Source organism: Epilithonimonas pallida, assembly GCF_900182975.1.
In the GTDB taxonomy this organism is placed as follows: Bacteria; Bacteroidota; Bacteroidia; order Flavobacteriales; family Weeksellaceae; genus Epilithonimonas; species Epilithonimonas pallida.
In genome coordinates this window covers 343840-401510 of sequence record NZ_FXUO01000003.1, presented here as the reverse complement: position 1 = coordinate 401510, position 57671 = coordinate 343840, and the positions used below count along the sequence as shown (strand labels likewise).

At 36.6% G+C, this 57671-nt stretch carries 48 protein-coding genes (2 of these 48 only partly in view); 19 read left to right on the top strand and 29 right to left on the bottom strand.

The window, feature by feature from the left end; genetic code table 11:
* From QOL71_RS07950 to QOL71_RS07935, 4 genes are all read left to right on the top strand, one after another.
* Positions 1-379, top strand: partial view of a hypothetical protein gene (locus QOL71_RS07950; RefSeq protein WP_283416398.1) — the 3' portion only. 152 nt of this gene lie to the left of the window's left edge; the window shows 379 of its 531 coding nt (coding positions 153-531); the start codon falls outside the window, past its left edge; it ends in the stop codon at positions 377-379.
* A gap of 78 nt (positions 380-457) precedes the next feature.
* The gene (locus QOL71_RS07945) at positions 458-1450 is read left to right on the top strand and encodes an alpha/beta fold hydrolase (RefSeq protein ID WP_283416397.1); all 993 of its coding nucleotides are present in this window, start codon (positions 458-460) and stop codon (positions 1448-1450) included.
* Entirely contained in the window at positions 1450-2643 is a 1194-nt protein-coding gene (locus QOL71_RS07940) for an MFS transporter (protein WP_283416396.1), read from the top strand. Before QOL71_RS07945 ends, QOL71_RS07940 begins: the two co-directional genes overlap by 1 nt.
* An 11-nt stretch (positions 2644-2654) precedes the next feature.
* A complete protein-coding gene (locus QOL71_RS07935) occupies positions 2655-3398 on the top strand; it encodes a dienelactone hydrolase family protein (protein ID WP_283416395.1) in 744 nt (247 codons plus the stop codon).
* Between the two features lie 40 nt (positions 3399-3438).
* Here the strand turns inward: QOL71_RS07935 and QOL71_RS07930 are convergent, their stop codons facing one another.
* Entirely contained in the window at positions 3439-4689 is a 1251-nt protein-coding gene (locus tag QOL71_RS07930) for a CinA family nicotinamide mononucleotide deamidase-related protein (RefSeq protein ID WP_283416394.1), read from the bottom strand.
* Between the two features lie 149 nt (positions 4690-4838).
* On the opposite strand from QOL71_RS07930, the gene QOL71_RS07925 reads away from it, so the two are divergent.
* Positions 4839-6053, top strand: a complete 1215-nt coding sequence (locus QOL71_RS07925) for a dicarboxylate/amino acid:cation symporter (protein ID WP_283416393.1) — start codon at positions 4839-4841, stop codon at positions 6051-6053.
* Between the two features lie 135 nt (positions 6054-6188).
* On the opposite strand, the gene QOL71_RS07920 is transcribed toward QOL71_RS07925, so the two are convergent.
* From QOL71_RS07920 to QOL71_RS07910, 3 genes are all read right to left on the bottom strand, one after another.
* Entirely contained in the window at positions 6189-6578 is a 390-nt protein-coding gene (locus tag QOL71_RS07920; protein WP_283416392.1) for a DUF779 domain-containing protein, read from the bottom strand.
* Between the two features lie 234 nt (positions 6579-6812).
* Positions 6813-7847 carry an alcohol dehydrogenase AdhP gene (gene adhP / locus QOL71_RS07915; protein ID WP_283416391.1) on the bottom strand — a complete coding sequence of 345 codons (1035 nt, stop codon included), beginning with the start codon at positions 7845-7847 and terminating at the stop codon, positions 6813-6815.
* Positions 7848-8171: 324 nt separating this feature from the next.
* Positions 8172-9698: an aldehyde dehydrogenase family protein gene (locus tag QOL71_RS07910; protein WP_283416390.1), complete on the bottom strand. Its 1527-nt coding sequence runs from the start codon at positions 9696-9698 to the stop codon at positions 8172-8174.
* 208 nt (positions 9699-9906) lie between these two features.
* On the opposite strand from QOL71_RS07910, the gene QOL71_RS07905 reads away from it, so the two are divergent.
* Entirely contained in the window at positions 9907-10824 is a 918-nt protein-coding gene (locus tag QOL71_RS07905) for a helix-turn-helix domain-containing protein (RefSeq protein ID WP_283416389.1), read from the top strand.
* Between the two features lie 97 nt (positions 10825-10921).
* Here QOL71_RS07905 and QOL71_RS07900 read toward each other — a convergent pair whose 3' ends face one another.
* Positions 10922-12253, bottom strand: a complete 1332-nt coding sequence (locus tag QOL71_RS07900) for a hydroxymethylglutaryl-CoA synthase family protein (RefSeq protein WP_283416388.1) — start codon at positions 12251-12253, stop codon at positions 10922-10924.
* A 160-nt stretch (positions 12254-12413) separates the two neighbouring features.
* Positions 12414-13757: an ammonium transporter gene (locus QOL71_RS07895; protein ID WP_283416387.1), complete on the bottom strand. Its 1344-nt coding sequence runs from the start codon at positions 13755-13757 to the stop codon at positions 12414-12416.
* A 176-nt stretch (positions 13758-13933) separates the two neighbouring features.
* On the opposite strand from QOL71_RS07895, the gene QOL71_RS07890 reads away from it, so the two are divergent.
* A complete protein-coding gene (locus QOL71_RS07890) occupies positions 13934-14122 on the top strand; it encodes a hypothetical protein (RefSeq protein ID WP_120213357.1) in 189 nt (62 codons plus the stop codon).
* A 34-nt stretch (positions 14123-14156) separates the two neighbouring features.
* Here QOL71_RS07890 and lipA read toward each other — a convergent pair whose 3' ends face one another.
* Complete coding sequence (gene lipA, locus QOL71_RS07885) at positions 14157-15011, bottom strand: lipoyl synthase (RefSeq protein ID WP_248875961.1); 855 nt, start codon at positions 15009-15011, stop codon at positions 14157-14159.
* A gap of 15 nt (positions 15012-15026) precedes the next feature.
* Positions 15027-15584 (bottom strand): RNA polymerase sigma factor, encoded by a 558-nt coding sequence (locus tag QOL71_RS07880; RefSeq protein ID WP_283416386.1) that lies wholly within the window; start codon positions 15582-15584, stop codon positions 15027-15029.
* Between the two features lie 213 nt (positions 15585-15797).
* Between QOL71_RS07880 and dapF the strand changes: the two genes are divergently transcribed.
* Genes dapF through QOL71_RS07865 form a run of 3 tightly spaced genes read left to right on the top strand, consistent with a single transcriptional unit; the run spans position 15798 to position 20148 of the window.
* On the top strand, positions 15798-16562 hold the full coding sequence (gene dapF / locus QOL71_RS07875; protein ID WP_283416385.1) for a diaminopimelate epimerase: 765 nt from the start codon (positions 15798-15800) through the stop codon (positions 16560-16562).
* A 20-nt stretch (positions 16563-16582) separates the two neighbouring features.
* Positions 16583-17608: an endolytic transglycosylase MltG gene (mltG, locus tag QOL71_RS07870; protein WP_283416384.1), complete on the top strand. Its 1026-nt coding sequence runs from the start codon at positions 16583-16585 to the stop codon at positions 17606-17608.
* 26 nt (positions 17609-17634) lie between these two features.
* On the top strand, positions 17635-20148 hold the full coding sequence (locus QOL71_RS07865; RefSeq protein WP_283416383.1) for a TonB-dependent receptor domain-containing protein: 2514 nt from the start codon (positions 17635-17637) through the stop codon (positions 20146-20148).
* Positions 20149-20346: 198 nt separating this feature from the next.
* On the opposite strand, the gene QOL71_RS07860 is transcribed toward QOL71_RS07865, so the two are convergent.
* The 4 genes from QOL71_RS07860 to QOL71_RS07845 all read right to left on the bottom strand — a co-directional run bounded on the left by QOL71_RS07860 (position 20347) and on the right by QOL71_RS07845 (position 24864).
* Positions 20347-21540, bottom strand: a complete 1194-nt coding sequence (locus tag QOL71_RS07860) for an efflux RND transporter periplasmic adaptor subunit (protein WP_283416382.1) — start codon at positions 21538-21540, stop codon at positions 20347-20349.
* Positions 21541-21594: 54 nt separating this feature from the next.
* On the bottom strand, positions 21595-22863 hold the full coding sequence (locus QOL71_RS07855) for an ABC transporter permease (RefSeq protein WP_229728408.1): 1269 nt from the start codon (positions 22861-22863) through the stop codon (positions 21595-21597).
* Between the two features lie 19 nt (positions 22864-22882).
* A complete protein-coding gene (locus QOL71_RS07850) occupies positions 22883-24112 on the bottom strand; it encodes an ABC transporter permease (protein ID WP_283416381.1) in 1230 nt (409 codons plus the stop codon).
* A 62-nt stretch (positions 24113-24174) separates the two neighbouring features.
* Complete coding sequence (locus QOL71_RS07845) at positions 24175-24864, bottom strand: ABC transporter ATP-binding protein (RefSeq protein WP_120213605.1); 690 nt, start codon at positions 24862-24864, stop codon at positions 24175-24177.
* Positions 24865-25029: 165 nt separating this feature from the next.
* Here QOL71_RS07845 and QOL71_RS07840 point away from each other — a divergent pair, with 165 nt between their 5' ends.
* The 3 genes from QOL71_RS07840 to QOL71_RS07830 all read left to right on the top strand — a co-directional run bounded on the left by QOL71_RS07840 (position 25030) and on the right by QOL71_RS07830 (position 28005).
* The gene (locus QOL71_RS07840; protein ID WP_283416380.1) at positions 25030-26382 is read left to right on the top strand and encodes a TolC family protein; all 1353 of its coding nucleotides are present in this window, start codon (positions 25030-25032) and stop codon (positions 26380-26382) included.
* A gap of 152 nt (positions 26383-26534) precedes the next feature.
* Complete coding sequence (locus tag QOL71_RS07835) at positions 26535-27164, top strand: NUDIX hydrolase (RefSeq protein ID WP_283416379.1); 630 nt, start codon at positions 26535-26537, stop codon at positions 27162-27164.
* 43 nt (positions 27165-27207) lie between these two features.
* On the top strand, positions 27208-28005 hold the full coding sequence (locus tag QOL71_RS07830) for a lysophospholipid acyltransferase family protein (protein ID WP_283416378.1): 798 nt from the start codon (positions 27208-27210) through the stop codon (positions 28003-28005).
* A 93-nt stretch (positions 28006-28098) separates the two neighbouring features.
* On the opposite strand, the gene fabV is transcribed toward QOL71_RS07830, so the two are convergent.
* Positions 28099-29301 (bottom strand): enoyl-ACP reductase FabV, encoded by a 1203-nt coding sequence (gene fabV / locus QOL71_RS07825; protein WP_283416377.1) that lies wholly within the window; start codon positions 29299-29301, stop codon positions 28099-28101.
* A 532-nt stretch (positions 29302-29833) separates the two neighbouring features.
* Here fabV and QOL71_RS07820 point away from each other — a divergent pair.
* Positions 29834-31321: a glycoside hydrolase family 28 protein gene (locus tag QOL71_RS07820; RefSeq protein WP_283416376.1), complete on the top strand. Its 1488-nt coding sequence runs from the start codon at positions 29834-29836 to the stop codon at positions 31319-31321.
* Between the two features lie 125 nt (positions 31322-31446).
* Here the strand turns inward: QOL71_RS07820 and QOL71_RS07815 are convergent, their stop codons facing one another.
* The 14 genes from QOL71_RS07815 to QOL71_RS07750 all read right to left on the bottom strand — a co-directional run bounded on the left by QOL71_RS07815 (position 31447) and on the right by QOL71_RS07750 (position 51680).
* On the bottom strand, positions 31447-33546 hold the full coding sequence (locus QOL71_RS07815) for a type IA DNA topoisomerase (protein ID WP_283416375.1): 2100 nt from the start codon (positions 33544-33546) through the stop codon (positions 31447-31449).
* 541 nt (positions 33547-34087) lie between these two features.
* Positions 34088-35377, bottom strand: a complete 1290-nt coding sequence (locus QOL71_RS07810) for a TolC family protein (protein WP_283416374.1) — start codon at positions 35375-35377, stop codon at positions 34088-34090.
* Between the two features lie 21 nt (positions 35378-35398).
* On the bottom strand, positions 35399-36220 hold the full coding sequence (locus QOL71_RS07805) for a GLPGLI family protein (RefSeq protein WP_283416373.1): 822 nt from the start codon (positions 36218-36220) through the stop codon (positions 35399-35401).
* Position 36221: 1 nt separating this feature from the next.
* Positions 36222-38657 carry an ABC transporter permease gene (locus QOL71_RS07800; protein ID WP_283416372.1) on the bottom strand — a complete coding sequence of 812 codons (2436 nt, stop codon included), beginning with the start codon at positions 38655-38657 and terminating at the stop codon, positions 36222-36224.
* Between the two features lie 13 nt (positions 38658-38670).
* Positions 38671-40278: a serine hydrolase gene (locus QOL71_RS07795; RefSeq protein WP_283416371.1), complete on the bottom strand. Its 1608-nt coding sequence runs from the start codon at positions 40276-40278 to the stop codon at positions 38671-38673.
* 19 nt (positions 40279-40297) lie between these two features.
* Positions 40298-42712 carry an ABC transporter permease gene (locus QOL71_RS07790; RefSeq protein WP_283416370.1) on the bottom strand — a complete coding sequence of 805 codons (2415 nt, stop codon included), beginning with the start codon at positions 42710-42712 and terminating at the stop codon, positions 40298-40300.
* A 93-nt stretch (positions 42713-42805) separates the two neighbouring features.
* Positions 42806-45220: an ABC transporter permease gene (locus QOL71_RS07785; RefSeq protein WP_283416369.1), complete on the bottom strand. Its 2415-nt coding sequence runs from the start codon at positions 45218-45220 to the stop codon at positions 42806-42808.
* A gap of 75 nt (positions 45221-45295) precedes the next feature.
* Positions 45296-46099, bottom strand: a complete 804-nt coding sequence (locus QOL71_RS07780; RefSeq protein ID WP_283416368.1) for a transglutaminase domain-containing protein — start codon at positions 46097-46099, stop codon at positions 45296-45298.
* Positions 46096-46431 carry a hypothetical protein gene (locus QOL71_RS07775; RefSeq protein WP_283416367.1) on the bottom strand — a complete coding sequence of 112 codons (336 nt, stop codon included), beginning with the start codon at positions 46429-46431 and terminating at the stop codon, positions 46096-46098. Before QOL71_RS07775 ends, QOL71_RS07780 begins: the two co-directional genes overlap by 4 nt.
* Positions 46432-46497: 66 nt before the next feature.
* Positions 46498-47223: an ABC transporter ATP-binding protein gene (locus QOL71_RS07770; protein WP_283416366.1), complete on the bottom strand. Its 726-nt coding sequence runs from the start codon at positions 47221-47223 to the stop codon at positions 46498-46500.
* Between the two features lie 14 nt (positions 47224-47237).
* Positions 47238-48104: a hypothetical protein gene (locus QOL71_RS07765; RefSeq protein ID WP_283416365.1), complete on the bottom strand. Its 867-nt coding sequence runs from the start codon at positions 48102-48104 to the stop codon at positions 47238-47240.
* A 21-nt stretch (positions 48105-48125) separates the two neighbouring features.
* Positions 48126-49583, bottom strand: a complete 1458-nt coding sequence (locus tag QOL71_RS07760) for a DUF4932 domain-containing protein (RefSeq protein ID WP_283416364.1) — start codon at positions 49581-49583, stop codon at positions 48126-48128.
* 35 nt (positions 49584-49618) lie between these two features.
* Complete coding sequence (locus QOL71_RS07755) at positions 49619-50395, bottom strand: GIN domain-containing protein (RefSeq protein ID WP_283416363.1); 777 nt, start codon at positions 50393-50395, stop codon at positions 49619-49621.
* A 43-nt stretch (positions 50396-50438) separates the two neighbouring features.
* Positions 50439-51680 carry an efflux RND transporter periplasmic adaptor subunit gene (locus QOL71_RS07750; RefSeq protein ID WP_283416362.1) on the bottom strand — a complete coding sequence of 414 codons (1242 nt, stop codon included), beginning with the start codon at positions 51678-51680 and terminating at the stop codon, positions 50439-50441.
* Positions 51681-52137: 457 nt separating this feature from the next.
* Here QOL71_RS07750 and QOL71_RS07745 point away from each other — a divergent pair, with 457 nt between their 5' ends.
* The 3 genes from QOL71_RS07745 to QOL71_RS07735 all read left to right on the top strand — a co-directional run bounded on the left by QOL71_RS07745 (position 52138) and on the right by QOL71_RS07735 (position 55917).
* On the top strand, positions 52138-53481 hold the full coding sequence (locus QOL71_RS07745) for a sigma-54-dependent transcriptional regulator (RefSeq protein WP_283416361.1): 1344 nt from the start codon (positions 52138-52140) through the stop codon (positions 53479-53481).
* A 140-nt stretch (positions 53482-53621) separates the two neighbouring features.
* Positions 53622-54938: a sensor histidine kinase gene (locus tag QOL71_RS07740; RefSeq protein WP_283416360.1), complete on the top strand. Its 1317-nt coding sequence runs from the start codon at positions 53622-53624 to the stop codon at positions 54936-54938.
* A 139-nt stretch (positions 54939-55077) separates the two neighbouring features.
* Positions 55078-55917, top strand: coding sequence for a restriction endonuclease (locus tag QOL71_RS07735; RefSeq protein ID WP_283416359.1), 840 nt, complete (start codon positions 55078-55080; stop codon positions 55915-55917).
* A 389-nt stretch (positions 55918-56306) separates the two neighbouring features.
* Here the strand turns inward: QOL71_RS07735 and QOL71_RS07730 are convergent, their stop codons facing one another.
* Positions 56307-56843 carry a DUF4136 domain-containing protein gene (locus QOL71_RS07730; protein WP_283416478.1) on the bottom strand — a complete coding sequence of 179 codons (537 nt, stop codon included), beginning with the start codon at positions 56841-56843 and terminating at the stop codon, positions 56307-56309.
* 55 nt (positions 56844-56898) lie between these two features.
* A complete protein-coding gene (locus tag QOL71_RS07725) occupies positions 56899-57072 on the bottom strand; it encodes a C1orf53 family protein (RefSeq protein WP_177165167.1) in 174 nt (57 codons plus the stop codon).
* A gap of 41 nt (positions 57073-57113) precedes the next feature.
* Here QOL71_RS07725 and QOL71_RS07720 point away from each other — a divergent pair, with 41 nt between their 5' ends.
* Both QOL71_RS07720 and QOL71_RS07715 read left to right on the top strand, forming a co-directional pair.
* On the top strand, positions 57114-57440 hold the full coding sequence (locus QOL71_RS07720) for a hypothetical protein (RefSeq protein WP_283416477.1): 327 nt from the start codon (positions 57114-57116) through the stop codon (positions 57438-57440).
* A gap of 134 nt (positions 57441-57574) precedes the next feature.
* On the top strand, positions 57575-57671 hold the beginning of the coding sequence (locus tag QOL71_RS07715; protein WP_283416358.1) for a KUP/HAK/KT family potassium transporter. The gene runs 1883 nt beyond the window's last position; 97 of the gene's 1980 nt are visible here — the first part of the coding sequence; it begins with the start codon at positions 57575-57577; its stop codon lies beyond the right edge, outside the window.

The following is a 57671-nucleotide window of genomic DNA, read 5'->3' as shown; positions in this document are numbered from 1 at the left end:
TGATGAATGTGGAACTTGCAGTACGAAACACGCCATTCTGAAAACGTTAGCAGAAGAAAATAATCAGACAGATTTTAAATTGATTCTCGGAATTTTCAAGATGAGCGGAAACAATACGCCTAAAATCAAATCGGAAGCGCATAATTATCTGAAATTCAAAAATCAGATTCTGGATTTCACAAAAAAGAATTCGTCAGAAAATGATTTTATTGACGATCTTATGGAGGAAATCGAAATCGAACCTCATCAAATCAACCAATTCAAAATCGAATTTCATAAAAATTATCTCAGTAACTGGCTTGCGAAAAATCCTCAAATCCAATATTCCCTGGAAGAATTATGGCAAGTCCGTGAACAATGTATTGAAGCCTTGAGTTAGATTCTATGAATCATCCGCAATGTATTAATCAATCTGCAAGGCACCATTATTGTTGCAGAAAAGCTTTATTATTGCTTTATGAAAAAGTTTTTCGCCCTCACATTCTTTATTATTTCAGTTCTTTTATTAAGTCAGGAAAAACGTCCGGTTCCGGATATTATGCTGACAAATTATCAATATCCTTATCCAGTTCAATTCCTTGATTTCAAAAGTCAAAATCAGGATTTGAAGATGGCGTATATGGACATCAAACCGGAAAAAGCCAATGGGAAAACGGTTATTCTGCTTCACGGCAAAAACTTCAATGGTGCTTATTGGAAAACAACGATTCAGGCATTGACCAAAGAAGGATTTCGGGTCGTTGTTCCTGACCAGATTGGATTCGGCAAATCGTCCAAACCGACGGAGTATCAATTCACTTTTCAGCAATTGGCTCAAAATACGAAAGCCGTTTTGGATGAATTGAAAATCGATAAAATCTATCTTCTCGGACATTCGATGGGCGGAATGCTGGCAACAAGATTTGCATTGATGTATCCTGAAATGGTGGAGAAATTAATCCTTGAAAACCCAATCGGTTTGGAAGATTGGAAATTGGTTGCGCCTTATACTTCTATCGATAAAAATTACGAAACCGAACTGAAAGCCGATTACGAATCCGCCAAAAAATATCAAAGTAATTTCTACTACGACAACCAATGGAAACCCGAATATGACGAATGGGTTTACCTTTTGACAGGCTGGACCAAATCACCGGATTATCCAAAAGTCGCTCTTGTGAATGCCAAAACTTCTGACATGATCTTCACGCAACCTGTGGTTTATGAATTTCAAAACCTGAATGTCCCAACTTTATTAATCATCGGAACAAGAGACCGAACAGCGATTGGAAAAGCCAATGTGAAAGATAAAAAAGTGGCTGACTCAATGGGAAGATACGACTTGTTAGGCAAAGCTACGCAACAGAAAATAAAAGGCTCCAAACTGGTGGAACTGGACAATGTAGGACATCTGCCACACATCGAGGTTTTTGACCGATTCATCCAACCTTTAAAAGAATTTTTAAAATAATGAGCGACATTTCTTTAAACTCCGAGTCTCAACTTTCCAAATTTCAGGTTCTCGGAATGGCTGTCGTTGCGGGGATTTGCGTTTCCAATATCTATTACGCACAGCCGATTCTGCATCAGATTGCAGAGACATTCAAAGTTTCCGAAAGTAAAATGGGCATTATGGTTGGTTTGGGACAGGTCGGTTATGGCGCAGGATTATTGACTTTGGTTCCGCTAGGCGATAAAGTTAATCGTAAAAAACTGATCCTGATTTTGCTGGCTATATTATTCTGTATTCTTGCAGGAATCGGAATTGTTTCCAATTATTATTTCATCTTTTTATTCAGTTTATTGCTTGGTTTGACTGCCGTTGCAGCGCAGGTTATTTTGCCAATGGCTGCCGAATTATCGGGCAATGAAAAAGGAAAAAATGTCGGGATTATTTTCACCGGAATTCTTGTCGGGATATTAATGGCAAGAGTTTTCAGCGGTTACATTGCCGAATGGAGCAATTGGAAAATGGTGTATTATATTTCGGCTGGATTCACAATTTTGTCATTAGCTTTCGTTTATTTCAAATTACCTAGTGTCAAACCAAACTTCAGTGATTCTTATTTTAAATTGATTTCATCCTCATTTTATCAGTTAAAAAGATTTCCACAACTGAGATTATTAGCGTTGATGGGTGGAATTGCATTTTCTATTTTTTGTTCATTCTGGACGACTTTGACATTTCTTTTAGTCGAAAAACCTTACCAATACAGTTCTGACACCATCGGACTTTTCGGAATGCTGGGAATTGCAGGCGCACTAGTTGCACCAATGATTGGAAAAGCGTCTGATAAAGGCGGTTCCGGCAAAACACAACTGATTGCAAGTATTATTTTGTTGGCGGGCTCAGTTATTATCTTTCTTTTTCCAAATTATTTGATATCAATTATTTTAGCTGTTATTTTTATCGATGTTGGTGTTCAATCCATTCAGGTGACAAACGTTGCATTGATTTACAGATTAGACCAAAAAGCGAATAGCCGAATCAACACCATTTATATGACTTCCTATTTTGCCGGCGGCGCTATCGGAACATTTATCGGTTTGAAGTGCTGGGAACTCGGCGGCTGGCATTATGTCGGGTTACAATTGGTCATCTTTAGTTTAATCGTATTTTTGATGAATATCTTCAAAACATTTAAATCAAAATCAAATCAATAATAAAGAATATTATGAAAATTACATTAACATTATTAACAGTATTGTTAGGCATCCAGACCGGAATAGCTCAGCAATTAAAATCCGTGCCTTATAAAGACGGAAACCAAAAACTGAATGGATTAGTAACTTCCAATACAGGAAAAAAACTTCCCGGAGTTTTGATTTTACCCGCCTGGAAAGGCATCGACAATGAAGCAAAAAATGCTGCAATCGAATTAGAAAAGCAAGGTTATATTGCGTTTGTGGCCGACATCTATGGCGAAGGAAACATTCCTTCTGACAACGCTGCAGCTGCAAAAATCGCAGGACAATACAAGCAGGATTACAAAGCTTATCAGCAAAGGATTTCTGTTGCTTTGGAAGAAATGAAAAAACAAGGTACAAATCCTGAAAGAATTGCGGTCATTGGTTATTGTTTTGGTGGAACCGGTGCTTTGGAAACTGCCAGAGCTGGGTTTCCAGTAGCTGGCGTTGTCTCTATCCACGGTGGATTGGCAAAAGCCAACGATCGAGTAAACGTCCCTATAAAAACCAAAGTTTTGGTAGAGAATCCTGCCGATGACGAAAGCGTAAAACCTGAAGATATGACCAATCTGATTGCTGAACTTAAAAACGGAAAAACGGATTTTCAAATCATCACCTACGCCAATTCAAAACACACATTCACCAGTCCGGAATCTGCGGATTATAATGAAGTAATGGCAAAACGCGCCTGGAATCACACTTTGACTTTTTTGAAAGAAATTTTGAAATAGAAATCAGATATTAGAAAGACAGCCTTTGAGCTGTCTTTTTTTATTTTTTGATCAATAAAGAAACAATGTCCTGAATTACTTTTTGCGAAACAAAATGCATAAAATCCAGCCGTTCCAAATGTGGCAGAAATAACTTAGAAGTTACTTCTTCATTTCCGATTCTAATCGTATAAAAAACCGTTCCGACATCTTTTCCATCTTCGCCTTTTGATGGGCCAGCAACGCCAGTTGTAGAAACTGCAATATTGGTTTTGAATAAATCCTGACAACCGATTGCCATTTCAGAAGCAACTTGTTCACTTACGACCGTGAATTCTTCAACCGTTTTGGGATTGACATTCAAAATGTCGATTTTCATTTGGGTGGCATAAGTCACAACACTTCCCAGAAAGTAATTAGAACTTCCGGAAACCGACGTTATCAAATGAGCTAATTCTCCGCCTGTGCAACTTTCCGCAATGGAAATTGTCAGTTGTTTATCCGCTAATAATTCGCCAAGGATTTTTTCGATTTTATCTTCCTGTGTAGCAATGATATTTTCTCCGATTAAAGGAAACAGCTTTGTGATTTCGTTTTCCAGTTCTGCATTCAGCAATTCCTGAGAAGTTCCGGAAGCTGTCAATCTCAATTTCACTCTTGTTCCAACTGGCAGGTAAGATAAGCTGATGTGTTTTGGTAAAGCAAATTCCCATTCTTCAATCGTTTCTGACAAAATACTTTCCGGGATATCAACCACAGAAACTATTCTGGTTACGATATGGTCAAGTGATAATTTTTCTTTCAGGAAAGGAATGATCTGGTCTTTAACCAAAGGTTTTACCTCGTAGGGAACACCCGGCAAACTGAAGCAATAAGTTCCATTTTTCTCCAAAACCATACAAGGTGCCGTTCCGAAATAGTTGAGAAAAATCTTTGCTTTGAACAAAACCATTGCCTGGTCTTTGTTATGTTCCAGAATCCAGAGCCGTTTTCTTTTTTCGAGGTAAACCCTTAGATGTTCATATATTTCGTCAGAGAAAATCATTTCATCTTCGAAGAAATTGGCGTAAGCTTTTTTGGTAATATCGTCTTTCGTTGGTCCCAATCCGCCGGTTGTAAAAACCACGTCAGCCATTTCAAAAGCCATTCCTAAAGTGGAAATAATCGCCTGCTCCTCGTCCGGAATTGTAAAAATAGAAAGCACTTTTATTCCAATTTCTTTGAGCTGCGTTGCAATAAAATTGGAGTTGGTATCAACGGTATTTCCCGATAGGATTTCGTCGCCGATAGTAATCAGAACTGCTGTTTTCATAGAGACAAATCTCGGAAATAATTCTATTACTTAAGTCAAAATAAAAAGTTTTTGTTAAACCACAAAAGTAACAAAAGCTTTTGTCAACCTTTACTTTCTTTTGTTTCTTTTGTGGTTAAGAATTAATTATCTTTGGTTAAAATTGGGAAATGAAATCGTCTTTCTGGAACAACTACAGCAACATTATTCTGCTTCTCATCGGGATTTTCATCGGGAGTCTTGTTGGGATTTTCGCTCCTGGCTTCGTGACTTATCTGAAACCTATTGGCGACATTTTCTTGAATTTGCTATTCGTAACGGTAATTCCATTGGTGTTTTTTGCGATTGTTTCAGCCATTTCCGGCATCGAACAACAAAATCAACTGGGCAAAATCATCGGAACAATGGCTTTGACTTTTTTAAGTTTCATTTTGATTTCGGCCACGTTTTGTATCATAATGGTCTATTTTTTTCCAACCGAAACTCCGAAAAACATCAGCGAAACTATATCAGAAAATCTCCAGAATAATGCCAATATCAATGACCAGATTGTAGGATTCTTCACTGTCAGTGAGTTTTATCATTTGTTCTCGAGACAGAATATGTTAGCATTGCTGGTATTTTCGTTTTTAGTAGGAATATCCATCAGAAAGTCGGGAGAAAAAGGAAAACTATTCCAAAACTTCATCCTTTCTGGCAACGAAGTAATGAAACAGCTTTTGTTATTGATAATGAAAGTCGCTCCAATTGGATTAGGTGCTTATTTCGCTTATCAAGTAGGAACCATCGGACCTCAGCTTTTCGGATTTTATGCCAAACCTTTAGGGTTATATTACATCGCCGGAACTATTTACTTCATCGTATTTTTTAGTCTTTATGCTTTTATTTGGAAATCAGGAAATGGCGTAAAAGCTTTTTGGAAAGAAAGTCTTTTACCAACTGCAACTGCTATCAGTACGTGTAGCAGTCTGGCGACAATGCCTGTTGCGATTGAGGCTGCCAAAAGAATGGGCGTTCCTGCTTCAATCGCCAACGTTGTAATTCCCATTGGAACTACGATTCATAAAAACGGTTCGTCGATTTCTTCGATTATCAAGATTTATGTTGCTTTCCAATTACTTGGCTGGAACTTCTTCGAACCAATGAATCTCATAATGGCTCTCGGAATCACAGTTTTCGTAAGCGCCGTCGCCGGCGGAATCCCAAATGGCGGCTATATTGGCGAGATGCTAATGATCTCGGTTTACAAAATCCCGCCCGATGTTGTCCCCGCAGTTATTATTATCGGAACTTTGGTAGACCCACCAGCAACTGTTCTCAACTCGGTTGGTAATATTCTTGCAAGTATGATTGTTTCCAAATTTGTTAAAACGGAAGTTGTTTAAATATTTTTAGGACCTTTATCCCACTGTCCACTATATCTTTTTTGTTTTCACAACATTTGTCAATCCGATAGAAATGAGAATCAGAAAACAAAAAAAGGATGCCGCTTCCATCGGGGCTAGTTGGCAATTCGTCGTTTATTCACTTCGCTTCACAGGCTCCAGATTTTCCAGTTCTTCCGGCGTAAACAATCGATAATGAACTTTGAAGGTTTTGCCCAAAGGCGTTTCCAAAGAAAATCCGCCAGGTCCCCATCCGTCCAGAACATCCAGAGTGAAATGAGAATATTTCCAATATTCGAAGAGGTCGCGATCTATCCAGAACTCGTGTCCATTGATGGTTCCAATCATGGCGTCATTCATTCTTGGGAAATAACCACCTTTCTCGAAACATTGCGGCTGTGTCCCTTCGCAACAGCCACCGGCCTGATAGAACATCAGCTCCCCGTGTTTTTTTTCCAGTTCCCAAATCACTTCCAAAGCTTTTTCGGTTACGGAAAGTCTTGCGATTTTATCTTTGGTTTCCATATTTTTTTTAAATTATTATTCTAAACGCAAAGGCGCAATTTTAATTTGTCTATTAAATTGTTTCAAGCCGCAAAAATCGAAGATTCATTATACCATTCGAATACTTTGCGACTTAAAAGCATCAATAAATTAACCATTTTGCGCCTCTGCGATTATAAAAATATTCCTTATTAAATTTAATTAAAAACCCGACAAACAAAATCTGCCGGGCTCAAAAACACAAATAACAATAAATTAATTTTGTCCAGCGATGTCCAGAACGATACGCCCGTCGATTTGTCCTGCCTTCATCTTGTCAAAAACATCATTGATATCTTCCAATTTTGCAGAAGTAACGGTAGCTTTTACCAAACCTTCGTTGGCAAAATCAAGCGCTTCCTGAAGATCTTTTCTGGTTCCAACAATAGAACCTCTCACCGTAATTCTCTTAAGAACGGTTTCGAAAATCGGGAGTTCAAAAGAGCCTGGCGGCAATCCATTGAGTGCAATAGTCCCTTTTCTTCTTAGAACATCTATCCCCTGCTTAAAAGCAATTGGAGAAACAGCGGTAATCAAGGCACCGTGCATCCCTCCGACTTCTTTGTGAAGATAAGTTCCAGGATCAGTTTCTTTTGCATTCACAACCAAGTCTGCGCCTAGTTTTTTCGCCAGTTCCAATTTATCATTTGCAACATCGATTGCTGCAACATGCATTCCCATTGCTTTTGCATACTGTACAGCAACGTGTCCTAATCCACCAATTCCGGAAATGGCAACCCATTCACCTGGTTTTGTTTCGGTTTCTTTAAGACCTTTATAGACAGTTACACCAGCGCAAAGAATAGGCGCGATTTCCAGAAAGTTCACATTATCTTTCAAATGTCCCACATATCTGGAATCTGCAATCACATATTCTGCAAATCCGCCATCTACGCTATAACCTCCGTTTTGCTGAGCTTCACACAATGTTTCCCAACCCGTGATACAGTAATCGCAGCATCCACAAGCCGAATACAACCAAGGAACGCCAACTGCATCGCCCTCTTTCACCATCGCTTCCGGACCGCAGGCTACCACAATACCTACACCCTCATGTCCAGGGATCAAGGGCATCTTTGGTTTTGCAGGCCAGTCACCGTCCACAGCGTGTAAGTCTGTATGGCAGACACCACAGGCCATTACTTTTACTAATACTTCATAACGTCCGGGCTCTCTTACCGGAACTTCCATAATTTTCAATGGCTGTCCGTAACCTTGTACAACGGCCGCTTTCATTGTTTTTGGAATCATAATTTACTTTTTAAATGGTTAATTATTGTTGTTTTTATTGTTATTTGATGTTCCAAATTTCTATTCAATGTGTCATTTGCGTGAGGGATTGTAAGGGTCTCGCCGCAGGCGAGAGTGCGGAGCGCAGCGGAGCACCGGATCCGCCAGAGGCGGAGGAGCCCTGGAAAGCCCGACCGCCGCCCTGGACTTAGCCAAGGCAAGCGGGCACGCCCTTAAAAAACACAACTATTTTTATAGTTTCTCGCTGATTAGGCAAATCAAGCTGATTTAATAACTTATAATATGATAATCTGTAAAATCAACGAGAAAAATAATTTTAATCGGTTAGAAGAATCCTAATTTGTTTTTGTTGTAGGATATCAACATATTTTTGGTTTGACGGTAGTGGTCGAGCATCATTTTGTGATTTTCTCTTCCAACGCCTGATTGCTTGTAACCTCCAAAAGGAGCGCCAGCAGGATAGGCGTGATACTGATTGACCCAAACTCTACCCGCTTGCACGTGACGAGGAATCTGATACAACTGATGCGCATCTCTAGTCCAAACGCCGGCTCCAAGACCATAAATAGTATCATTGGCAATCTCTAAAGCTTCCGCTTCATCTTTGAAAGTCGTGAACGCCAACACCGGGCCAAAAATCTCTTCCTGGAAGATTCTCATCCTGTTGTTGCCTTTGAAAATGGTTGGCTTGATGTAGTAACCGCCTTCCAATCCTTCGATGTGATTGGCTTCTCCACCAGTCAACACTTCTGCTCCTTCTTCTTTACCGAGTTTCAAATAACCTTCGATTTTATCTTTCTGGATTTTAGAAGCCTGCGCACCCATCATCACGGTTTTATCTAAAGGATTTCCGACTTTGATGGCTTCGGTTCTTTCGATTACTTTTGCGATGAAAGCATCTGCGATATCTTCCTGAACCAATAATCTTGACGGACAAGTACAAATCTCGCCTTGATTCAATGCAAAAAGAACTGCACCTTCGATGGCTTTATCCAAGAATTCGTCATCTGCATCCATCACTGAATTGAAGAAAATATTAGGCGATTTTCCTCCCAATTCCAACGTCACAGGAATGATATTTTCTGTTGCATATTGCATTACCAGACGTCCAGTTGCTGTAGAACCAGTGAAAGCGGCTTTGTTTACCTTTGGATTGGTTACCAAAGCTCTTCCTAATTCTGCGCCGAAACCATTCACGATGTTTACAACTCCTGCCGGAAGCAAATCTCCAATCAATTCCATCAAAACCATAATAGAAATTGGTGTACTTTCTGCTGGTTTCAGAACGACACAGTTACCTGCAGCCAAAGCCGGAGCTAACTTCCAAACAGCCATCAGGATTGGAAAATTCCAAGGGATGATTTGCGCAATGACGCCAAGCGGTTCGTGAACGATTAATGAAACGGTGTCCTTATCCAATTCATTATGTGAACCTTCTTCCGCTCTGATAACCGAAGCAAAATATCTGAAATGGTCAATCGCTAAAGGAATATCCGCAGCCAGAGTTTCTCTTACCGCTTTTCCATTATCGATCGTTTCGACTGTTGCGATGTATTCGAGATTTTCCTCGATCCTATCGGCGATTTTGTTTAGAATAATACTTCTTTCTGTTGGAGATGTGTCTTTCCAAGTTTTGAAAGCTTCTGTTGCGGCATTTACAGCATTTTCCAAATCTTCTTTGTTAGAATGGGCCGCCTGTGTAAATACTTTTCCATTAATGGGAGAAACGACATCAAAATATTGCCCGCTTGCGGATGCAACAAATTTTCCGTCAATGTAATTATCGTACTTTGTTTTAAACTCTGGCCAGGCTAAAGTAGTCGAATTTTGTTTTTCTACTGTTGTACTCATAATATCTGTTTTTTTAATTAATAATCAGTTAACGTTTGATTAAGACTAAGTTAACCTGATATTAAACAAACAGACTAGCACAATTCTCCAAAAAAATAGGATAATTCTCTATTTATAATTCTTTATAGTTTGTTATGAAAAATTTATATCAATCGTATTTTAAATTTTGTTATATTTGAAAGACAAGATGTTATAAAAATCTTGAGCAATGCATCCTAATCATTTTCATCTTAACAAACCTGATCTGACACAGGAACATCAACTGAGCACATTGGTAGAAAACCAGACCAAGTTCAGTTTAAATAATTGTGAATTCAGTATCTATGAGACACATCAAAGTGCATATGATGTAAAACTGCACTTTGAGCATTTGGCGTTTACAGGGATGTTGAGAGGAAAGAAATGGATGAAGCTTCAAGATAAGACCAGCTATTTTGAATATCTTCCCGGTGAAAGTGTTTTGGTTGCTCCTGGAGAAACCATGATTATTGATTTTCCGGACGCTGACAAAGATGTTTCACAATGTATTTCTTTGACCCTGAACCCGGAATTTGTGCAGGAATCGCTTGACTTATTGAACTTCAATTCAAAAAAAGTGGACGACGCTTCTCAATGGAATATTTCCCTGGATGAATTTTACCTGCTTAACAGCAAAGCTTTAGCTTCTGCAACCAATAATATTATGAGGATTGCAATGGATGACAATTCTTATAAAGATGTTATTGCAGATTTTGCTTTGAAGGAACTTTTGATCAGGCTGATGCAAACACAGGCAAGAAACCTGGTTGAGAAAAACACCCTGAAAAATAAATCGAGAATAGGTTTTGTTGCAGATTATATCAAGAAAAATCTGCATCAAAAATTATCCATCGATACCATTGCGAAAATGGCTTATGTGAGTAAATCTAACTTTTTCAAGATGTTTAAAGAAGAATTAGGACTCTCTCCAAACGAATATATCACCCAGGAGAGAATTAAGAAAGCAAAAGAATTGTTGATCCAGAATAATTCTGTAAGTGAAACCGCTTTTAGCACAGGTTTTTCTGACACCAACTACTTTATCCGGGTTTTTAAACAAATGGAAGGTGTTACTCCTAAAATCTTTCAGACCAAGAAGTTATTTTAAATTGAATATAATAGTTAGTTATAGATATTTTCAAAAAGAAGACGAGCAGATTGATATTTGCTCGTCTTCGATTTTTGATATTCTGCCTAAGGAATTTTTAGTTTTGATAGGAATAATATCTCGCACCTTTCAAAACCGGACTTTCTTTTTCAACTCTTGTCAATCCGAATCCTTTATAATTTGGATTAACAGAAGAATCTAATTGTTTGCGATGCAATTTTTCATAAGTTTCGAAATCAATTGCTAATCTGTTTTTCAGGCTTTCGAAAACATTCCATTTTTCTACAACAGATTTCCATTCAGGAGAAATTTTCCCTACAAAAACTTTTGATTTTGAGCCACTTCCGTAAGCCAGGAAGCCAATTTCTTTTTCTGTTAAATCTTCATTATCATTAAACGAAGTTTGTAGTGCAGACAACAGCGCCATAAAAATGGAAGCTGTGTACATATTACCAATTTCAGAAGAAGCCCTTTGAGATTTCTCAATTTTTTCATTGATGAAGTTGATATAATCTTCGGATTTTGCAATCGCTTTTTGCTTCTCGGCATCAGAAAAATCAAGATGATTTTCTAAACTATAAATCTCGGTAAAAACCCTTTTTCCGTGGAAAGCATAAGGCAAATGGAAAATCAGATACCTCCAATCTTCGTAAGGTCTCACTGTAAAAGTCTGCTCTTTATAATGTTGGTAAGCTTCACGGATTCTGTCCTGATAACATTGATTGGAATACTGACCATCAAAAACCGGCTCATCTGTAAAAACTTCGATCTTGTCCGGATAGTTTTCCGGAGCTGAATTCAATTCAGATTTAGAATGATGACGTCTCGGTTTGAAGAAGTCGAAAACGCTTTCCGTTGCAACCCCCCAATTATTATCAATCTCAATCAATCTCGGATTGGCAGAAACCAAAAGTGCCACTGCTCCTCCACCCTGCGTATATTCTCCGGACGACGCCAACTCATATTTTGCATAATCACTGGCGATGACAATTGCTTTTTTCAAAGGATTAGCTCTTACAAAATCCAAAGAATTATGAAGTGCATCAACTCCACCTACACAAGCAAAAGTCATATCAACAACATCACAGTTTTTGAAGCTTCTTTCTCCAAATTCGCCACTTAGCAATTCTTCCACCATCTGAACGGCGTAAGTTGCTGTTGGTTTTGCAGCATCCAAAGCACTTTCTGTTCCCAGATAAACTCTTGAGATTTCTTTCGGATTGATGTTATAATCTTTTATTAATTTAAGTAAAGCTTCTGCGGCAAAAGTTGCGGCATCCTCATGAACATCGGGTAAAGCCATTTTATGCAACCCCAAACCTTTTTCCAATTTTGCTGGTTCTATTCCTCTTTTCTCTGCAAGGTCCTTGATTTCTAAATATAAAGAAGGCACATAAAAACTGGCCGCATCCACACCAAATTTCGTCATCTTAAAAATTTTAAGACACGAATTTAGAGATTTTTTGGCGGAATTAAGTTGTATTTATGGCATAAAATTAAGAATTATTTTAAGTAATTTCTCATCAATAAAAAACCTCGCTGTTAAAAAAACAAACGAGGCTCTCTTCATATCAAAATCAAATTTCTAATTAAATGCAGCTTTCATCATGCTGTGATAAATCCAGACCGATATTTTCTGAATCTTCCGCAACTCTCAAAGGAATTATCATATCCGTTAATTTATATAAAATCAGAGATCCTAAAAATGTAAATGCGGAAACCAAAACCAGCGCCATCATATGATGTGCAAACACTTCAAATCCGCCATGAAGAAGACTTGCGTTTTCGCCTTGAGCTAGAATTGCTGTGAGAATCATTCCCATAATTCCGCCAACGCCGTGACAGGCGAAAACATCCAAAGTGTCATCTACTTTTTTCAGTTTTTTCCAATTGCACATCATATTGGAGACAATCGCTGAAATGAAACCTATGAAAATGGCGTGAGGAATTGTCACAAAACCAGCAGCAGGCGTAATGGCGACCAAACCAACAACCGCGCCGATACAAGCTCCTAGAGCAGACACTTTTCTTCCGTTCATCCTGTCAAAGAAGATCCAGGTCAGCATTGCTGTTGCAGAAGCAACCGTTGTTGTTCCAAATGCCATTGCCGCTGTTGCATTAGCTGATAAAGCTGAACCAGCATTGAAACCAAACCAACCAAACCAAAGCATTCCAGTTCCTAATATCACAAACGGAATATTAGAGGGTTCGTGGTGCGGATTTTTTCGTTTTCCAATCATCATAGCTCCGGCCAAAGCAGCGAATCCTGCACTCATGTGAACGACAGTTCCTCCCGCAAAATCTTTCACTCCGAAATATTTATTTAACAAGCCGTCCGGATGCCAAACCATGTGACAAAGCGGTGTATAGATAATCAAACTGAATAAAACCATAAACAGCAAGTAAGAAATAAATCTTACTCTCTCTGCAAATGAACCGGTTATCAAAGCCGGAGTAATCACCGCAAATTTCATTTGAAATAATGCGAACAAAATAAAAGGAATGGTTGAAGCCATCTGACTGTGGGGCAAAACACCAACATTGTTAAAAAACAGATATGAACCGGGATTCCCTATCAATCCATAATGCTCGCCATTAATCTTAATCCCAATTGAATCGCCAAACGACAAACTGAATCCAACAACAACCCAAAGAATACTAATCACACCGAGGGCAATAAAACTTTGCAACATCGTAGAAATGACATTCTTTTTCCCAACCATTCCGCCATAAAAGAAAGAAAGACCTGGTGTCATTAGCAAAACTAATCCGGAAGAAGCAAGGATCCAGGCTACATCAGAACCTACAATATTATCCTCTTTTAGAAAAGTCCCGGGTTTTGGCAAAGAAGTTTGTTCCGGCCAGAATAATGCCGCAATTGAAATGAGACTAATTATCACAAATGAAATCACCCAACGTTTTTCAATTTTCATATATTTTGAATTTAACCCTGCAAATATATGGGGTTAATTTCAAATAATCATAAAAATTCAAAATCAAACCCTTAATTTTTCATTAATAAAAACAAATACACTCACAGTTACTAATATCCTGAAAAATTAAAAACAACAAGGCATCAGTTTTGATATATTATCAATAAAAATAAATTATGAGACCAGATATTCCAAAACCTGACAGTGAGACCAACAAAGGTCCCATGATGGCAATTATCATTATTGTCGTTTTATTCCTTTTAGGATATTTTGCGTATATGATGTTTATTCCGCAACAAGTAGAACAGATGAACCAAACTGATAAAGTACAGCCAGTGGAACCAAAAGTAAAAGACTCCATATAGGAGTCTTTTTTTATTTTGTATATGAAGTAAATTCTTAGTGAATATGTTTCTCTGCGTGATAAGAGCTTCTTACCAAAGGTGAGCTTTCCACGTGACGGAATCCTAAATTTCTTGCAAAATCTCCATATTCATCAAATTCTTCCGGAGAGATAAATCTCTGAACAGGAAGATGTTTTTTAGTCGGCTGAAGATATTGACCTAATGTAATCACATCTACATTAGCATTTCTGATATCTTCGATCGTTTGGAACACTTCATCTTTTGTTTCACCTAAACCAAGCATCACACCGGTTTTTGTACGGTTTTGTCCTGCTTCTTTCAGATATCTTAAAACCTCCAAGCTACGTTCATATTTTGCCTGGATTCTCACCTCTCTTGTCAGACGTTTTACTGTTTCCATATTGTGGGAAATCACTTCCGGAGCAACTTCTACCAATCTATCGATGTGTTTTGTCACACCCTGGAAATCCGGAATCAGCGTTTCCATAGTTGTTCCGGGAGAAATACGGCGAACAGCATTCACTGTTTCTGCCCAAAGAATCGAACCCATATCTTTCAAATCATCTCTGTCAACCGAAGTCAAAACCGCATGTTTGATTTTCATTAATTTGATAGAACGTGCTACTTTTTCCGGTTCGTCCCAATTGACATCCATTGGTTTCCCGGTTTTCACGCCACAGAAACCACAACTTCTGGTACAGATATTTCCCAGAATCATAAATGTTGCCGTTCCTTCGCCCCAACATTCGCCCATATTCGGACAGCTTCCACTTTGGCAAATCGTGTTAAGTTTATATTTATCAACCAAATTTCTTAGCTCGCGATAATTCTTACCTGTTGGCAATTTTACACGAATCCATTTGGGTTTTTGAGTCACTGTTTCTTCCATTTTGATTTTTTGAAATTAAAAATCTGTTTCGTCTTCTTTTAATAATTCGGCCAGGATTTTCTTAGCTCTCATTATCCTTACTTTTGTGTTGGCTACGGAAAGATTGAGTTCTTCCGCTATTTCTTTGATGCTCTTTTCTTCAAAAAATCTCAGACGAATAATATCCTGATTTTTAGCATCCATTGTTTCTATGATTTTGATGATTTTCTGTTGGTCTTCTTCAGAAATCATCAGTTCTTCCGGCGATCTTGCAAATTCGTTCTTTACATTCTCCAATCCGTCACTTGCATCTTCATTCTCTCTGTTTTTTCTTCTCCAGAAATCAATGATTGTATTTTGAGCAATTGTCAGAATCCAGGTTTTGAATTGAAAATTAGGATCAAATAAATCCAGCTTGTTAAGAACTTTTGAAAAGACCGAAACCGTAATCTCATCAGCATCATTTTCATCCTTTACCCTATTCATCACAAAAGAAAAAACATCAACCCAAAACATATTGATGAGTTGTGTCTGAGCCTTTTGATCTTTATCCCTGGCTTTTATAATGAGAGCGAGTAACTGTTCTTCCTTCATTTTCAATGAACAAAGATAGCTATATATTATTAAAAATTATTAATATCGAGAGATTGAGAAATTCTATTATTTTGATTCCAACTCTTTTGAGATTTAGAGCGAATTTAAATAACAAATATCAAGATTGTAATCCTTATAAATTGAGTATTTTTACTGGCTTGATTTTGGATTAGAAAAATCAAAATAAATATTTAAAAATCAGACAAATAAATAATGAAATTTTATAAATATCAAGGAACAGGAAATGATTTTGTAATGATAGACAACCGTTTAGGAGAATGGGATGATCTTTCTATCGAAAACATACAAAAACTTTGCGACCGCAGATTTGGCATTGGTGCAGATGGATTAATTAAAATCAATTCCGCAGAAAGTGTTGATTTTGAAGTAGATTATTATAATTCTGACGGGTCCAAAAGTTTTTGTGGAAACGGGGCACGCTGCTCTGTTGCCTTTGCTCATTTTCTGGATATGATCGAGGATAAAACGACTTTCATTGCTATTGACGGAATCCACGAAGCGGAAATAAAAAACGGCACTGTAAAATTGAAAATGGGCGATGTCAACAACATTCATACGGATGGAAATGATTTTGTTCTGAATACAGGATCGCCACATTATGTTAAGTACGTAGAAATGTTAAATAATTATAATGTTTACAAAAACGGTAACGAAATCCGAAATTCTGAAACTTATAAGCAGGAAGGAATCAATGTTAACTTCGTAGAAAAATTGTCTGACAAAGAACTTTTTGTGAGAACCTATGAACGTGGTGTCGAGGATGAAACCTACAGTTGTGGAACCGGAGTTACGGCTGCAGCTTTAACTTTTATGAAAAATAATAATCAAACGTTTGTTGGAATTAAAGTAATGGGCGGCAACTTGAAAGTTTATGCCGAAAAAAATGGAGACGGATTCAAAAACATTTGGCTGGAAGGCCCTGCGGTTCAGGTTTTTAAAGGAAATATTAATTTGTAAAAGCCTGAGATTTCAAAACTATGAAAAAAATAATTCTTATCATATCTGTTGTATTTGTGGCAATCCTGGGTTTCTTTGGATTGAGATTTTACAATAAATATCTTGGAAATAATGTAGAAAAAGAAGGATTTGTTTTGATTCCGCATCATTCTTCTTATAAGCAAGTTCTGGATTCAATCTCTCCATTTATCAAGAATCAGGACAATTTTGCAAGTATTGCTGACGATAAAAACCTTAAAGACAATTACAAACCCGGCCGATACGAACTGAAATCCGGAATGAACAACCGCGAAATCACGAATATGATCATCGCCGGCAATCAGACTCCAAATTCTTTCAGAATCAAGGACTTTGACGATGTGTACCAAATGGTGGGAAGAGTTACTAAAAAAACAGAAATAGATTCTGCAAAGTTTGTCAAAAAACTAGATGAAATTGCTGTTAAGAAAGGCTATAAGAATGCTGAAGACCTTAAAAAATATTTCTTTAACAACACCTACGATTTTTTCTGGACGGTAACGCCAAAAGAATTCTTTGAGAAATTCGAATCAGATTACAAAGATTTTTGGACCGCCGAGAGAATCGAAAAAGAAAAACAATCCGGATTGACAAGAGATCAAATCTATGCTCTCGCATCGCTGGTCTATAAAGAAACAGGGGGCAAACCTGATGAGCAGAAAACAGTTGCCGGGCTTTATATCAACCGCTATAAAAAAGGAATGAAGCTCCAAAGTGACCCGACTGTGATCTACGCTGTGAACAAAGCTAACAACTTCACCCAGAAAATCAAACGGGTCTATTATAAATACCTGAAAGAGCCTTCCCCTTATAATACCTATGCAAACAAAGGCATTCCGCCGGGACCAATATGCATCGTAGATAAAAACTCCCTGAACGCTGTTTTAGATGCAGAAAAGAACAACTACATCTTTATGTGCGCAGACCCGGCAAGACCCGGTTATCATAAATTCACGGATAATGATGCGGAACACGCCAGAAATGCGAAAGCGTACCAAGACTGGCTGGACAGCAGACAAATAAAATAAAGAGCAAAAAGCGAAAATAAACAATAATGGAACGAACGGAAATTGTAAATGTAATTCAGAAAAAAATCTTTGGGCTGGCACTGACAGTCGGTGCTGCAAGCTTTATTATGGCACAGCAGAAGATGACTATTTCTGGAAATGTAAAAGACGCAAATGGTGGTGTTGGATATGCATCCATAACTTTTAAAAATCAACAAAATTCTAAATTGAGTGATGCTGCATTGGCAGATGCTGACGGAAACTATAAATTAGATTTGGCTCCAGGAAGCTATGACGTAAGCATTGAAGCGGTTGATTACAAAAAATTCACCCAAACCATCAGAGTTGAAAAAGCTGGAGCCATTGCGCCTTTCGTTATTGTTTCTGACGGAAAAGCCAACCTTAATAATACAACCGATATCCAAGGTGTAACAATCACTGCAACTTCCACAAAACCTTATAAGGTGGAGCTGGATAAAAAGACTTATGATGTAAAAAGTGATTTAACTGCAATTGGGGGAAATTTACAAGATGTCTTACAGAATGTACCTTCGGTTTCAGTAGATACGGATGGAACAGTATCTATGAGAGGAAGTTCCAACGTAAGGTTTTTGATCAACGGAAAGCCTTCAGCTCTTTTAGGAATTGATGATGGAGCCAACGCTTTGCAGGCTATACCTGCGGATCAGATAGACAGGATTGAAGTAATTACAAATCCATCTGCTAAATTTGATGCCTCAGGAACGGCCGGTATTCTTAATATTATCCTGAAAAAAACAACAAAACTTGGTTTTAACGGAAGTGTTATTGGAACTTTAGGATATCTTCCCCGTACCAACCTTAATACAAACTTAAGCTGGAAAAAAGGAAACTGGAGCTGGTTTCTAAACGGTGGCGGTGGTTATCAGGAGAACAAAAATACAAACAGATCAACAACGAATTACACATCCGGAGATTTATTTTCCTTTAATCAAAATAGTATCAATAAAACAAAATCCAATAATTACAATGCTAATTTGGGAACTGTTTATGATATTTCTCCAAACACGTCTATTAACTTGAGTGGAACTATTCGAACTTTTGAGAATGATAGTAATAATCCTATAGATTATATTAATTATAATAGAGATGGCATTGTAGATTTTACATCCCGAAATGCGATTGGCCGAAACACAAATACTGGAATGCAAGGAGACTTTGGCATTGATCATAAATTTGATGATAAAGGCCAAAATGTTTCGTTATCATTAAGTCTCCAAAGAAATCAGTCAAGTAATGATTCTAAAATCACTGCAACTGATAACGGTGTTTTCAGTTCTTTAACAAATTCCAAGACCAAAACTGAAAACAAGTCTATAATAGCAAAGTTAGATTATGAGCTACCAATTGGTGAGAATTCGTTATTCAATGCTGGTTACAGACTGGATCATAATAATAATGATTATGATTTCTTTACACAAAGACGGCTTAAGGATGAATCGGAACCTTCTGTATTGGGCAGATTTACAGGACTTGCAAATTATACTGAAACCTTCAATGCATTCTATCTTCAATTCAAAAGTAAAATAGGTGCGTTTTCCTACCAATTAGGATTAAGAGATGAACTTTCAAATATAAGCTTCAGCTATCCTTACAGGGACTTGCTACAACCAGACGTTGATACAGGTATCATTACTAATAAAAAGAAGAATTATAACAATCTTTTTCCAAGTATCTTCTTAAGCTATGATTTTGCAAAAAACAATCAGCTTTTATTAAACTATTCCAGAAGAATTGATAGGCCAAGATCATTTTTCCTTATTCCGATTTCATCTCCGAATGACGTTAGAAATGTTTTCCAAGGAAATCCGGATTTGAATCCATCCTACATCGATTCATTTGAATTAGGATACAATCTCTCAAAAAGTAAAGTTACAATTAACCCAACATTATATTATAGGAAAGAAAAAGACAATATTCAATTTGCTATTATACAAGATATAACAGATCCTGGAGCATTTACTCTAGGCCCTAATAATGTTGGAAGCGAAGACCGCTATGGTCTAGATTTCAATGGAACCTACGATCCGTTTTCATGGTGGAAGATTATGGGGAATATTGATTTATTTGGCTATAGAACGAGAGGTGACTTATATGTAAGTGGAGTTTTAGTCCAATCTTATGATGGAAATGGTTTCTCTTCAAGAGCCAGATTAGCAAATACATTTAAAATTGACAAGACATTTAGCATTCAGGTGCAGTCTAATTTCAGAGGTGGACAAAAGAACGCAAGTGTAGATCAAAAATCCATTTACTTCTTTAATCTTGGTGCAACAAAAACAATCTGGAAAGGAAATGGAACATTAGCATTCAATATCCAGGATATTTTCAATACCAGAGCCAGAGAAGCTACCAACTACGGTCCGAACTACACTCGAGACATGTATATGCAATGGAACCCGAGACAGTTTTCTCTATCTCTGACTTATCGTTTCAAACAAGGTGAAAAAGTTGAACAACCGAAGAAGAAGAAAGATATTAATGCCAATAGCAATGGAGGGGATGATATACCACCAATGTAATAATTTATCCCAATAAAATTTAAAAACCTGCAAAGTTATATGCAGGTTTTTTATATACTGAACTCTCCTTAGTTTGACTTTTTGATTTCTCATTTTAGTACTATTACCTATAACAAATTATTAAGTATACGTCTATAAAAAATCCGTCTCGCTTTTACAGTGAGACGGATTCTTTTAACAATTATAATTAAAGGTCTATTATTTCTTTTTGTCTTTCAGCTCTTCCTTATCTTTATCAGAAGGATTCCAAACTTTTACTTCAGCATTTTTATCGATTCCGGAAAGGATCTGGACATTAATACCATCACTGGCGCCTAATTTAACATAAGTTTTCTTGAAACTTCCGTTAGGCTGTTTTACTTCTACGAAAGATTTGTTACTCCCTTTTTCGTACTGAATCAATGACTCATCTAAAAGTAAAGCATTTTTCTGAGAGCTCAGCAAAATCTCACCATTAGCACTGAATCCCGCTCTGATGTATTCTCCGGTTTTGTTGAAAACATCACCTTCCACAGCAAATTTAATTGTACCGCTTTCCTCTTTTCCTTTTGGCGCAATCAACGTTACTTTACCTGGGAATTTTTTGTTCTGCAAAGCACCGATTACAACATTCATATCCATTCCTTGCTTCAGTTTTCCGGCTTGGGCTTCATCAATGTCACCTTTAAAAATCAAAGAATTAAGATCAGCAATAGAACAGATTGTAGTTCCGGCATTGAAGGAGTTAGCTTCAATCACCTGGCTTCCCACTTTCACAGGAATTTCCAAAACAGTTCCGGCGGCTTTTGCACGGATCTGAGTGGTTGCCATGCTTTGCAATTCCGGCGTAGCGCCTGTTCTCACGATCTGTAATTGTTTCTGAGCTGCATTGAGTTGTTGACTGGCTAATTTCTGCTGTTGCAATGTGGTTTCCAATTGTTGCTGAGCTGTGATATATTCCTGCTTAGAAATCACACCTTGCTTATACAATTTTGCCTGCATCTCATATTGCTTTTGTTGATTTTCAACATTAATTTTTGCATTTGATAGCTGAATCTGAGAATTATTGATTTGCATTGTCGCATTATTGACCTCGGTGATATTAGGTACAATTCTGATAGTTGCCAAGAGTTGTCCGGCTTCTACTTTATCGCCTTCTTTTACATTGATGGTCTGGATAATCCCGGCAATATTCGGTTTGATTTCAATCTCTTCGCGAGGCTCTATTTTTCCCGTTGCCATTACTTTATCATCCAGGTTCTGGATTGTTGGTTTTCTCGTTAGAAACACTTCATTCTCCTTAGAATTGGATTTGACAAGATACCCGATTCCGCCAACCACAGCCAGCACCAAAATCAATCCCAAAAATATGGAAATCGCTTTTTTGAATGTAAATTTTTTCTTTTTTTCCATTATGTAGAAATATAGTTTTTTTAATTATTAATATTTAATTGTTAATTATTAGTTTTACTCTGTTCTTAATGCTTCGATAGGTCTGATTTTCACCGCTCTTTGCGCCGGAATCAATCCGATAATCAATCCAAGGAAAATCATAATTCCCATTGCCGTGAATACATTGCTGTAATCAACCGTCGGATTATAAAATGGGAATGAATCGTTGTTCATCGTGGCAATATTCAGAATCATCAGCAAGAAAATTCCGGATAAAAATCCCAGTAATCCTGATGACAAAGTAATCACGACACTTTCCAGAAGAATCTGGTTTCGTACTTCCGCTGGTTTTGCGCCCAACGCTCTACGGATTCCGATTTCCTTAGTTCTTTCCTTTACTGTGATTAGGAGAATATTTGAGATGGCAATAACACCGGCCAAAATCGTTAACGTCCCGACAATAATTGTTAATAATTGCATCCCTGTAAGAAATCCCGTGAGCTTCTTAAATTCTTTAGCGAGATTAAAGCTTCCAAAGGCATTGGTATCTTCCGGCGAAACGTGATTGATCTTTTTCAACTCGTCTTTTACCTTGCTTTCTATGACGGAGACATCGGCATTAGGTTTTCCGACAATGGCCAGGAAACCAACTTTGTCGCCCTCATTATAAAGTCCTGAATATGTTGAAAACGGGATGTACGCTGAACGGTCATTCTCCATTCCGCCCCCTTTTCCCACACGGAAAACACCAACAACCGAGAAGAAAATCCCTTTGAGATTCACCGACTTTCCTATCGGGTTTTCATTTTTCTTGGCATCGAAAAGATTCTTATAAACCTCCTCTCCTATCACTATGACGTTTTTCTTGCCACTGATGTCAGCATCATTAATATATCTTCCGAACAATAATTTTTTCTTGGAAATCTGATTACCAACTGGAAAATCGCCGGTAATCATATACGTATTTTTCTTCCCGTTTCTGGAGATCTGGTCGCCCGGTGTTCCGAAGTTCCCTCGCACACTTTGCGGAGAGATGTAATCGATATCCGGGATTTTTTTCTGAAGGTAATCGATATCCTTGAGATGAAGGCTCATTGCTCTGCCTTTCGGAAATCCTTCATACGGAATATTGGTACTTTGTGACCAAAGAAAAATAGAATTGGTAGCAAAGCCGGAAAACAATTTGTTGAAGCCGTTCTCCATTCCTTTTGCCGCACCCAAAAGACTGACATACAAAAACATACCCCAGCCCACGCCTATCATCGTGAGGAAAGTCCTTAGCTTATTATTCCGAAGGGAATAATAAATCTCCTGCCAGGTATCTCTTTTGAAAAGTATATTCATCTTTAGTTGATAATTTTTATTATTCCGCTCTCAGAGCTTCAATAGGTTTTATTTTGGATGCTCTGTAAGCCGGAACAAATCCTGCAATGGTTCCTGAAAGAACAAGACAGAAAAACGCCGCTATAATAAGCCCCCAACCAACAGAAGGTTCTGTAATAAAATATTCTTCCAGCCGGTTACCGATGAGATTTAAAGCCAAGACTCCAAGTCCTACCCCTATTAATCCTGAAATTACCGTAATAACGATACTTTCCTGTAAAATCAAAGCGACTATTCCGGCAGGTTTTGCACCAATTGCCTTTCGTACACCAATTTCCTTGGTTCTTTCTTTGACGATATAAACCATTATATTACTGATACCGATGATTCCTGCCAATAAAGTTCCAAGTCCGATAAATCCTACAACAACAGTAATTACAAATACGAATGCAAAAGAATCTTTGGTATTGACCGCATTATTATTAACGAAAATTCCCTGCTGATCGTCCGGAGAAATCTGGTGTCTTTTTCTGATATTTTTTTCTATTTCTTTACCATATTCCACGGCTTGGTCTGGTGTCAGTTTTTGGTCATAAGACAGCATTATCGTGCTAATAGTGTCCGAACTTTTTTTCATCTGCTGAAGTGTGGAAAGCGGAACCGAAATATGTCTCTCATCCCAATCGCCACCAGGATCTTCAAAAACACCAACGACTTTGAACATTGTCCCGTTGATTTCCAGAGATTTTCCAATCGGGTTTCCGTCGCGTATCAAATCCCGCCAAACCATTCTGCCGATAGAAGCGACATTCTGCTTACGTTCGTTATCCATTTGATTGATGTAGCGTCCGTCTATCATTGTACGGTTCTCAAGGAACTTTTCGTCACCCAGAACACCATTGATCTGATAATTGCCACTTTCTTTTCCATATTTAACGGTAAGATTGGTGGTATATCTTGGCGAACCGTACTCCATTTTTTTACCACTTTGTTTTACAACAGCATCAAAATCATCATTATTAAATGAAATCTGCCTGTCAGATTGCAGCCCGGCATAAGGAATCGTTGTCTTTCCGGCAAAAACCATAATGAGATTGGTCGCATCTCTCATGAAAGCTTTCGAAAATGAATTGTTAAGCCCGTTTCCAATCCCGAACAATACAATGAATATGAATAATCCCAACGCCACCGTAAAACCGGAAAGCACCGTCCGCAATACATTACTGCGAATAGAACTGAATATCTCCTGCCAGCGGTCTAAGTCAAACATACTTTGGTTTTTGGTTGATGGTATATAGTTGTTATTTTTGTCAGGTCGAGGATCTCGAAGCCTTATAATACAATTTGATTGATGAATTCGTCGCTCTCTATTCTTCCGTCTTTCAGGACGACATTTCTTTTGGTTTGTGCCGCAACATCGGGTTCGTGCGTTACAACAACAATCGTTTTTCCTTCGTTGTTGATATCCTGAAGCAGCTTCATAATATCGTGAGTCGTCTTAGAATCCAAAGCTCCGGTTGGTTCATCTGCCAAAATCAGTTTCGGGTCTGTGATGAGCGCTCTTGCAATAGCAATTCTCTGTTTTTGTCCTCCGGAAAGTTCGCTGGGAAGATGTTCTGCCCATTGTCTGAGGCCTACTTTTTCCAGATATTCTTCCGCTTTTTTCGTTCTTTCTTTTCTGGAAACATTCTGATAGTATAAAGGGAGCGCTACATTTTCCAACGCCGTTTTATAATTAATCAAATTGAATGACTGGAAAATAAATCCAAGAAAACGACTTCTATATTCAGCAGCTTTTACTTCTGTCAAATGTTTAATAGGAAATCCATCTAATTCATAAATTCCAGAATCTGCCTCGTCCAGAATTCCAATAATGTTTAGCAACGTTGATTTTCCTGAACCGGAACTTCCCATAATAGATACAAACTCGCCCTGATTGATATTAAGATTAATACCTTTTAGCACGTGAAGCTTGCTTTTTCCCGTATCGTAAGATTTGTTGAGGTCTTCAATTTTCAGAATCGACATTGCCTGGATTTTACATTATAAGTAAATCCGAATATCAAATTGTTACAGCCAAATAAAAAATATTTTTGACTTTTAAATTCAATCGAAATTTAAAAAAATTTAATTGCAGTCGTAACATTTTTGTAATTCCGATGTCTTATTGGGTATAATTTTTCTTTTATGCTAAAAAAAGTTTTTTGTATCTCGCTTTTGTCTTTGGGCATTTTGGGGTTTTCTCAGAAAAAATGGACGATTCAGGAATGTGTGGATTATGCAATTAAAAATAATCTGCAAATCCAGGCGCAGGCTTACAACAAAGATGTACAGACAAAAAATCTGGAAATGGCGAAAAAGGAATATCTGCCTTCAGTTTCCGGAACGATTTCAAATACTGCAAGTTTTGGAAACTCGCAGTTTGTAAATACGAGTGTTAGGAATGACAACTTCAACAATAATGCAAATGTAGGCGCTAATATTTTGGTTTATAATAATGGAAGGCTTGAAAAAAATATCCGAAAAAATAGTTTTGATTTAGACGCTAGTTTACAGGATATCGAAACCATTAAAAATAATATTTCTCTTCAAATCGCTCAGCAATATCTGAATGTGATGTTGAACAGAGAAATCAAAAAAATCTCTGAAAGTGCAATGGAAAATGCACAAAGATTATACGACCGAGCTAAAATAACAACAGATGTTGGAACCACAGCTCAGACCGTTTTGGCAGAAGCGACGGCGTCTCTTGCAAGAGAAAAACAAAATGTGAAAACAGCCCAAATCAATGTGGATAAAGCATTGTTTGCAATGGCTCAGCTTCTTCAGCTTCCTAATTATAAAGATTTTGATGTCGTTGATATTCCAGTTCCCGATGAATTGACGCCACAAACCGAATCTGTCGAAGAGGTTTTGAATATCGCTTACACATCTCAACCAATCGTGAAAGCTGCGGAAATAAGAATAAAAGCTGCAGAAGCACAAACGGAAGTTATTAAAACTAATTTCTGGCCTACTATCTCTGCAACTGCCGGAATTGGATCCCTTTACAACAATCAGTTGTATACAAATAACCTAAATTTTGGAAATCCGACTGCGCCTTATGTAAAGGAACACAGTTTCTTTGAACAATACAAAGATAACTTCGGGCAGCAAATTGGTTTGTCGGCTAACATTCCTATTTTCAATAAAGGAATTACAAAACTTCAGGTTGAGCAAACTAAAATCAATGAAGTGATTGCTAAAAATAATCTCGAACAACAGAAATTCCAGTTGAAGCAGGATATCCAGCAGGCGCAGTTCAATGCTGATTCTAACTATGAAGTCTATCTGGCTGCGATAGAAGCTGAAAGAAGCACTAAACTCGCATTAGATTTTGCGGAGAAAAGTTACGCAGCCGGACGCTCTACAATCTATGATGTAACGATTGCCCGAAATAATTATGTAAACTCACAAGGTTCTGTCGCCCAGGCAAAATATAATTATCTGTTCAGCATCAAGGTTTTGGATTTTTATGCAGGACGTGGAATTAATCTTTAATTTTTTCTATCGCAAAGACGCAAGTATAACAACAATTATAATAAAAGTCGCAAAGATTCAACTTTGCGACTTTTTTGAGTTTTATAAATCAAAAAATTTGTGCCTTTTGATAAATACATCCTCAAATCTACAATTTTCCTTATCTTTGAGATATGCAGATTTTTGGAAAAGATTTACTCAGAGATATCAAAGTAGCGGAATTGTTGGGCGAAAATGCTCACAAGATTTATTCTCCGCCCTATCGTCCTGTTTTCAGTTACGAAGATATCCTGACCAAAAATCCGAAGTTTGCAGCCGTTAATATTCTACTCTATCTTAAGAATAACGAATGGCATTTCCCTCTGATTGTAAGAAGCGTGAATGAAAACGACAGACATAGCGGACAAATCTCTCTGCCTGGTGGAAAAAGAGAAAAAGAAGACCCGGACTTTGCTTACACTGCCAAACGTGAGACTTCCGAAGAATTGGGAATAGATGAACATTATGTAAGAATCATCCGAGAGATGTCTCCGATTTATATTCCGCCAAGTAATTTCTATGTTCATTCGTTTGTTTCTTATACCAAGAAAAATCCAGAATTCTTTTTACAGGAAACCGAAGCCGTTGAATTGATTGAATTCCCGATTTCATCTTTACTTAATCTTCCGGACCGGCCAAAAATAATGGCTTTACCCTCTACGAAAGGTTATGAAGTTCCTGTGATCGATTTCAATGGGTATATCATTTGGGGTGCTACTTCGATGATTTTGAGCGAGTTCAGCAACTTGTTAAAAAATGTTTAATTTTGCAGTAATTTCCGACCTTAGAAATTATAATCAAATATCAATGGCAAAAAAAAATATTTTTACCGATTCTTTTGGAAACATCTATATTCTGAAGAGGATAATCATTTTCATTCTGGGATTAGTTTCTTACAGAAGATTCAACGGTTTTAATAAACTGAAAATCTCAGGAACGGAAAACCTTACGGATTTGCCTGATACCAATGTTCTTTTCGTCTCCAACCACCAGACTTACTTTGCCGATGTTGCAGCGATGTACCACGCATTTTGTGCCGTAAATAATGGTTATCACAACACCATAAAAAATCCTGTTTATCTTCTGAATCCAAAAGTAGATTTCTATTATGTTGCAGCAGAAGAAACGATGAATAAAGGAATCCTTGCAAGGATATTTAAAATCGCCGGTGCAGTAACAGTAAAAAGAACCTGGAGAGCAGAAGGTCAGAATGTAAACAGGATGGTCGACCTTACCGAAGTTGAAAATATTATGAAAGCCCTGGATAATGGCTGGGTTATTACTTTTCCTCAAGGAACCACTTCGGCTTTTGCACAAGGCAGAAAAGGAACTGCAAAATTGATTAAAAATCAAAGGCCTGTTGTAATCCCGATTAAAATTAATGGATTCCGAAGAGCTTTTGACAAAAAAGGTTTGAAAATAAAAGTGACTGGTGTGAAGCCCACGATGGAATTCAAACCGGCTTTGGATATCGATTATGATAATGAATCGGCAACACAGATCCTGGACAAAATAATGCACGCTATCGAGCAAACTCCGGAACACAACCTTCTTCACGATTATGATGTCAAACAGAAAGAGATGAAATCTCAGTCTCAACAATAAAAAACGGCTACTGAGAAGTAGCCGTTTTTGTGTTTATTAATGAGACTGAAAAATTCTATCATCTATCAGTCCTATTATCTCTAAGTCTAAAATCTAAGCTTCAATACTTGGAACTTGTACGTTCTCGTTAGCATCTTTCTCATAATCGATTCCATCCAGTTCGAAGCCGAAAAGATTGAAAAATTCTTTTCTATAACCTTCTATATCACTGATTTCGGAAAGGTTTTCTGTGGTTGTTTCGTCCCATAATTTGGCAACCTCAGCCTGAACATCGTCTGCCATTTCCCAATCATCCACACGGATTCTTCCGGCTTCATCCAACGCCACTTCTCCATTTTCAGTATATAATCTGTCAGCAAATAATCTCTGCATTTGCTCAATGGTTCCTTCGTGCGTTCCTTTAGCTTTCATCACTTTGTAAAGTAAGGAAATGTACAATGGAACGACAGGAATTGCTGAACTGGACTGTGTTACCAAAGCTTTGTTCACAGAAACATAAGATTTTCCGTTCAAGTCTTTCAATAAATCATTCAAAACCGGAACGGTTGCCTCCAAATCATTTTTCGCCTGGCCGATGGTTCCGTTTCTATAGATTGGGAAAGTCAATTCAGGGCCGATGTAAGAATAAGCTACCGTTTTAACACCTTCTGCCAAAACACCTGCCGCTTTCAAATCTTCTATCCAGAATTTCCAGTCTTCGCCTCCCATAACAGCAATCGTGTTGGCAATATCTTCGTCATTTTCAACCGGGTTAATTGTAATATCAGAAACTACACCTGTATGAAAATCAACTGTTTTATTAGTAAATGGCTGGCCAATCGGTTTAAGGACTGACGCATAAGCTACACCGGTTTTTGGGTGTGTTCTTCTTGGGGAAGCCAAACTATAAACTACTAGATCCACCTGACCAAGGTCTTTTTTAATCAGCTCAATGGTTTCTTTTTTCACTTCGTCAGAGAATGCATCGCCGTTGATACTTTTGGCGTAAAGTCCGGCTGCGTGTGCTTCTTTCTCGAAAGCAGCAGAGTTATACCAACCCGCTGTTCCCATTTTGCCTTCAGATGCGGGTTTTTCGAAGAAAACACCAATTGTTGATGCGTCTGAACCGAAAGCAGCAGCAATTCTGGAAGATAAACCAAAACCTGTGGAAGCACCAATTACCAATACTTTTTTAGGCCCGTTTTTGATTTCGCCTTTCGACTTTACATATTCTATCTGGTTTTTTACAGCCTGATGCGCTCCGTCAGGATGTGCAGTCAAACAAATAAATCCTCTTGTTCTAGGTTGAATAATCATTGTTGAAATTATTTTTAGCATTGCAAATTAAAGAAATTTGAAGCAATTAATAAGAATTATGTGGAAAAAAGCGTATTTCGATTTTGAGTTTCCTTAGGTTTAATAATACTTTCCGAGTGTTGTTATTTTTTATTTTGCGCAATCGATTGCGCAATTCGTTATTTTGTTTAATTTTATCCGAAATCTTTCAATTATTATGAAAGATGCTTCGACTCCGTTCAGTGTGACAAACCTAATACTAACTGTAATAAGATAAACATTGTCAATCAGAGCAGAGTCGAAAACTTTAATTTGACATAGAATTGCTTGCAGCCCGACTTGAGCGGAAACCCTTTTTACGCAACGAAGTGGAATGAAAAGATTGACTTCGTCGAACCACTCCGTTAGGTTTGGGAGCCTTCGACAAGCTCAGGATAAACTCCAGGCGGATTAAGCTGCCCGAATAATTATTAATGGTGAATTATTAATGATAAATGATTTTCATTAGAAGTTTTTATCATCAATTTTTTAAATATAAATTTCAATATAAACAATGAGAAAACTACTAATAGGTTTTACGTTTTCTGTAGTATCGATGATGTCAGCACAGAAAAACGACATCAATTATTACATCGAAAAAGCGCCTTTCAAATTTGGAGAAATGGTTTTGCCGACAATTCCTCAAAAGGATTATAACTTCAAGGACTTTGGAGGTGTCGGCGACGGAAAAACATTGAACACAAAAGCTTTTGAAAAAGCGATTTTCACGATTGCTCAAAACGGTGGCGGAAGATTAGTTGTTCCTGCCGGAACCTGGTTAACAGGTCCAATCGAACTGAAAAGCAAAATCGATTTTCACGTGGAAGAAGGTGCGATTGTGCAATTCAGCAGCGATATCAAGCAATTCCCAATGCGAGAAACTTCGTCTGGGAAATTTGAAGTGACACCACCGATTTGGGGAAATAATCTGAAAGACGTTTCGTTTACAGGAAAAGGAATTTTCGATGGAGCCGGAGAAGCGTGGCGACCTGTGAAGAAATTCAAAACAACGGCAGGACAATGGCAGGAGTTGGTTGCAAAATCAGGAAGTGTTTTGAGTGACGACGGGAAAATATGGTATCCAAGCGAATCGGCAAAACGTGGGGAAGAACTGGCCAAAGTGATTACCAAAATGCCGAATGCAACGCTTGATATGTACCAGCAATTGCACCACTATCTGAGACCAATGATGTTCACACTGTCCAAAGTGACGAATCTTTTGATTGATGGACCAACTTTCCGTAATTCGCCGAAGTTTGTTATCAATCCGAAACAAATCACAAATCTTGTCATCAGAAACACCACGGTTTATAATCCGAAATGGGCACAAAACGGTGATGGAATCGACATCAGCGCCTCTAAAAATGTGATTATCTACAATACCAAAGTGAATGCCGGCGACGACGGCATCTGTATGAAATCCAGTGGAACACCTAAAAACGGTGAAGCACTTCTACAAAACGTCATCATCGCAGAATGTACTGTGAATGATGGTCACGGTGGTTTTGTCATTGGCAGTAATACAGACGGGGGAATGAAAAATATCTATGTCTCCAACTGTACTTTCGATGGAACCGACATCGGAATCCGTGTGAAAAGTAACTCCGGAAGAGGCGGTGATGTGAGCCAAATTTTCATCGATAATATTGAAATGAAAAATATTATTAAGGAAGCGGTTTTGTTTGATACATTCTATGCTGATGCGCCCGTGGGAAGTACAAAAGAGAGTGAAGCAGCACAACATACGGGCGAAAAAGTGCCTTATTTCCACGATTTTTATGTGAGTAATGTGAATTGTTCTTCGTCTGAAACTGCGTTTAGCTTTAATGGACTTCCTGAAAAACTGATTGAGAATCTTTATTTCAAAAATGTGAATATCACGAGTAAAAAAGGAATTGTTGGCAAGAACGCTCAGAATATTGTTTTTGAAAATGTAAAAATCAATAACTCGACTGATTCTAAAATCGATAGTGGTTTGAAAAAGGCGATTGTTGTGAAATAAATTATTTCTCGCTGATTTGACGAACTTTGCAGATTTATCAGCTTAATCTGTAAATCTGCGAGAGTAAAAAGATTCAACCCTTTCAGAGTTTGAAACTCTGAAAGGGTTTTATTTTAGTAATTATTCTATTTTAAAGTGATGGAAAAATCTTCGTTTAAGATTAGAATTCCTTCTTCCTGTTCACCTGTAAAGCCTTTCAGTTTGGAAGTTTTGCTTTTCAGAATCAAATCCTGAAGTTGTTTTTCTGATAATTTTTTTCCGAATATCTCGAATGGAACTTTGAAACCACAACCTTTATAATCGGAACAGCCAACGGCGGTTTTGCCTTTCATCAGATTGTTAGATTTACACTTTGAGCATTGTGTTTCTTCCCAAACAATCTCTGTTTTTGCTCTTGGCTTTTTTTCTTTTGGAGTTACTTTTTTCTCCTCGTGAAATGCGATAACTTTAGATTTCCCATTGACAACTTTATTCGTCAAATCCGTTACCATTTCTATCAATTCTTCTTTGAACTGATTGGCCTCGTACTCCCCTTTTTCGATTTTTCTCAGTTTCGATTCCCATTCTCCGGTGAGCTCCGGACTTTTAAGAAGCTCGTCTTCTATCGTGTCGATTAATTCGATTCCGGTTTGGGTGGCGATGAGATTTTTACGTTTCTTTTCGATATATTTTCTTTTGAAAAGTGTCTCGATGATGTTGGCTCGTGTTGACGGTCTTCCGATGCCGTTATTTTTCAGCATTTCACGCAATTCATCATCTTCAACCTGTTTCCCTGCCGTTTCCATTGCACGTAGTAAAGTTGCTTCTGTGTAAGGTTTTGGTGGCGAAGTTTTTCCCTGATGAATCAATGGCTCGTGGTCTCCTTTTTCTCCGGCAACAAACTCGGGAATCGTCTGTTCCTCGTCTTTATCTTTTTCGTCCTTTTCTTCTTTTTTGTCTTTGGCATAAATGATTCTCCAGCCCGGTTCCAAAATTTGTTTTCCCGAAGCTTTGAAAGGAATCGTTCCAACCTGACCTTCCACCAAAGTATTTGAAATTTTACATTCAGGATAAAAAACAGCAATGAATCGTCTCGCTACCAAATCATAAACCAGCTTCTCTTCACGGTTAAGATTGGATGAAGGTGGAATCTCTGTCGGAATAATGGCGTGGTGGTCGGTCACTTTCGTATCATCAAAAACTGCTTTTGTTTTCGGAATAGGCTGAGCCAGCAACGGCGCTGTAAACTCCGAATAAATAGTCATACTTCTTAAAATCCCGGCAATTTTCGGATAAAGATTTTCAGATAAATAAGTCGTATCAACCCTTGGGTAAGTTGTATATTTTTTCTCGTAAAGACTTTGGATGTAATTCAAAGTCTGTTCTGCTGAGAAACCGTATTTTTTATTCGCTTCAACCTGAAGCCCCGTCAAATCGAATAATCTCGGATTTTTTTCTTTTCCTTCTTTGATTTCAAAAGAGACAATCTCAAATTGATTCTGTTTGAGATATTCCAGGCCTCGTTCTGCTTTTTCCAACGATTTCAATCGGTCAATTGACGCACTGAAAAGCACATCCCGGTATTTGGTTTTGAGTTCCCAATATTCTTCCTGCGTAAAAGCGTCAATCTCTTTTTGACGCTGAACAAGCATCGCCAAAGTTGGTGTCTGAACGCGCCCAATCGATAAAACCCCCTTGTTTCCTCCAAATCTTTTCGTGAATAATCGTGTTGCATTGATTCCCAAAAGCCAATCGCCGATTGCCCTTGCATTGCCTGCCAAATAAAGATTTCTATAATCTTCGGCTGGTTTCAGATTTTCAAAACCCTCTTTGATGGCATCTTCTGTCAAAGATGAGATCCACAAGCGTTTCATTGGTTTGTCACATTTCGCTTTCTGCAAAACCCAACGCTGGATGAGTTCCCCCTCTTGACCGGCATCACCACAGTTAATGACCTCATCGCATTCCTGAACCAGTTTTTCTATAGTTTGAAATTGTTTCTCAACACCATTATTGGGAATTAATTTGATTCCGAAATTTTTGGGAATAATCGGTAAGAAAATCAAGTCCCAAGATTTGTAATGCTCAGCATAATCGTGGGGTTCTTTCAAAGTACAAAGATGACCGAAAGTCCAGGTAACGCAATAGCCGTTTCCCTCCATATAACCGCTTTTGGGAGTTGTAGCGCCCAAAACTTTGGCTATATCACGGGCAACGCTTGGTTTTTCGGCAATACAAAGTTTCATCTTAATTTTTATTGTTTTTAAAGTCAGATGGAACGTCTAGACGTTTCATTGATTTATGCTTGAGAAGGTTTGCAAAAATGCGATTTTTAAATTTAAAAAGCGAGGGATTTTGAACACAAAGTTCACAAAGATTTTATTTATTGATTGAAAACATATTAGGGTCACAAAGGCGATTCGCTTATATTAGAATTGGAATTAATTTTTATTTTTGAACGCAAAGTTCGCAAAGATTTTTTTCTCATTCCGAAAAAAACTAAAATGTAGAAATTGACTCCGTCGAACCGCTTTGTTAGGTTTCCTACGGAATGCCAAACATTATGTACTATGACTAATATTGTTTTATGTTGAATTTGCGCCCCGACTTGAGCGGAAATCCTTTTTACGCAACGTAGTGGAGTGAAAAGATTGGGAGCGGAAGGCGGATAAAGGCGCCCAAACCCAACGAATTGGTTCCACAAAGTCAAATAATTTTCAATAAAAAATCCCTCCAAAGTGTGAGTCTTCGGAAGGATTCATAAGAAAATAATAAATAAGAATTTTTTTATAAGCCAGCTTCAAAAACTTTGAGTAATTCTGTTTGCTGGACAACGTCGTTTTTACTGTTGATGAGATTATAATTTGCCTGAAGCCAGTTGTTTCTGACCACAAAAAAAGTGTAGGCATCCATTAATCCTTCTTTGTACTTTTCTTCGGATTTCTGGAATGATAATTTTTGGTTTTCGAAATTGGCTTCCAAAAGATTGTATTTTTCCTGGGCATTCAGGAATTGGGCTTTGATGGAATTGATGCTTTTTGTCAAATCATTAATCACAATATCTTTATCATAATTGGAATTGATGACATTCAGTTTGGCAATCTCGACATTGTTTTTAACCTGCAGTTTGTTGAAAATCGGAATATTGAGTCCGAAACTTAATTGCTGGTTTTTGTTGGTTTTGATTTGGTCTGAAAAATTGGACGGAGCTGGCTGTCCCAAGACTTTGTTATAAAAACTTGACCAGATGTAAGAGCCGTTCAAGGTTGGCAAATAGCCGGATTTTGCAACTTCTACGCTTTTCTGCTGGGCTTTGATTTCTGCGAGAGTCGTTTGATAAGCCGGATTTTTTTCCAGAAGATTTTGGATGAAATTAGCATCGTTAAAATTTGAACTTGCCAGATTTTCTTCGGCTATTGTAAAATCCAGCGTATCTTTTGTAATCGCCAAAGAATTTAATAAATTAATTTTAGAAAGGTCTCTCTGATTTTTCGCAGAAACCCACTGTTCCTGCATTGTTCCAAGGTTGGCTTTGATATCGTAAATATCACTTTTGGGACGATTGCCTATTTCCACTTCTTTCTCCGTGCGTTTAATTTGGTCTTCGATTCCGGAAAGTTGTGTTTCTAAAACCTCGAGCCAGCTTTTGCTGTTCTGATAAGTGAAAAACATCTGAATGACATTCAGTTTAACTTCATTCTGAGCCTGTTTCATTTTGAAGGTCGAACTTTCTCTGTTGATTTTGGACAAAGAAATATTGAGGTAATTTCGCCAGTTCAACAGTTCCCAATTAGCCTGTGCATAGAGATTATCCGTTTGCGTATTAATCGCTTCACGCTGGTTATTCTGCTGATTGATTCCGTTTCCGAAATTATAATTGTGATTGGCTCCAGCGTCCACAGACGGCAACAACATTCCTTTTGCGGCAGAAATCTGTCTTTCATTTTTCTGAATATTAACCACAGATTGTTTTACCAATGGATGATTGGCTGAAGCATAATCCAGACATTGTTGGAGTGTCCAACTCTGCTGAGCGGGAAGAAGATTGATTAGTAGTATGAAGAGTAATTTTTTCATAATAGTTTGTCGTTGACAATTTTAATTTTTTGGATATGGAATCGTTTTGTCCAATTCTATCGGATTATAATAATTTTTGATGCTCTCCTGAATGAATTTCCTTTTCTGGTCAAGCTGTTCCTGACTTGTGATTTTCTCTCCTCCAATAATCACCGTTCCGCCAGTTTTCAGATTATTTCTCATCTCGGCAACCGGGTCACTGTAATAATCGAGCTTTACTTTTTGGAATTGTTTCAAATTTACTTTCACAGGCTGATTCCCATAATGGGTTTCCAGAAAATTAGTGGTTACAAAAGTCTCGGGAAGATTGATGCTTTTTGACAATGTGTAATTGTAATCACCTTTATCATCCTGCAGTTCGAAAATCAATCCTGGCAAACCTCTGAATTTGTAAGGTCCTTCGTGAAAAGGAATGGCTGAACAAAACCAAGCAGTCCATTTTCTTCCACCGAAATCCGTGGTTGCTTTTTGTAATGAATATTCAGCACTTTTTTTGGTTTCTTTTTCGATTTTCCAATTCATTTCGTCTTTGGAATCAATGACAAAATAATCGAACATATTGTCGTGAAAAGCTCTGTTCTCGTTGGAGTTAGCTTTTCTCAGAATCAACTGGTCAGATTGTGTATTGGTCTGCCAATTTTCCCCGGTTTTCTTGCTGATAGAATCATTTTTTAGAAAATCGTAATCGTAAAATTTTGTATAATCTTTATCAATGTCCAAAACCATATTCATTTTCATTGGTTTATCCTTAAGTTTCATTTCCATTTCGTAAATGAATCTGTTGGTCTGTGCGAAAAATAGATTGATAATTAATGTAAATATTAAGATGATTATTTTTTCCATTTTATTCGTATTTCAAGTATTTAACAAGGTTGATTTTTGTTGCTCGGTAAGCTTTGAAACTCACTACTACAAATGTTAAGATTAATAATAAAAACAAACTCAAAACGTAAGGCCAAACCGGCATATCGATTCGGTAAGCGAAATCTTTCAGCCATTCATTCATTGCGTAATATCCGAAAGGCATACTTATTAAAACCGCTATCATACAAATCAATAGAAATCTTTTCGTTAGATCCCAAACAATCGTTCTTTCGTCTGCACCTAAAGTCTTTTTGATAGCAACGTCTTTCAGTTTTTGCTCTATTAATAATGATGATAAAGCGAATAATCCTAATAATGCAATCACCAGAACCACAATGTTCAAAGTGGTGAACAAGGTCTGCTGCTTCTGGAATTTCTCATATGTTTTAGCAAATTGTTTATCTACAAATTCAAAATCGTAAGGATAACCAGGTTCTGCTTTAGTTGTCCAGAATTCTTTGATTCGTTCAAGGGTTCCATTGATATCATTACCTGAGATTTTTATCTGGAGATTTCCCATATTATTTTTTGCCCAGTTTCTATCATAATTGAAAAATACCATTGGTTCAATCGGTTTATCCATTCCCGTCATATAGAAATCCTTGACAACACCAATGATTTTATAATTGTGACCTTTTTCTTCCCAACCTGTAATAAGCTCTTTTCCAAGCGCCTGATTCTGATTCCAGCCCATTTTCTTAATGAAAGTTTCATTGGCAATCGCTCCGGAAATCGTGTCAGAAGCAAAACGCAAATCCATATCTCGCCCGGCAGCAAATTTGATTTTGTAGAATTTGAAATAATTATAATCAATTCCACCTACGATAACATTTTCTACAGACTTCAGTGTATCTAATGCACTTCTTACAACGGAAGCATTCGAAAATCCCATACCTATGGAGTTGATAGAACCCGTGATGTCTTCAACGCCAGCTATTTTTGAGACTTCATTTTTCAGTCGGATATATTTTTTTGAATTATAATCATTCTGCCAATCGGTTTTTTTGAATTGAATATTAATGACCTGGTCACCTTTGAATCCCAAATCTTTATTCATCATATAATTAACCTGAGTATGAATAACCAAGGAACAAATAATGAAAAATGATGAGATGATCAACTGCAAAGTCAGAATAGAATTTCTTAGCCAAATACCGTGTCGGCTTCTGGCGAAATTGCCTTTCAAAGTGTTGATTGGTTTGAAATTAGCAAGGTAAAGTGCCGGAATCAAGCCTGAAATCAAGGAAAAAATGATCAATAATAATCCTGTATAGATAAATAGACTCGGGTCATCCAGTTTGATTTCTTTGTTTAGAAATTTGTTATAATTGGGAAGCAGGAGTTCAACCATCGCAAAAGCTACAATATAAGCTACAAAACAAATCATAAATGTTTCCAATAGGAACTGTAAAACCAGTTTCGATTTTGTACTTCCAACCACTTTTCTCACACCCACTTCTTTAGCTCTTTGAGAAGCCTGCGCCGTTTTCAAATTGATTAAATTAATTCCCGACAGCAACAAAATTAATGCAGATAAACTCAATAAAATTATAATTGATTTTTTATCACCTTTCTGCACACCTTCACTTTTGGCCTCCAATTTCATTTTGCTGATTGGTGTCAAATAAACTTTCGCACTATTTTTTTCATCATATTTCTCGCCCCATTTTTCTGACAAAATCCTTTCCTGAGCAGCCTGCTGGTCGGAAAGTTTTTTCTCCAAATTTTGAATATCAGTCCCTGGTTTAATTTTGAAATAACCTATATAACTGTAATTGGTCCATTGCGAATTATTCTGTTTTCCAATATCAGGATGTTTCATTATAAAACCAGGTTTGAAAACAGAATTTTCTGCAGGGTTTTTATAAACTGCCGTAATCACATATTCTTTATTCTGGGAATCATCAATTTTAACCGTTTTGCCAATACAATTCTGATACTCGTCTCCGAATAATGACTTTGCAGTTTCCACAGAAAGAGCCATTTTATTATCATCACTGATGGCATTTTTGAAACTTCCCGCAATTCTTTCGAATGGAAAAAAATCAAAATAAGAACCCGAAGCCCGGCAAGATGAAGTATAAGCTGAATTCTTCCCTGCAATAAGTCTTGTCTTGTAATGGCTCCAAGAATTGGCAATCGCATAATCTTCTATCTCAGAAAACTTCTCTTTGGAAACTGTCAATTCCGGATAACTGGAAGAAGGCATAATCCCAAAAGAAGCATTTCCATTTTCTATAAAATAGATCTTGTCCTTATTAGGATTATGCTGCTCATAGGACTTCTCATCCTGCCAATGGATAAATATCAATAAGAAAACACACAAGCCAACACTCAATCCCAAAATATTGATGATAGTGGAAAGCCCGTTTTTTCTGTAATTGATGAATGCTATTTTGAGCCAGTTTTTCAGCATAATCATGTTATTATTAGTTTACTTTTTTAACTGAATATTGAGGTTTAGATTTGATGCTCAAATCCAATACAATATCATAAAACCCATCTTCCTTAATAATGATATTGTACCCGTCGTAACACATACTTTTATCATCACTGTTGAGTCCCAAACTATTCGCCCAGTCATTGTTTGAACGAAATCTTAATTCCCCAGTCTTCAATTTATAGTTCTTGAGATAGTAAAAATCAGGATTGCTTTTTTGAGTTTCTAAAACAATATCTTTCCCTTCCCAACCACTTGGAGTTGCCGTTCCTATGATTCCCCATGAAAAAATATCTGCTATTTTTTTAGCTGTTTTTGTTCCCTGCGTATTAGTTATAGTAACCGATTCTATTTTTCCTGTATTGTCTGCATTGAATTTTAAATCAAAATTTTCGAAAAGTTTGTAATCGATTTTAGTAATTGGAGCCAAAGGCATTCTTGGAATCCCTCCTCCGTTTAAAACCACTGTCCCATTAATGGCATTGATATAATAGTTTTCCGAATTGAAAGAATAGATACCTTGCAATTTTTGCAGATCTTTCGCATCAATTCTGTTCTTGCTCATTGCAGTATAAGGTCTATTATAAATAATATCTGTGATATTATCCGCAGCTTTTGCTGATATCATCTCGGAATTGATCAATATAATAATTGTAATATCATTTTTCAAATCCTTAACAAATCTACACTTGTAACCCGGACCACCGCCGCCGTGCCCAACCTGAATGATATCAGAATTCGGAGTTTTGTAGATTTCCTGTGCAAGACCATAATGGTCATTAAGATATGGCGTGTACATTCTTTCCACCATTTGTTTGCTGATAATCTTACCACCATATAAAGCTTCGCTGAATTTGTATAAGTCTCCAACCGTAGAATAGATGGCTCCCGCTGCAAAAGGATGGTCTGTTTTGAAAAGTAACGCTCTGTTGGAATTCTTTCCATCAATAAACTCATATCCTACAGCCTTATTCTCACTTTTCAGTTGATTAAAGTGAAATCCGCTTGCTGTCATTTTCAAAGGTTTTAGTATAAATTCTTCAATGGCTTTGTCATACTCCAATCCCGTTACTTTTTTGATTATATATCCTAATAAATAATAGTTGGAATTGGAATAACCCCAATTTTTTCCAGGTGAGAAATCCAATTTTTTCGAAGTAATATATTTTAAAAATGTTTCTTCGTTTTTGGTATTTTCTGAGTCTTCTGCTTCTGGTATTCCCGATGTATGGGAAAGCATATTTTTTATAGTAATGCTATCTGCTTTTGGAAAATCCGAATAATATTTTGATAATTTATTATCCAAAGAAAGTTTTCCCTGTTCCACTAATTTTAGAATTACAGTTGCAGTAAACATTTTTGTAGTAGAAAAAATTTTGTATTGGCTGTTGTTTGTATTCTTTTCTCCGTTTTCCGCATTTCTGTAGCCATAGCTTTTCTCAAAGATGATTTTCCCTTTTTTTGCAACCAAGACAGAGCCGCTAAACTGATTTGCTTTTTCGTATGTTGAAAGTAATTCGTCTATTTCTTTAGTATTTTGAGAATAGCCAAGACCAATTCCGAACATTAAAAATACCGCTGTTAAAATATATTTCATAAAAGAAGATTCTAAAATTTTATTCATATTTCAGATATTTCACAAGATTCACCTTTGTCGCCTGATAAGCTTTGATACTTACCACTGCAAAAGTCAGTATCAATAAAGAAATCAAACTAAGGACGAATGGGAAAACCGGCATATCAATTCGGTAATCGAAATCCTTGAGCCATTCGTTCATCAGATAATAACTGATCGGAATACTTATTAGAACTGCAATGAACGTAATCCAAAGGAATTGCTTCGTCAACCCAAAAATTAAATTTCCGTCTGATGCGCCTAAAGTTTTTCTGATCGCAACATCTTTCAGCTTCTGCTCGATCATTAATGATGACAATGCGAATAAGCCTAATAAAGCAACCATCAAAACCATTGCATTCAGGATGGTGAAAAGTGTTTGTTGTTTCTGATATTTAACAAAACTTTCAGCGAATTTTTTATCGATAAAATAAGAATCAAAAGGATAGCCCGGCTCTACATTTTTCTGCCAATAAGACTTTATTCTTTTTACCGTTCCATCGATATCGTCCGGTTTTATTTTCAACTGAATGTTATAGACATTGTATCGTTTCCAGTCTGTTTCCCTGTAATGGAAAAATACAATGGGTTCAATAGCTCTTCGGGGATTCAGAATGTTGAAATCCTTTACAATTCCTACAATGTGGTAAGGTTTGTTATCGAAGCCCGGGCGAACTTCATTCTTAAATGCCTGATCATCCGTCCAACCGAATTTGTTCACAAAAGCTTCATTGACCAAGACATTGGCAATAGTATCAGAAGCAAGATCCGGATTGAGCCAACGTCCTTTTTTAAGCTTTACATCCATAAACTGGAGGTAATTATAATCCATAGATCCGTGCTGCGCAAAGATGCTTTTGTCCATATAATCCATATTAGAATTGCTGAATCTCCCGCTTCCCGGAACCGCTTCTCCGTAAGACACATCGGCAACACCTTCTATTTTTCTCATTTCATTTTTGATGCGCTCATATTTCAGCCAGGGCTTGTCGCTATTTTCACTGAAATTAATCAGGAAAACCTGCTTCCCGCTGAAGCCCAAGTCTTTATCCATCATATATTTCACCTGTTTGTTAACGATTAAACCACCAATGATAAAGAATGACGAAATGATTAATTGCAAAGTCAAAATCCCGTTTCGCAGCCAAATGCCGTGTTTACTTCTGGCGAAATTTCCTTTCAAAGTTTCAATAGCTTTGAAGTTGGCTAGATAAGTAGCAGGAATCAATCCCGAAATCAATGTAACCGCCAAAACCATCAAGAATGAATAGAAGTAAATATGCCAGTCATTCATCACGATTTCCTTGTTGTAAAACTTGTTGAAACTTGGTAAAAGAAGCTCTGTTAAAGCCAAAGACAAAAGATATGACGCCAAACAAATCACAAAAGTTTCCAACAAAAACTGAAGAACAAGATTGGATTTGGTACTTCCTATCGCTTTTCTGACGCCGATTTCTTTAGCACGTTGAGATGCCTGAGCAGTTTTCAGATTAATAAAATTAATGGCTGATAAAACAACAATCAAAACAGAAAGCGTAAACAGAATCATCATCGTTTTGAAATCTCCATTTCCAAACCAAGATGCTTTGGCGTGCAGTTTTATCTTGTCAATCGGCGTAAACAAACTTCCTGTAGGACCGTACAATTCCAGATATTTTTGCGGCGTAACCCCTGCACCTTGCGCACTGATTTTTGCTCTGTACAAAAAGATATTGTCGTAGAATTTCTGTTGTAAAGCTTCTACATCTGTTCCGGATTTCAGCAAAAAGAAACAGCCGTAATTGAAATTCCCCCATTGTTCTTTATCACCCTTCATCTGCTCATACGGCGAGAAGATAAAATCCGGTTTTATCTGGCTGTTCGCTTCCGGCAATTCATAGACTGCGGTTACAACAAAACTTTTATTATTGATTTTCACAGTTTCTCCTGCAACATTGGTTTTACCGAAGAGATTTTTGGCTGCTTTTGTGGAAAGTGCCATTGCTTTATCACCCTTCAGAGCATCTTTATAGCTTCCGGAGACCAATCTGAACGGGAAGAAATTGAAAAAACTTTCTGAAGCCGACATTCCTTCGCCCTGATAAACGGTTTTGACTTTCGTGGTCATTTTATAACCCATCCCCGAGCCATTGAACAAGACAAAATCCTTAACCTCCGGAATTACTTTTACAGCACGCTCTGCCATTGGAACAGAAATATTATTTCCGTAGGTATTTTCTGCTTTGTTGTGAGTTTGAAAAGCGTAGATATTTTCCTTTTTTGGATTCCATCTTTCGTAGGACTCTTCATCATTCCAATGCATCAGGATGAGCATAAATCCCGTCAGTCCAATCGTTAATCCAAACAAATTAATGATGGTGGAAAGCCAGTTTTTTTTGTAATTGATGAATGCTATTTTGAGCCAGTTGTTTAGCATAGTTTCGTTTTTAGGTTGGAAGATGGATGAGGGGAGATGGATGTTAATTATTATATGGAAAAACTTCCAGCATCTATCTTCTAGCTTCCATCTTTATTCGTATTTCAAATATTTAACTAAATTCACTTTCGTTGCCTGATAAGCTTTGATACTTACGACTGCAAACGTCAGGATCAACAATAAAATCAAACTCAGAATGAATGGTAAAACCGGCATATCGATTCGGTAGGCAAAATCTTTCAGCCATTCGTTCATCAGATAATAACTGATCGGAATACTTATTAAAACTGCAATTAACGTAATCCAAAGAAATTGCTTCGTCAAACCCAAAATTAAAGTTCCGTCTGATGCGCCCAGTGTTTTTCTAATCGCCACATCTTTCAGTTTCTGCTCAATCATTAATGAAGACAAAGCGAATAATCCTAATAAAGCTACCATCAAAACCATTGCGTTCAGGATGGTGAAAAGTGTCTGCTGTTTCTGATAAGTTTCAAAAGTTTTGGCAAATTGCTTATCAATAAAATAAGAATCAAACGGATAACCCGGTTCTACATTATTCTGCCAATAGGTTTTCAGTCTTTTAACAGTTCCGTCGATATCGTCTGATTTTAATTTTAATTGAATATTACTTACATTGTACCGTTTCCAGGAAGTTTCTCTGTAGTGAAAGAATATCATCGGCTCTACTTCGCTTTTCAAACTTCTGATGTTGAAATCTTTCACAATTCCTATAATGTGATAAGGTTTGTTATCGAATCCCGGTCTGACTTCCCTTTTCATTGCCTGCTCATTGGTCCATCCAAACTTTCTCAAAAATGCTTCATTAACCAATGCATTGTCAATTGTATCTGATGATAATTTCGGATTTAGAAAACGTCCTTTCAGAAGTTTAACATTCATAAACTGAAGATAATTGTGGTCTATAGAACCGTGTCGCGCCTGAATACTGGTATTCAGATAATCCATATTCGAACTGCTTTGATTGTTGCTTCCCGGAGGCGCTTCTGAAAAAGAAATACTTTCTACACCCGGTATTTTAGCCATTTCTGTTCTCAGTCTTTCATATTTCAACCAAGGTTTTCCGTTATTGAATTCATTGAAATTTATCTGAAAAATCTGATTTCCATTGAAACCTAAATCTTTGCTCATCATATGCTTTACCTGCTGGTTGACAATCAATCCACCGATGATAAAGAATGACGAAATGATTAATTGCAAAGTCAGGATTCCGTTTCTGAGCCAAACACCGTTTCTGCTTCTTGCAAAGTTTCCTTTCAGGGTTTCTATGGCTTTGAAATTGGATAAATATAAAGCAGGAATAAGACCGGAAATTACCGTAACCAAAACCACCATCACCAATGAATAGAAGTAAATATGCCAGTCGTTCATCACGATTTCCTTGTTATAAAACTTATTAAGACTCGGCAAAAGAATTTCTGTGAGCGCTAATGATAAAAGATAAGATGCAAAACAAATCAGGAAAGTTTCCATCAAAAACTGTAGAACCAGAGTGGATTTTGTACTTCCAATCGCTTGTCTAACCCCAATTTCTTTCGCACGTTGAGAAGCCTGCGCTGTTTTAAGGTTAATAAAATTAATGGCCGATAAAATCACAATCAGAACAGATAAAGTAAACAGAATCATTAACGATTTGAAGTCCGGTTTCCCGAACCAGGTAGATTCTGAATGCAGTTTTATTTTATCAAGCGGTGTTAGTAATGTATCTGTCGGTCCGTAAGTATCAATAAACTGCTGAGGTGTCATTCCGGAACCTTTGGAGTTTATTTTTGCCCGAAGCATAATAATATCCAGGAATTTTTTCTCAAAGCTTCTAGGATCAGCACCTTTTTTCAGTAAAAAAAAGCTGGCATAATTGAAATTTCCCCAAGCTTCTTTATCATTTTTGATTTGCTCAGCAGGTTTATAAACAAAATCAGGCTTCATCTGGCTGTTTCCGGCCGGTAGTTCATAGACTGCTGTAACAATATAATCTGTGGTGTTAATTTTTATCGTTTCGCCTGCGACATCCGTTTTTCCGAAAAGATTCTTTGCTACAACATTAGAAATAGCAATGTTGTTATCATTTTTGAGAACGTCTTTATAGCTCCCGGCAACTAATTTGAATGGGAACAAGTTGAAAAAATTCTCTGAGACCGACATCCCGCCTTTCTGATAAGCCGTCGTATGTTTGGTGGTCATTTTGTAGGCCATATCAGAACCATTCATCAAAACATAATCTTCGATTTCCGAGATTCGTTTCAATGCATTTTCTGCCAAAGGAATTGAGATAGCGCCTCCATAAACATTATCTTTTTTGTAATAAGTCTGGAAATAATAGATATCATCCTTTTTCGGATTCCACTTTTCAAAGGATTCTTCGTCATTCCAGTGCATCAGGATGAGCATAAATCCTGTCAAACCGATGGTTAAACCAAACAAATTAATGATGGTAGACAACCAGTTCTTTTTATAATTGATGAAGGCGATTTTGAGCCAATTTTTAAACATAGTTTAGCATTTTGATAAACCCTATAGATTTTAAAACCTATAAGGTTTAATTATAAAATAGTTGATTGAATGTTTTTATTCAGGTTTTGTCCAAAACAAATCAGGATTGTTTGTTTTATAAATAGTGAACTTAACATTGGTTTCGGTATAGGTCTCTTCCTTTTTCTGAGGTGCTTGTTCAATTCCATCTAAAGGCAGAAGCTCAACATACGTTATTTCTTGTCCACTTTTCCAAGTTTCCGTATCATATGCACTTTTTAAAGGAGTTTGTAATCTATATAGGTTTTTAGCCATATAGGTTTCCAAATAACCTTCTTTTGTCTGCAACTGCTCCCTGTTCCAATTGGCATCCGCATTTAAAACCAGTGTCTGACCTTTTATTAATCGTTCCCTTACCTCTTGAATCCCCAATAAATTACCTTTTTCGTCCATTACATAAGCATCAAAAGTCGGGTCAATCCAAATCCATTTATTAAGTTCTTTACTATAGACCATATTAATGACGTGACAGTCATCAAATTTTGTTTCTCTAGGCATACAAGTAATGTATCTTGATTGGATACCAAGAGAAAGATAGCATTCATTGAGTATGGTAGCTAGCATTCTGCAGTTGACGCCACGATTTTCCTTCTTACAAACTTTGATTAAGTCTATTGCATTCTTAAGGGTTGGATTATCGCTACTTCCGTCGTGTCTTATCAGATTATGGACCCAATGCATAAGATTGAAAATTTTGCTTAATTCATTTCCGTTGCCTGCAATAGAATCTAATTTCAGCTCTTTTCTGATTTTTATAAGATTCGGGTTATCCTGTGATTGATAATTAAATTTCGGAACAAAACGATTATCTGCATAATTGTATTTTTCTGCCTTTTTCAAAATTTCCAATCTTGAAGGCTGGTATTTAATCTGAGTCTTGCAGAATCTTTCCCATTCAGTAAAATCACAAAATCATATTTCCCAACCTTTGGATTAATTTTAAATGATATAGAATCTACATCAGTATAAAATGTAACTTTTTTTGCTGAAGTTGTGTACACATCCAGTTTTTCTTCAGGAACAATTCTCCACGCATTTTTTTGTAATTTATTATCATCTTTAATATCAACTTGTAAAGAATTCGCTTTGATAATTGGTAATTTTTTACTCTGTGCAAAAAAATTCTGTGATAGAAAAACTAGTATAATAATCTTCAAAAATTTTAATTTCATTTTTATTGTTCTTTTTCTATTAAGATTCTATTTTGATTAATTATTTTGACTTTTGCAAGCCTCTGATTATCCTTCGAAATTCTTAGCATCTGCTTTTTCGAAAACATCCTTTCTCTGGGAAGAATGTTCTTCGGAGAAAATTTCACCATCTTTCATATTCACGATTCTGGAAGCATAACCTGCATCGTAAGACGAGTGCGTTACCATTGCAATCGTAGAACCTTCTCTGTGAAGTTCTGCAAGGAGATTCATTACTTCATTTCCGTTGGAGCTGTCGAGGTTTCCGGTTGGCTCATCGGCCAAAATTAATTTTGGTCTAGTTACCAAAGCCCTTGCAACCGCTGCTCTTTGCTGTTGTCCGCCAGAAAGCTGCTGTGGATAATGTTTGGCCCTGTGAGCGATATTGATTTTCTCCATAATCTCTTCCACTCTTCTTTTTCTTTCTGAGGAGGAAACACCGTTGTAAATTAATGGTAATTCAATGTTTTCATAAACTGTCAGTTCATCAATCAGATTAAAATTCTGGAAAATGAAACCGATGTTTTTCTTTCTGATCTCCGATTTTTTCTTTTCAGAAGTCCCAATAGTTTCAACCGATTCAAATTGATATGAGCCTGAAGAAGCGCTGTCCAAAAGTCCAAGAATATTAAGAAAAGTAGATTTTCCACAACCGGAAGGTCCCATTATCGCAACGAATTCGCCTTCTTTGATTTGCAGGCTTACATTGTTAAGCGCATTGGTTTGAACATCTTCTGTTTTATAGACTTTTGAAAGGTTTTGAATGTTTATCATTGTAGTATATTTTTTTAAATTATGATTCCGAATTTTTTATTTTTAAAGTCAATGACTATTGTTTTATCGAGGAAAAAAACATTTCCCATTACTCCGTCGAGCCCCTGTTGTTCAAAGGAAAAGTAATCTTCGTCTGTAAACCAAAACTCTTTGGTACTGAATGACGATTTTCCGATGATCACATTTTTATTGGTTTCTATTGCTTTTACAACCAGAGGATTATTAAAATTTCTGATATTAAAGTTTTCAATAATTTTGGATGAATCAATTAAGTCTTGAAAATTCTTTTTATAAGAAACCATTGGAAAAATACTTGCGCCGGTATCATATTGAAAATGATACACTTTACCATCAATCTCTACCGGAAGAATCGGTTTGTTATTGATAATTTTGATGTCAACAAAATCAATTTTTTTAGTGGTTTTTAATTGTTCACTTACAATTATTTTTTGGTTAGGAAAATCAATAATCAGATATTTATTTTGAAACAAATCTGCTCCTACGACACCGCAAGCTTCCTCCTGTTCGAAGTTCAAAAGCCCGTTAAGTTTATAATTCTCAATTTTTAATTTTCCAACACTGAAATTCTGATGATCAACAGTGAAAACTTTGTGTCCAGCTGCTTCCATTGCTTCATCTACTTTCTTATTCTTAATAAACTCTGTTTTTTCAAAGCATTTATCATAGATTAAAGTCGTATTGGCGCCTAAATCAAATTGAAACCGATACGTTTTGTTTTCGATAGTGAAAGGCACGCTCATTGCGATTTTATCAACCAATTTCCCATTAATAGAATCTTTTTCCCATTTAAAATCAATACTTTGCCCTTTAACAAAAAGACCTATAATGACTGTGATTAAAAACAATAATCGATTTTGCATTTTAGTTTATTGATTGTTTAATTATTGTTTCCAGTTTTTCACCGTGTAATTCAGACTTGTATTTTTATCCAGTGACAAAGAAACATCTTTCCCTTCTTCGATTCCGTCGATTTTCCCTTCTGTTTCCCAGCTTCCTTTGGTTAATTTGAATTTCAAATCAGGGTAAGTTTTGAATGTAATTTGTCTGGTTGTTTCACCTGTTTTATTAAGTTTAATGACGTTAGGATTCCAATTCCCGATGCTTGACTGATTGCCTGTAATATAAACATCACCGCTGTTTTCGGGAACATTTACCGTTAAATTCACTTCGTATTTTACATTAGATAAACCCAATTTTGTTCTCACTTTTTCGACACTGGTTTCATCCAAAACATTTAGTAATTCAGGAACAAAATCTTTAAATGATTGATATTTTTTACGGTTGTTTTCATACACTTCCATTTTCTTTTCAAATTCAGGAATCAGAACAAAAGAATAGTCATTCATGTGTTGTTTTCTTAAGCTTTCAGCCAATTTCTGATTGCCATCAGCCAAGGCAATTCGGATTTCTCCAGTTCTTACGATATGCTCGGCAACGCAAGACGGCCAGTAAGAATAACCGTGCATCGCCATCTTATCAACAAGAGCCTCAGACATCAGATTACTGCTCTTGTTAATCCTGTCTTCATATGGGCCCAAATGCTGGTTGACAAACGAATGACCGAACTCGTGCGTGATTAAAAAGTTGAGCGTTTCCGGATGATTGAAACCAAATTCTTTATAATCCCTGATATTATTTTTCTTTTCCAGCGGAAGATAAGGACTGCTGATCATATTGGCAATCTGCCCTTTGTCAGACTTAATCATTGGGCCGTTGCCGTGCCAGAAGACCGGAATGTTAGGCATAATATCCAACGGATTAATCCAGAATCTGTACGCCAGAAACTTCTCACCATAATATTGCTCCATTTTAGCCATATAGCCAGCCGGAATATTTTTTCTGACCTCATTCTTTGCGCCTTCTAAAAAACGGTTTTGGTCTTTGAAGAATTTCCCCAGATTTCTTTCGATGTAAAACTCTCTCAACTGTTCGGCGAATTTTTCCACTGCTTCTTTCTTTGCACTATCATTTTCCTCAATCTGGTAAGCATAACCTTTTGCCGGAAAAATATTGTGCTTCAGTAAAACCTGATAAGTCAAATCCTGTTGCTGGCCGGCAACCTGCAGATAATCCTGCATCGCTTTGATGATTTTCGAATTATCATATTTTTCCATTTCCCTGTTCGCCAAATCAGCCAAAGGTAAATGACCGATGTCCGCTTTCCCGTCGATGTAGAAAAGTCTTCCCTGATGCTTCGCTACAAGATATTCAACAATGGAATATGTGGCAATATTTGGGTTGAATTCCACATCCACTTTTGATTGAGATTTCAGATTTGCCGCCAATAAAAACATCATCAAAGTCAAAATGCTTTTATTAATCATCTTTAAGGTCTTCATTTAATCTGAGTTTTCTAAGTTTATCGTTTATTATTTTAAATTGAATCGATTGTTCCTCCAGAACTTCTGCTTGCAGAAAATTTAATTCCTGACAATGTTTTATATCTGATTTTAGCTAATGAACTTGCAGAAGCGGTTAATTCTTTTGAAACACTCAAAGTTATCGATGATGTCGCACTTGCAGTTGCTTTTGCAGTTTGAATATTCATATTTTTGGCATCCACAGAACTTGCGCTATCCACATTGATTTTCGCATTATCTGCAGAACCGCTGATTTTTACTGAACTTGCAGAATTAGCATCAACATTCAGATTTTTCGTATTGATTTTTCCCGAAAATCCACCTGCACTATCGGTATTGATATTAACAACCGAAGCTTTAGAATCTGCAACAATTCTTCCGCTTCCATTGCTTTCAAAAGTTTGTTCAGCAGTTTCAAAAACACTTTTCACTTTTATAGAAGAGGCATTTCCGGCTTCTGCTTTTACAAGGTCTTTTGCGTAAACAACCACTTTTGTATCGGCATTCTGAAGCGAAACATTAGGTCTGTATTGGATGTAAAGCGTTTTATTTTTCACTTCGATTTTAAGTTCTGACAAATGCGTACTTGTCGCAACCGCTTTTTCTTCGTTTGATTTTACAATTTCCACTTCAATCGCCTGGGAAGTTTTCACAGCATTGAATGAACCCAAATTAAAAGTCTTTGTTTCTGATTTCTGAATCCCATTCGAAAAATCATTTCCTTTCAATCTCGTAGAGGTCAAAAAAAGACCGATAATCATTGTTATTAATAGTAATAATAGTTTTTGCATTGTTATATTTTTTTAGTTTTATTTAATAATCAGTCTCTGACTGTTATTTTTGAATATCTAATAATTCATATTTTTTCAATTCAGAATAATCCGAAGTAATGACAGACTCGCCTTGCTTCAGTCCGGAAACCACTTCATAATACAGAGGATTTTCTCTTCCGAGACTGATGTTTCGCTTTTCAGCTTTGTTATTTTTCACTACAAAAATCCATTTCCCGTTCGTGTCTTTGTAGAAATTCCCTTTCGGAATCATCATACTTTGCGTATCGGCAGATAATTTCAGTTTCACTCCGAAAGTCATCCCGATTTTCAGGGTTGAAATTTTTGCATCAATGAAATTCAGTTCCACGGAAAACTGCCCGTCTTTCACTTCCGGAAGAATCTTCGTGATGATAACTTCATATTCTTTTCCGTTGTTGTCAAGCGTTCCTTTGATTCCGTTGGTTAATTTATTAATATAATATTCATCCACTTTTGCGACCAGCTTGTAACCGCCCATCAAATCGATTTTCCCGATGCTTTCTCCACTTGTCAGATTTTGTCCGAGAGAAATATTGAATGACGACAACCTTCCCGAAGCCGGCGACATTATGAGGAAATTATTTTTGTTAGAGCGGAGAATATTCAAACTTTTTTCCATCTGATTAATGGAATTATTAATCGCCGCAAACTGGGCATTTCTCGAAACTTTCTCATTGGAAGCTCCTTTTTCAACAATTTGTTTTCTGTCTTTCTGATAATTCAGATTTTGCAAAGCAATATCATAATCGGTTTTCTTTCCGATTTCCGCATCGTACAATCTTTTCTGAAGATTAAAAGTCTGCAACGCCGTATTATAATCATTCTGAGACTGCAATAATTCTTTATCCTGACTGAATTCCTGATTCTTTAATTCTAAAAGCGAACTTCTCATCTGGCTGATCTGCTGCATAATTCCCGTTTCCTGATTCAGGTAATTGAATTCTGTATTGGGATTGTAAACTCTTGCAATAGGTTGTCCTTTTATCACCATTTGTCCGTCTTCCGCAAAAATTTCTTTTACCGCGCCACCTTCCAAAACATTCACCAGAGAAGAATTAAGAGATTGCGTCTGTGCAGTTACCATCAACATATCTTCGAATTTTCCATTCGTCACTTCATCAATCGTGATATCTTCTGACTTTACATTATACGTTTTTTTCTGATTCAAAAAATACCATCCGAAAACCGAAACCGCTAATGCAGATATGATGATAATTGAGACAAATTTTAGTTTAGATTTCTTTTTTACTATTTTCGTATCCATATTTAGATAACTGTTTTACTTACAGACAATTACACAATGCAGATGCCACAAATTTATAATCTTGTAACACTCTGTAAATGTGATTAAATATAATTTTATTAATTTTAAAACTGTTCATTATCGGACACTTTTTGTACGGAAACGGACATATTAATTATAAATGATGAATTATAAATGATAAATCATTTTATTTTAGGGAAAAATTGATAACTTAATTGTCGTTACACTGTCACGACAATCTATAGAAAATAGGAAATAGTGTCGCCACCGGCTACACAATTGACGTTATGTAGAAATTAAAATTGTCGTTACACTGGCACGAGAATTCGATTTTTTTAAACAAATATAATATTAATGCTTAAAAAAAATAATTAGCATTAATATCAATAGGAATGGGCTTTAGCCCATTTAAAAAGTGGACAAAACAAAAAGGCTTTAGCCAAAATTTAAATTTTAAATGCGAAAAAAAGAAGCTCATATTTTAATTGTGGATGATGACGAAGATATTTTGTTTTCGGCGAGAGTCTGGCTCAAGAAGTTTTTTACGGAAGTGAGCTGTCTCAGTCAGCCCAAGAATATTCTGAAATTTTTATCCGAACAGCAAGTGGATGCGGTTCTTCTGGATATGAATTTCCGGAAAGGTTTTGAAAACGGACAGGACGGATTGTACTGGATGCAGGAAATCAAAGCGCTGGAACCTCAGCTTCCTATTATTTTGATGACGGCTTACGGCGAAGTCGAATTAGCCGTTGAAGCCTTAAAAAATGGTGCTTCCGATTTTATTCTAAAACCCTGGAATAACGAAAAACTGTACGCTTCCGTAAATTTGGCTGTCGATATTTCCCGAAAAAATAAGAAGCTGAATCAATGGGAAAATGTCAGCATCAAAACCAATCAATATCAATTGGAAACCCAATCTCCGGCAATGCAGGAAGTGATGGATCAGATTTCGAGGGTTTCTGCAACTGACGCCAATGTTTTGCTTTTGGGAGAAAACGGAACCGGAAAATATGTTTTGGCAGAACACATTCACGAATTGTCGGAAAGGAAGAATCAGCCTTTTGTTCATATCGATTTGGGAAGTCTTTCGGAAAATCTTTTTGAATCGGAATTATTCGGTTATAAAAAAGGAGCGTTTACGGATGCACATCAGGATTATGCCGGAAAAATAGAAAATGCCGAAAATGGAACCGTTTTTCTTGATGAAATCGGAAATCTTCCGCTTCATCTCCAAACTAAATTGTTGAGTTTGATTCAAAACAGAAAACTTTCGAGAATCGGAGAAAGCAAAGAACGTTTGTTGGATGTGAGATTCATTTTTGCAACCAATGAAAACCTCAAAAAAGCCGTTGCTGAAAACCGTTTCCGAAAGGACTTGTATTACAGAATCAATACGGTTGAATTGAATATTCCGAGTCTGAGAGAACGGATTGAAGATATTTCAACTTTAGCTGATTATTTTTTAGAAAAATACAAACAAAAATATCATAAACCTGATTTGGTTTTAAATGAGAATTTAATTTCTGAATTAATCCATTACTCCTGGCCTGGAAACATCCGTGAGCTCGACCATTGCATCGAACGAAGCGTAATTCTTTCCAACGAGAAAAATCTTAAATTGCTGATGCCCCAAGATGAAGAATCAGAAAATACAATCGTGAATCTTAACATCGAAGAAATGGAAGAAATCCTGATTAAAAAAGCATTGAAAAAGCATCGGGGAAATATTTCTCTGGCGGCGGAAGATTTGGGATTGTCAAGAGCTGCGCTTTACAGAAGAATGGAGAAATTTGACTTGTAATATAATTAACCACAAAAGTCACAAAAGATAATTATTCCGTTAAAAATAGAAGTTCAAAAAAGAAAATGAATAACTTTTTGAACTTTTAAATAAATTGATCTACAAAAACTTTGTGCCTTTTGTGGTTAATAAAAAAATAAATGAAAAAACAACAAATATTCTGGATTATATTTATTCTATTGGCAATTGTCAGCGGAATTTTTGCTTTTGATTTTTATTCTCAAAATAAATGGATCAATTGCGTTTTGTTTTCATTGGTCGGTTTGGTCTGCATTATTTTGGCGCAGACCTCGGCTTTGTCTTACATCCAGAAAACGGAAAAACTGCTTTTGGCAATTCAGAAAAAGGATTTTTCATTGTTTCCAAAAACTGAGGAAAACGGCCTGGTTGATAATGCTGTGAAATTGTATTATCAAAGTAAAGAAGAGCATCTTTCGTTATCATCTTACCAACTATTATATGAGGAAATTTTGAATCAACTCGAAATAGGTTTGATGATTTTGTCAATGAAAAATGATGATTGGGAAGTTTTTTATGTGAATCCTATTTTTCTTGAAATTTTAGAAATCCCGAAGTATAATTCGTGGAATCTTTACGAAAATAAAGCGCCCGATTTCTACCAAATCATCAAACAAACGAATTACGAAAACTCTCAGGAATTTTTTGATATTTCGATTAATGAAAATACAAAACAATCGTTTTCATTAAGGACAAAAAAAGTTCAGAATGTAAAAAACCGCTTTTGCATCATCAGTTTAGAATCAGTTCAGAAAATTATTGAACAAAAAGAAAAATTAGCCTGGAATAACCTGATGAAAGTAATTTCTCACGAACTTCTGAATACTTTAACACCTGTTAACAGTCTGATTCAGAATCTTGAATACATTGCCAATCAGGAAATTATCGAAAAGGAAGACCAGCAGGATATGAAGGAAAGTCTGATGATTATCAATTCCAAATCAAAACAATTATTAAATTTTGTAGACGATTACCGTCAGGTTGCCGAACTTCCGAAACCGGTTTTCAAAACGATTTCTATATCTAATATTGTAGAATCTTCACTCAATTTTCTTAAGCCTGAATTTGAAAAAAAACATATCACCATTATTAATTCATTGGAAAATAATTTGATTTCTGCTGATGAAAAAATGATTGAAAGATGTTTAATTAATCTTTATCTCAATGCTATTTACGCTGTTTCCGATAATGTTGAAAGAACAATTAAAACCGAAATCAAAACTCACAACAAACGTATCATTCTAAGTGTAGAAGACAATGGAACCGGAATCCAAAAGGAAATCCAGGATAAGATTTTCCTTCCGTTTTTCACGACAAGAAGTAATGGTTCCGGAATTGGTTTAACGCTCAGCAAAAGCATTATCGAAGCCCATAAAGGCTACTTGAATTATAAACCTCTGGAACAGGGAAGCCGGTTTGAGATTTGGTTTGTGGAATAAAAGAAAAAAGACTTTAGATTCGAAAAAAATTATCGCAAAGGCACAAAAATTTATTAAATTCTAAGTTTAAAAGACGCAAAGATTTTATCTTCGATAAAATTCATATTGGAAACTTTGCGATAAATTCAAAATATAAATAATGAAGATAAAAAACAACGCTGGAGAAACGGTCGACTTCGAAATATCGAAATTGGAAAACTCACTTCGGAACTCCGGAGCGGACGAAAGCTCTGTAAAAAAAGTTCTGGAAACGGTTTTGCCAAAATGTTTCGAAGGCATCACAACCGGCGAACTGTACAGAATGGCTTTTGAGGAATTGAAGAAAATCTCAAATTCTGTCGCAGCAAGATACAGTCTGAAAAAAGCGTTGTTGGAGTTAGGACCTGCAGGATTCTATTTTGAACAATGGATTGCCAGAGTTTTTCAAAACATCGGCTACAAAACTGAAACCGGGCAATTGATAAAAGGCCATTCGGTGATACACGAAGCAGACGTTATCGCCAATAAAAACGACAAAACTTATTGGGTAGAATGTAAATTTCGAAATGCGGAAGACACGAAAATATCAGTAACAACGCCAATGTATGTTTTATCCCGAATAAAAGATATTTCTGATATCCAATACAATCTTTTCGGAACCAAAACCGAATTTACTGACGGCTGGCTGATTACCAATACTTATTTTACCAAAGATTCTGTGGCTTTTTCAGAATATTATGGATTGAGATTGTTATCCTGGGATTATCCGAAAGATAAGAACATCAAAAGTTTGGTGGACCAAAATGCTCTTTATCCAATCACTTGCCTGACGACTCTGGACGGAAAACAAAAGCAAAAACTATTGGAAAAGAAATGTGTTCTGGTAAAGGAATTATTCAGCAATCACAATTTGTTGAATGTTTTAGAACTTAATCAACAAAGAAAATCCGAAGTTCTAAAAGAAGTGAAAGATCTAATGACAACAAAAATATCGGAATAAAAAAAACCGCAGATTTTTTTGCGGTTTTTTATTTGGTTAGCATCTAGAAAAATAGTAGTAAAAGCTATTTAATGTAAAAAACAATATAAATATTGAAAGTTGTAATAACTGAAGTCTTGTTACATTCTTAACAAAATTGGATTTGTTAATCTTTCTTTCAACAATAATATTTAAAAGTGTTGTAATTATAAATACTAGTAAAAATAATTGACCATCAAATTTTATTGCTCTTAAAATCATTTCCCAAAAATAATCACATTCAACATCTGTGATTAGAAATAATACAGTAACAAAATATATTATAAATAAACTAGCTACAGAATTAATAAAAATCTTTATTATTTTCAAAAGTCTCAATTCTATCAGTCTATCATCTTCTAATCTGAAAACTATTTCCCTTTTTGCGGAGGATAATTAGCCATTATCTCAGCTACAACCTGCGGGATTTGTTTTTGTTTTGACTTTGGCGAATCTACAGAAATTCCGCTTCCGGCACCTTGCCAGACCAATTTTTGAGTTTTCGCATCGATGATATCAATCACAATGGTTCCGCTGTTGTAGTTGTTGGTCCAGGTATTCCCCATACCGAAACCGCCGCCCCAGCCCCAAGGTCTTCCCCAACCCCAGCCATAGTTCATACTTGTTGTTACATCCTGAACTTTTTTGTGAGACGCTTTGACGTTGATGATCAAATCAGGATTTTGTGCCGATGTCAATCCTTTTGCCTGAACTTGCTTGGACAATTCATTCAAAACTCTGTCTTTATCAAGATCGTTCAGTTTCAAATCATCTGTTCTTAGCAGATAAGTTTTGTAATTGGCGAAATTTGCTGTCGCCGAATAATCAGATTTAACTTGGAAAGGGCTGCAAGAAGTCAATCCCAAAGAAACTGCTGCCATTAATATGAAGAAATATTTTTTACTCATCGTTAATATATTTTTATTTTGGAATTCGTGAATCGTCGATTTCATAATATTAAGATTATTTAGGTTTTTTAATAAAAGTATCTGTCTTTTTATCATAGCCGTACGGGCAGTGTCTGCATCCGCTTTTACAGCAATAACCACGCTTCAGATGGAATTTTTCCGTAAAAACCTTATAACCCTGCTCGTTATAATAAAAGTCTTCATTCTCTTTGATGTCATTTAGTTTCATAAGTTAAAAAACTGTACCAAAATTTTTATCTTTGATTTATGATAGTCATCGTCTGTCAAAGATTACTCAAAAATATGAAAATTTCGGGGATAACTTTATTTCCGTTTATTTTTGTTCAGAGAAAGGAAGACAGCAAAAATAAGATTCTCATTAATCACGAAACCATTCATATTCGCCAGCAATTGGAATTGTTAATCGTTCCGTTTTACATCTGGTATCTCTCCGAATATTACCTGAAATATCTGAAATACAGAAACCCGCAACTTGCATACCGCAACATCAGTTTCGAAAGAGAAGCTTACGCCAATGACCAAAATCTGGATTATTTGAAAAAAAGAAAATTCTGGAGCTTCATTAATTATTTATAAGTCCAATATGAGACACTATTAGAAAAAGTAATTCCGGAGTTGATTTTTTCTCCAATATTACATTTTCCAGAAAAAAATTTCTCAGAATATAAAATAATCTAAATTTGCAGAATTATTTTCAAGACAACACAAATATGTCGCAAGATAGCAGCGGTCATTTTGACCTCAAAAAACTTTCGTGGATTGGAGTTTTAGTTTCGTTAGGAATTGTTTTCGGAGACATCGGAACAT

Excerpts from the sequence above, each read along its gene's own strand:
- QOL71_RS07740 (WP_283416360.1), top strand. The coding sequence starts at position 53,622 with ATGAAAAAACAACAAATATTCTGGATTATATTTATTCTATTGGCAATT.
- mltG (WP_283416384.1), top strand. The coding sequence starts at position 16,583 with ATGAAAAAAATAATTCTTATCATATCTGTTGTATTTGTGGCAATCCTG.
- QOL71_RS07755 (WP_283416363.1), bottom strand. The coding sequence starts at position 50,395 with ATGCAAAAACTATTATTACTATTAATAACAATGATTATCGGTCTTTTT.
- QOL71_RS07785 (WP_283416369.1), bottom strand. The coding sequence starts at position 45,220 with ATGTTTAAAAATTGGCTCAAAATCGCCTTCATCAATTATAAAAAGAAC.
- QOL71_RS07745 (WP_283416361.1), top strand. The coding sequence starts at position 52,138 with ATGCGAAAAAAAGAAGCTCATATTTTAATTGTGGATGATGACGAAGAT.
- QOL71_RS07800 (WP_283416372.1), bottom strand. The coding sequence starts at position 38,657 with ATGCTGAAAAACTGGCTCAAAATAGCATTCATCAATTACAGAAAAAAC.
- QOL71_RS07890 (WP_120213357.1), top strand. The coding sequence starts at position 13,934 with ATGAGACCAGATATTCCAAAACCTGACAGTGAGACCAACAAAGGTCCC.
- QOL71_RS07770 (WP_283416366.1), bottom strand. The coding sequence starts at position 47,223 with ATGATAAACATTCAAAACCTTTCAAAAGTCTATAAAACAGAAGATGTT.
- QOL71_RS07865 (WP_283416383.1), top strand. The coding sequence starts at position 17,635 with ATGGAACGAACGGAAATTGTAAATGTAATTCAGAAAAAAATCTTTGGG.
- QOL71_RS07790 (WP_283416370.1), bottom strand. The coding sequence starts at position 42,712 with ATGCTAAACAACTGGCTCAAAATAGCATTCATCAATTACAAAAAAAAC.
- adhP (WP_283416391.1), bottom strand. The coding sequence starts at position 7,847 with ATGATTCCAAAAACAATGAAAGCGGCCGTTGTACAAGGTTACGGACAG.
- lipA (WP_248875961.1), bottom strand. The coding sequence starts at position 15,011 with ATGGAAGAAACAGTGACTCAAAAACCCAAATGGATTCGTGTAAAATTG.
- QOL71_RS07775 (WP_283416367.1), bottom strand. The coding sequence starts at position 46,431 with ATGAAATTAAAATTTTTGAAGATTATTATACTAGTTTTTCTATCACAG.
- QOL71_RS07760 (WP_283416364.1), bottom strand. The coding sequence starts at position 49,583 with ATGAAGACCTTAAAGATGATTAATAAAAGCATTTTGACTTTGATGATG.
- QOL71_RS07815 (WP_283416375.1), bottom strand. The coding sequence starts at position 33,546 with ATGAAACTTTGTATTGCCGAAAAACCAAGCGTTGCCCGTGATATAGCC.
- QOL71_RS07935 (WP_283416395.1), top strand. The coding sequence starts at position 2,655 with ATGAAAATTACATTAACATTATTAACAGTATTGTTAGGCATCCAGACC.
- QOL71_RS07945 (WP_283416397.1), top strand. The coding sequence starts at position 458 with ATGAAAAAGTTTTTCGCCCTCACATTCTTTATTATTTCAGTTCTTTTA.
- fabV (WP_283416377.1), bottom strand. The coding sequence starts at position 29,301 with ATGATTATTCAACCTAGAACAAGAGGATTTATTTGTTTGACTGCACAT.
- QOL71_RS07895 (WP_283416387.1), bottom strand. The coding sequence starts at position 13,757 with ATGAAAATTGAAAAACGTTGGGTGATTTCATTTGTGATAATTAGTCTC.
- QOL71_RS07855 (WP_229728408.1), bottom strand. The coding sequence starts at position 22,863 with ATGAATATACTTTTCAAAAGAGATACCTGGCAGGAGATTTATTATTCC.
- QOL71_RS07735 (WP_283416359.1), top strand. The coding sequence starts at position 55,078 with ATGAAGATAAAAAACAACGCTGGAGAAACGGTCGACTTCGAAATATCG.
- QOL71_RS07880 (WP_283416386.1), bottom strand. The coding sequence starts at position 15,584 with ATGAAGGAAGAACAGTTACTCGCTCTCATTATAAAAGCCAGGGATAAA.
- QOL71_RS07795 (WP_283416371.1), bottom strand. The coding sequence starts at position 40,278 with ATGAAATATATTTTAACAGCGGTATTTTTAATGTTCGGAATTGGTCTT.
- QOL71_RS07805 (WP_283416373.1), bottom strand. The coding sequence starts at position 36,220 with ATGGAAAAAATAATCATCTTAATATTTACATTAATTATCAATCTATTT.
- QOL71_RS07940 (WP_283416396.1), top strand. The coding sequence starts at position 1,450 with ATGAGCGACATTTCTTTAAACTCCGAGTCTCAACTTTCCAAATTTCAG.
- QOL71_RS07820 (WP_283416376.1), top strand. The coding sequence starts at position 29,834 with ATGAGAAAACTACTAATAGGTTTTACGTTTTCTGTAGTATCGATGATG.
- QOL71_RS07925 (WP_283416393.1), top strand. The coding sequence starts at position 4,839 with ATGAAATCGTCTTTCTGGAACAACTACAGCAACATTATTCTGCTTCTC.
- QOL71_RS07730 (WP_283416478.1), bottom strand. The coding sequence starts at position 56,843 with ATGAGTAAAAAATATTTCTTCATATTAATGGCAGCAGTTTCTTTGGGA.
- QOL71_RS07830 (WP_283416378.1), top strand. The coding sequence starts at position 27,208 with ATGGCAAAAAAAAATATTTTTACCGATTCTTTTGGAAACATCTATATT.
- QOL71_RS07920 (WP_283416392.1), bottom strand. The coding sequence starts at position 6,578 with ATGGAAACCAAAGATAAAATCGCAAGACTTTCCGTAACCGAAAAAGCT.
- QOL71_RS07860 (WP_283416382.1), bottom strand. The coding sequence starts at position 21,540 with ATGGAAAAAAAGAAAAAATTTACATTCAAAAAAGCGATTTCCATATTT.
- QOL71_RS07765 (WP_283416365.1), bottom strand. The coding sequence starts at position 48,104 with ATGCAAAATCGATTATTGTTTTTAATCACAGTCATTATAGGTCTTTTT.
- QOL71_RS07750 (WP_283416362.1), bottom strand. The coding sequence starts at position 51,680 with ATGGATACGAAAATAGTAAAAAAGAAATCTAAACTAAAATTTGTCTCA.
- QOL71_RS07850 (WP_283416381.1), bottom strand. The coding sequence starts at position 24,112 with ATGTTTGACTTAGACCGCTGGCAGGAGATATTCAGTTCTATTCGCAGT.
- QOL71_RS07910 (WP_283416390.1), bottom strand. The coding sequence starts at position 9,698 with ATGAGTACAACAGTAGAAAAACAAAATTCGACTACTTTAGCCTGGCCA.
- QOL71_RS07840 (WP_283416380.1), top strand. The coding sequence starts at position 25,030 with ATGCTAAAAAAAGTTTTTTGTATCTCGCTTTTGTCTTTGGGCATTTTG.
- QOL71_RS07905 (WP_283416389.1), top strand. The coding sequence starts at position 9,907 with ATGCATCCTAATCATTTTCATCTTAACAAACCTGATCTGACACAGGAA.
- QOL71_RS07725 (WP_177165167.1), bottom strand. The coding sequence starts at position 57,072 with ATGAAACTAAATGACATCAAAGAGAATGAAGACTTTTATTATAACGAG.
- QOL71_RS07900 (WP_283416388.1), bottom strand. The coding sequence starts at position 12,253 with ATGACGAAATTTGGTGTGGATGCGGCCAGTTTTTATGTGCCTTCTTTA.
- QOL71_RS07835 (WP_283416379.1), top strand. The coding sequence starts at position 26,535 with ATGCAGATTTTTGGAAAAGATTTACTCAGAGATATCAAAGTAGCGGAA.
- QOL71_RS07930 (WP_283416394.1), bottom strand. The coding sequence starts at position 4,689 with ATGAAAACAGCAGTTCTGATTACTATCGGCGACGAAATCCTATCGGGA.
- QOL71_RS07810 (WP_283416374.1), bottom strand. The coding sequence starts at position 35,377 with ATGAAAAAATTACTCTTCATACTACTAATCAATCTTCTTCCCGCTCAG.
- dapF (WP_283416385.1), top strand. The coding sequence starts at position 15,798 with ATGAAATTTTATAAATATCAAGGAACAGGAAATGATTTTGTAATGATA.